This is a genomic window from Bacillus velezensis, assembly GCF_001461825.1.
In the GTDB taxonomy this organism is placed as follows: Bacteria; Bacillota; Bacilli; order Bacillales; family Bacillaceae; genus Bacillus; species Bacillus velezensis.
Window position 1 is genome coordinate 401,042 of sequence record NZ_LLZC01000018.1, and the last position, 41,174, is coordinate 442,215.

The window sequence follows — 41,174 nt, forward strand, 5'->3', positions numbered from 1 at the left end:
TGATATAATTTTAAATTGCGTATAATCTGTATTTAATTTAACTTAGGAGTTGTTATGAATGGCAGCAAAATTTGAAGTGGGCAGTGTTTACACTGGTAAAGTAACAGGATTACAAGCGTATGGTGCGTTTGTTGCATTAGATGAAGAAACTCAAGGACTTGTTCACATTTCTGAAGTCACTCACGGTTTCGTAAAAGACATTAACGAACACCTTTCTATCGGTGACGAAGTACAAGTAAAAGTACTTGCGGTTGACGAAGAAAAAGGCAAAATCAGCCTTTCTATCCGTGCGACTCAAGCGGCGCCTGAAAGAAAAGAAAGCAAACCAAGAAAACCGAAAGCGGCTCAAGCTTCTGAAGAAACATCTGCTCCGCAAGGTTTCAACACATTGAAAGATAAGCTTGAAGAGTGGATTGAACAGTCCAACCGCAAAGACCTTATCAAAAAATAATCATCAAAAAAAGCACCGGATATGTATGTTCGGTGCTTTTTTTATGTTTATCTGACTTCCGGATTTGCCGCTTCCTCGCGGGATGTTTCTTCGTTCGGCTTAAACAGCAGGCCGAGATTGATCAGACCGGCGATGCCGACAAGACCGTAAATAATCCGCGACAGAGCTGATCCTTGGCCGCCGAAGATTGCTGCTACTAAATCAAATTGGAAAAATCCGATCAGTCCCCAGTTAATAGCGCCGATAATCGTTAATACGAGACAGATACGCTGAATAACACTCATGTAAACAACCTCCTCTATGAATTCGTGAAACAGTTATAGATTGTGACAAAGCAAAGAATCTATGCATACTACATTCTCCGCCGTGTAAATCACACACTGTCTCAAGCTGTACAAGTGCCTTTCCCGGGAAGCCGCTGTCTGTAAACCGTGTGATGTGCCGTCAAAAAAGCGGATTGCTTTACATTGAATGTCATCTTTCTGCATAATATAAATCCAAAGGAGGAGATGTCATGCAAAACTTTACATATTGGAATCCGACCAAATTGATTTTCGGAAAGGGAGAGGTCGAAAAACTTCCTGAAGAAATCAAGCCGTACGGAAAGAACGTACTGCTCGTATACGGGGGCGGCAGCATTAAGCGCAGCGGTCTTTATGATCAAGTAACCGAACTGCTGAAAAAAGCAGGAGTTACCGTACATGAATTGGCAGGCGTAGAGCCGAATCCGCGTGTCTCAACGGTGAACAAAGGTGTTGCGCTCTGTAAAGAAAACAGCATCGATTTCTTATTGGCCGTCGGCGGCGGAAGTGTCATTGACTGCACGAAAGCCATCGCGGCGGGCGCTAAATATGACGGCGACGCGTGGGATATCGTCACGAAAAAACACCAGCCGAAAGAAGCGCTGCCGTTCGGAACAGTGCTGACACTTGCGGCAACCGGTTCAGAGATGAACTCCGGATCAGTCATCACAAACTGGGAGACACAAGAGAAATACGGGTGGGGGAGCCCGCTCGTTTACCCTAAATTCTCTATTCTCGATCCGGTAAACACATTTACCGTTCCGAAAGACCACACCATTTACGGCATGGTCGATATGATGAGCCATGTGTTTGAACAATATTTCCACCACACGTCAAACACGCCGTATCAGGACCGGATGTGTGAATCGCTTCTGCGCACGGTGATTGAAACAGCGCCGAAGCTGATCAATGATCTGGAGAACTACGAGCTTCGTGAGACGATTTTATATACAGGCACGATCGCATTAAACGGAATGCTGTCAATGGGCGCAAGAGGGGATTGGGCCACACACAACATCGAGCATGCGGTATCAGCGGTTTACGATATACCGCACGCCGGAGGTTTAGCGATTCTGTTCCCGAACTGGATGAGACATGTGCTCAAAGAAAATCCGGTCCGCTTTAAACAGCTTGCCGTCCGTGTCTTCGATATTGACGAGACAGGCAAATCAGATGAAGAGATCGCACTTGAAGGAATCAGCAAGCTGTCTGATTTCTGGACGAGCCTCGGCGCTCCGAACAGACTCGCTGATTATGATATTTCTGATGAGAAGCTGGATACGATTGCAGATAAAGCGATGGCAAACGGAGCATTCGGACAGTTCAAGTCACTGCAGAAAGAAGACGTGCTTGCGATACTGAAAGCATCATTGTAATAACATAAAGGGGGCGGCCGGATTGGCAGCTCCTTTTTTTCTGTGTTATAGTAATTCCCTTACGATTTTTTTGGAGGTCATGATAAATGGAGAACTTTACGTACTACAATCCGACGAAACTGATTTTCGGAAAAGGTCAAATCGACCAATTGAAAAAAGAGCTGAAGCAATACGGGAAAAACGTGCTGCTTGTTTACGGAGGCGGCAGCATTAAGCGAAACGGCCTGTATGACCAAGTAACAGGCATCTTAAAAGAAGAAGGCGCAACCGTTCATGAGCTTGCGGGCGTTGAACCGAACCCGCGTCTGGAAACGGTAAATAAAGGAATTGAGCTGTGCAGACAGCATGAGATTGATTTCCTTCTCGCAGTCGGCGGCGGAAGTGTCATCGACTGTACAAAAGCGATTGCGGCCGGTGCGAAATATGACGGCGACGCATGGGACATTTACAGCAAAAAAGTAACGGCGCAGGACGCACTCCCGTTCGGCACGGTGCTGACGCTTGCGGCGACAGGCTCTGAAATGAACCCTGATTCCGTTATCACAAATTGGGAAACAAACGAAAAATTCGTATGGGGCAGCAATGTCACTCATCCGCGTTTCTCCATTTTAGATCCTGAGAATACTTTCAGCGTTCCGGAAAACCAAACCGTATACGGCATGGTGGATATGATGAGCCACGTATTTGAACAATACTTCCACAATGTTGAAAACACGCCGCTTCAGGACAGAATGTGTTTTGCGGTCCTTCAGACGGTAATTGAAACAGCACCGAAACTTTTGGAAGACCTTGAGAACTATAAGCACCGTGAAACGATTTTATACGCGGGTACGATCGCATTAAACGGCACGCTGCAAATGGGCTATTTCGGCGATTGGGCTTCCCATACGATGGAGCACGCCGTATCAGCGGTGTATGACATCCCTCACGCGGGAGGACTTGCGATTCTGTTCCCGAACTGGATGAGATACACGCTGGATACAAATGTAGACCGTTTTAAAAACCTGATGCTCAACATGTTTGACATTGATACTGAAGGCAAAACGGATAAAGAAATTGCGCTTGAAGGGATCGATAAATTGTCCGCGTTCTGGACAAGCCTCGGCGCACCGTCCCGCCTTGCGGATTATGACATCGGTGAAGACAAGCTTGAGCTGATCGCAGACATCGCCGCAAAAGAAATGGAATACGGCGGATTCGGCAATTTCCAAAAACTGAACAAAGATGACGTACTTGCCATCTTAAAGGCGTCTCTGTAAGATACATTCCCGGCCGGGGTGAAGATGAAATAGATTTTCAAGCTGCAGATGTAATCACATGCTGCGGATTTGACTCCCTGTTTCTGTACATTTAGCAGAAAAGGATTAATTAACTTTGCGATTGCCGATCATCTATTTACACAAAATCTAAATCATGAAGAGCCTTGCTATACTTCGAATTTAAAAAAGGGGCGCTGATTCAATCAGCGCTCCTTTTATGCATTTTGTGTACTAAGGTCCCGCTGAGCCCCCATATAGCTTCCCATTAAGTTTTGATAACCGGGAAGATGACTGGAGATTAATGCGCCAAAACCTTCAACATCGTTGCGCCAATCACGCTGAAGCTCGCATGCTACGCTGAACCAGTTCATAAGCTGCGCGCCGCCATGAGCCATACGGGTTAGTGATGCATCTGCTACTTGCTTATTAAACGTCCCCGAAGCATCTGTCACAACAAACACTTCGTAGCCTGCTTTAATGGCAGAAAGCGCAGGAAAAGCAACGCAGACGTCTGTAACTACACCTGCGATAATCAGCTGTTTTTTGCCAGTCGCTTCAATGGCTTTAACAAAGTCTTCATTGTCCCATGCATTTATTTGTCCGGGACGGGCTATTTTTGGCGCATCAGGAAAGAGATCAACGAGTTCTTGCATGAGCGGTCCGTTGGGTCCGTTTTCAAAGCTGGTTGTTAAAATAACCGGTAAATCAAAGAATTTAGCCGTATCACCGAGAGCCAATACATTGTTCTTAAATTCATCAACGCCATAGTCACGCACGAGACCGGAAATAAGGCCGGTTTGATGGTCAACTAAAAGCACGGCAGCATCATCTTTTGAAAGACGGGAATAAAGATCAGACATTTTATAATCCTCCTTGAATTAAGGCAAGTAAGTTTGTGAATTGAAAACGGTAAATCTATTCATATGCTGTATAGATAGAAAGTTATTTCTGAGGTGACTTTTCGTGAGGGTGATGATCCTTCAATTAATCTGGAACGGGAACCGGAGCATGATCAATCCAATGGATGAACTGTTGTAAATAGCGTTGAAGATAACATTTCGTTTGTTCATCCGTAAGTATGTTTTGAGCGGAATCAATTTTCTCATGGACTTGCGAAATCAGCATTTTTTGAAATGGCAAAACATTGACTTGCATAGCTTCGAGTACTTCTCTCATTTGCGTTTGACCAAAGGCAGTGCCGAACCCTCCGGGGGTTGCTCCGATTAAGCCAACCGGTTTTCTGTTTAAAACAGAAGAGGTCCGCGGTCTCGATGCCCAGTCCAATGCGTTTTTTAACACCCCAGGGATTCCGGAATTGTACTCTGGACTTACAATGATGATGCCGTCAACGTCTTGTATATCAGCTCTAAAGGATGTTACGGAGTCTGGTGCTCCGGCAATTTCTAAATCTTCGTTAAAAAAAGGAAGACTGTCTATTTCAACCCAGCGAAATTGAGCCGCATTATCTAAGTCAATCAATGATTGAGCAATTGCTCGATTATACGAGTTTTTTCGTAAACTTCCGCAAATAAGACCAATGGTTTTAGTCATAAAATCACCTCCCGGTTTAAAATCACTTTCATCTTAACACGATACCCCAAATATAGACACTATTTTTAAAAATGGACATTTATGCCTTAATATGTCTTCGTGGCAGCCTCTCAAGAGGAGTGCTATATAAAAAGAACCGGCCCATCGGGATTGGCGATGGATGTCATCCTGCTCCATAGTAAAGGTGATACGTTCCTGGATCACCAACATTCGATTCGTTACCCCTCTCACGATTATTACAAATATAACCATCTCAAATCCGGGATATTGTATAAAAAATGAACGCATCTTTAGCGCAAATCCCGTATTCATCCGGCCTTCTTCATGACTTGATTTAGCGGGTGAGTTCATATAAAGTGAAAGAGAAAACAATTCACCGTGATGGAGGGACAAGCAAATGACGCATGTACGCTTTGATTACTCAAGAGCGTTACCTTTTTTCAATGAACATGAACTTACATACGCACGTGATTTCGTAAAAACGGCACACCATAATATCCATGAAAAAACAGGCGCCGGAAGCGACTTTTTAGGATGGGTGGACCTCCCTGAAAACTACGATAAAGAAGAATTCGCGCGCATTAAAAAAAGCGCTGAAAAAATCAAATCAGATTCAGACGTGCTTCTCGTCGTGGGTATCGGCGGTTCATACTTAGGCGCCCGCGCGGCGATTGAAGCGCTCAATCATTCTTTCTATAACGTTCTGCCGAAAGACAAGCGCAAAAACCCTCAAGTTATCTTTATCGGCAACAATATCAGCTCAACTTATATGAAAGATGTTATGGATCTTTTGGAAGACGCTGATTTCTCTATCAATGTCATTTCTAAATCAGGCACGACGACGGAACCTGCAATCGCTTTCCGGATTTTCCGCAAACTTCTTGAAGAAAAATACGGAAAAGAAGAAGCGAAAGCGCGGATTTACGCGACGACAGATAAAGAGCGCGGCGCTTTAAAAACGCTTTCTAATGAAGAAGGCTTCGAATCATTCGTTATTCCTGATGATGTCGGCGGACGTTTCTCCGTTCTGACTGCGGTAGGCCTTCTGCCGATTGCGGTAAGCGGGGCTGATATCGATGAAATGATGAAAGGCGCTCTTGATGCAAGCAAAGACTTTTCCAGCTCGGAATTAGAAGAGAACGCGGCTTACCAATACGCCGTCGTCCGCAACGTTCTGTATAATAAAGGAAGAACCATTGAAATGCTCATCAACTATGAGCCTGCGCTGCAATACTTTGCGGAATGGTGGAAGCAGCTCTTCGGCGAAAGTGAAGGAAAAGATGAAAAAGGCATCTATCCTTCTTCCGCTAACTTCTCAACAGACCTTCACTCTCTCGGTCAATACGTGCAGGAAGGCAGACGCGATCTGTTTGAAACTGTATTAAACGTTGAAAAACCGAAGCATGAGCTGACAATTGAAGAAGCGGAAAATGATCTCGACGGCTTAAATTACTTAGCCGGAAAAACGGTCGATTTCGTCAACAAAAAAGCGTTCGAAGGCACGATGCTTGCCCATACAGACGGAAAAGTGCCGAACTTAATTGTCAACATTCCGGAGCTTAATGCATATACATTTGGATATCTCGTCTATTTCTTTGAAAAAGCGGTGGCGATGAGCGGTTATCTGCTCGGAGTCAACCCGTTTGATCAGCCGGGTGTTGAAGCCTATAAGGTGAATATGTTCGCGCTTCTCGGCAAACCGGGCTTTGAAGAGAAAAAAGCAGAGCTTGAAAAACGCCTTGAAAAATAAAAAGAAGGGCTGGCCCTCAGCATGACGGGTCAGCCTTTTTTAAACCGTGAAAGGTGTGTTGATGAATGATACGACTCTTATGTAAGCATGCCGTCATTTCCGTCTGTTCCGCCGCTATTGTCTATTCGGCACTAAAACTGTCTCCTGAATCCCTCTTACAAACCATCCTGTTTTTCGCTTTCCCTCTCGGCTTGTTTACGGACATGGTCCGGCTGAAACTGAAGATTGGCCGGATGCATACGCTGATCACGAAGTGCTCTCTCTATGCCGCCGTTTTCTATATTTCAACGGAAGCCGTTCTCTCCGCAATTGTGACGTATGTTCTGATTGAATGCGCCGTTATCTCTATCCGGCGTCTGTCTGCCGCTCCCGATTCTTCCCGGGCGCCGTATGAAGATGCCGCAGAGCGGGGACGCTAAAGACAAAAAGGAGCATATGCACATGATCAGCATACCATCTTCACTTGAAGGGCAATCGTTTTTACTCCGCGAACTGGAACAGGTGCTGAAACCGATCGGTTATACCATCGGAGGCGGCTGGGAGTATGACCGCGGTTTCTTTGATTACAAAATTTCCGATCAGGACGGCTATTTATTTCTCCGTATCCCTGTTGAAGCAAATAAGGGACACCTGGATGAACGGGGGGCCGCCGTTACAATCGGCACACCCTTTTTGCTGAGGCACGTCTATCAGCAGGAAACGGATGATCACGCAGGCGGCGGTGTTTTTGAGTCATTATTCAACCAATTCTCCGAGCCGAAACGGCGGGATGCGGCAATTGACCGCTCATATACAGATATCGGCATCTCGCTTGTGAAAGAGCTGGAAGACGTCCTGCTGCATTAAAGAGCCAAAAACAGATCAGTATCGAGCACCTTGTATGACAGGGGAGGGGTCAGCATCGGCCCCTCTTCTTTTTGTATGCCGATGATCGTGGTATTCCGTTTGAGATAATAGAGCGCACAGTCATGATAGGATGAGCCCTTTAATTCCCCGGGAACGGGAATGATGCGAACCTTTTTCTCCAGCGTCAGATCTGACAGCGTTTGCGGTTTGGCAAGCTGCAGCTTGACCCGGTAATGCTCAAACATCACCCGGCTCGACAGCCGTGATGTGCACAGAATCTTATTGGCTCCTGCGCGCTCGGCGTTTTTGACATACCGTTCCGTTAAAATTTCCACGATACAATAAACGGACGGATGCAGCCCTTTGATGGCGAGAAGCGTTAATACCGACAGCATATCAGCTTCGGATTCATTTTTCTGCTGATCCGCTGTCAGAATGACGGTATCGGCTTCCGTAATATTCGCCTTATTGAGCGTGCTGTCATCAGCGGCATGTCCGCGGATGAAATGGACGTTTTCAATAAGCGGCCCTTCCCTTAATGAATCATCAATCAGGACGACAGTTTTTGACGGCGCGATGTGCTGCAGTTCTTTCAGCAGCATATGCGATTTCTCATTCCATCCGATAAGAATGACGTGCCCCTTGCCTTTAAAAGCGACCTTCCCTTCGACATAGCGGTGCTGTTTGCTGAATACGGCTGAAGAAAGCGTGGCGAAATAGGCGGTCACAAAACTCGCTCCGCTTAATACAAGCACCATGCCGGCAATCTGCCCGAGCGGCGTCTGGGGAACGTAATCGCCGTAGCCGACCGTGGCCACCGTAATAACCGCCCACCAAACCCCTTCAAACACAGACGTGAATTGCTTCGGTTCAAGCATGTAAATGAGTTGGCCGAACAATAAAATCAAGGCGATAATGATCAGCCCGATCCGAACATATAACGGCCATCTCAGCCAGGAAATAAAAATACGGTTTGATTTCATTCGTCCGGCTCTTCTTTCGACAGAGAGATGGATAAAATCTGCTTAATAATGGTGTTTAGTTTTTCGTCCAGCTGTTCCTGGCCGTATGAGTCACGCGCATGTCTGATTAAATCGGCCGTCTCATCTTCAAACTGAATGAGAGGCTCGTCGTTTTCCGATTCATTATAGAGCTGGATAAAGGCGTCAAGCCCCTCGTTCATTCTGTCTATCGCATTGCTCAGCTGTTCTTTCTCGCCATTTGTCACTTTCATGTCGATCACACCTGTATCTTTTTTTATACAGTATGTCCCAGTTCGTTTGATGTCTTTCAAAAATCGCCGAAAACATATTCACCCTTATTTTTTCATATGATAAAGAAAGCGGACCGAAAAAGGGTGAGTCAAATGACAGTCATTCAAAAACTGCTGGCGGCGCTGGCCGGAGCGCAGCTGCTCGCTTCGGCGGCCGTATTGCTTATTTTCGATTTGAATGGACACAATCATATGTCCGGCGGATTTTCATGGCTTGTTTTTGCAAAAGAGACCGCAGGCACGTTTCCGTTTTACATCGGATTGGCCGGGTGTATCCTCATCATGCTCGGAGGATTGATTCCTGTCAGAAAAAAGAAGCGGATTTCTGTACAGGAAAGCGGACAATCATTAAAATAATATATAAGCAGATCGTACGATATAAGAGAAAAAGGAAGAGGATAATATGCTGTTTATCTTTTTAACAATTGCTGCATTGGGATTGTCGTTTTGGGCACAATTTAAAGTGAAAAGCAATTTTCAGAAATACTCAGACGTAGAAGCTTCCAGTCAGCGGACGGGGGCGGAAACGGCAAGACGGATTCTTGATATTAACGGTTTATATGATGTGCCGGTAGAACCGGTAAGAGGCACTTTAACAGACCATTACGACCCGACGGAGCGGGTGGTGCGTTTATCTGAGCCGGTATATTACGGCCGCTCCATTTCCGCCATTTCCGTCGCTTCCCATGAAGTCGGACATGCTTTGCAGCATCAGGAATCATACGGCGCGCTTGTGCTGAGGCACAAAATTTTTCCGGTCGTCAATTTTGCCTCCGGGGTTGCCCCTCTGCTTTTCTTGGGCGGGATGCTCCTGGGCAGCTTGAACTTAATCGGACTCGGCATTATTTTGTTTTCGGCCGCTGTTTTTTTCCAGCTTGTCACACTGCCTGTCGAGTTTAATGCCAGCGCGAGGGCGAAGCGGATTATCGTGTCGGAAGGATTCATTCGCAACAGTGAAGAACACGGCGTGAATAAAGTGCTGAACGCCGCCGCGCTGACGTATGTGGCTGCGGCGCTCGTTTCATTATTCGAGCTGCTTCGTTTTGTGATGATTTTCTTAAATGGTCGTGATGAGAATTAACACGAAGGAGGTGGCCCCTTACCGTTTGCGGTAGGGGTTTTTTTGCTTATATTAAAACTGATTCTCATTATGCTGTTAATCGGATTAACGGCCATCTTTGTCGCTGCGGAATTTGCGATTGTCAAAATCCGCGGTTCAAAAATTGCGGAGCTGGTTGAAACCGGAGACAGCCGGGCGCTCGCGGCGCACAGGGTGATTTCAAATCTCGATGAATATTTATCAGCGTGCCAGCTCGGCATTACGATTACGGCGCTCGGACTCGGCTGGCTCGGTGAACCGACGATTCAGCGGCTTCTTCATCCTGTTTTCAGCTTGATCGGAATGCCGTCATCTATTACGCACGTCGTCACGTTTATTGCGGCGTTTATCGCCGTCACGTATCTGCACGTCGTCATCGGAGAGCTTGCGCCGAAAACGATATCCATTCAAAAAGCCGAAGCCGTCAGTCTGTGGACGGCGAAACCGCTCATTCTGTTTTATAAAGTGATGTATCCGTTTATTAAGCTGTTAAACGGCTCAGCCGGATTTTTGGTCAAGCTGTTCGGTTTTCATTCGGTGAAAGAACATGAGGTCGTGGTCAGTGAAGAAGAATTGCGGCTGATTTTGTCTGAAAGCTATAAAAAAGGTCAAATCAATCAATCTGAATTTCGTTACGTCAATAAGATATTTGAATTCGATAACCGGGTCGCCAGAGAAATCATGGTGCCGCGCACCGAAATCGCCGCCATCTCGCTTGAACAGTCAGTTGATGAAGCCATACATTTGATCATCAACGAACGGTATACGCGATATCCGGTTATTAAGGAAGACAAAGATCACATTCTCGGCATTATTAACAATAAGGATTTATTTAAAGCGTATTTTCTCGGCCGCTCCATTGAATTAAAAGAAATTATGCGTCCGGTCATCAGAGTCATTGAAAGCATCCCCGTTCAGGAGCTTTTGATCCGCATGCAGAAGGAGCGGATTCATATGGCGATTCTCGTTGACGAATACGGCGGCACGGCGGGACTTGTGACCGTCGAAGACATATTGGAGGAAATCGTCGGGGAAATCCGTGATGAATATGACCAGGATGAAATGCCCCACATCGTCAAAAAAGGCGAACACCACTATGTGATGGACGGCAAGGCGCTCATAGAAGAGGTGAATGATCTCCTTGATATCGCCATCGAAAATGAAGACATTGACACGATTGCCGGCTGGCTCTTAACACAAAAAATGGAGCTGAAAAATGGTGATGTGTTTCATGCCGAAGGGTGTGAATTTAAGGTGCTGGAAGCGGAAGACCATCATATCCGCTTCGTTGAAATTAAAAAAACTGATTTCTGAGCCTCCTGCTTTTGCAATGAGGCTTTTTTTTATGGAAAAAATGCTTCTTCGTCCCGCTCCTTCATATGATGTAAAGAAAGGAGTGTCGGTATGAAAACGGATTGGTGGAAAACGGCGGCCGTCTATCAAATTTATCCCCGAAGCTTTATGGATTCGAACGGGGACGGAATCGGCGACATTAACGGCATCAGAGCAAAGCTTCATTACATAAAAGAGTTGGGGGCGGATGTGACCTGGCTTTGTCCCGTTTTTGACTCGCCGGGCGCGGACAACGGCTACGATATTCGGAATTATAAACAAATTGCCGGCGAATTCGGGACGATGGAGGATTTTGACCGGCTCCTTGCGGATGTCCATGCGCTCGGCATGAAGCTGATTATAGACCTCGTCATCAACCATACAAGCGATGAGCACCCTTGGTTTATCGAATCACGCTCAGCGAAAGATTCCGAAAAACGGAACTGGTACATCTGGAGAGACGGAAAAAACGGCAAAGAGCCGAACAATTGGGAAAGCATTTTCGGCGGATCGGCGTGGGAATATGACCAAGAGACCGGCCAGTATTACCTGCACCTGTTTGACAAAAAACAGCCTGATTTAAATTGGGAAAACGAAGCGATGAGGCAGTCCGTTTATGAGATGGTCCGCTGGTGGCTTGATAAGGGCATAGACGGCTTCCGGGTGGATGCCATTTCTCACATTAAGAAAAAAGAAGGGCTCCCTGACATGCCGAATCCGGACGGTCTCCCATACGTCCCGTCTTTCCCGTATCATATGAATGGGGAAGGCATAATGGATCTCTTAAAAGAGCTGAAACGGGAAACATTTTCGCGCTATCCGATCATGACGGTCGGCGAGGCGAACGGAGTGGCGGCTTGGGAGGCGGCTGATTGGGCCGGTGAAGAAAACGGCGTCTTTCAAATGATTTTTCAATTTGAACATCTCGGCCTCTGGGATACGGAAGATGATCAAAGCATTTCCATTCCGGCGCTTAAGCGCGTCTTGTCCGGCTGGCAGAACAGTCTTGAAGGAAAGGGTTGGAACGCGTTGTTTATGGAGAACCACGATCAGCCCCGTTCCGTCTCGGTATGGGGTGACGAACGGTTTTTGACAGAAAGCGCCAAGGCACTCGCCGCGATGTATATGCTGATGAAAGGCACGCCGTTTATTTACCAGGGGCAGGAGCTCGGAATGACCAATGTTTCGTTTCCATCCATTGAAGATTATGATGACGCCGCAATGAAATATCTGTATGAAAAAGAGACGTCCCGCGGCGTTCCGCATGAAAAAGTGATGAAGATCATCTGGAAGAAGGGCCGGGATAATTCACGGACACCGATGCAATGGAGCGGTGAGGCGAACGGCGGGTTTTCTGATGCTTCTCCGTGGCTCGGAGTGAATCCGAACCACACATGGCTGAATGCTGCATCACAAATGCAGGATGAAACATCCGTATACCATTTCTACAAACGGCTGCTCGCCCTCAGAAAAGAACACGGTGTATTGATCAGCGGCACATATGAATTGCTGCTTCCGAATGACCGGCAGATTTATGCCTATCTAAGAAAAAACGGAACAAAAACCGCCCTGATCATCACAAATCTGTCCCGAACCCCCGCTTTATACAGGCATCCCGGTTATCCGCTTGACTCCGATTCTCTCGTGCTTGCAAACGCGGAAACAGAAGCGCACCGCCATGTGACGTCCTTTCTTTTAAAGCCTTATGAGGCCCGCGTATATATATGGTGAAAAACTTCAGTCCCGAGGCTGAAGTTTTTTGTGATCTGCGTTTATCATCGCGATCCGACAGGAAAAGACAAATACAGAAACGAATATGGGAAAGGAAGAGAAAAAGAAAGGAGGCATTCATATGCTGAAAAAATTGCAGATTCAAACAAACAGACGGGATGAAATGATCGACATCACACATGAAGCTGTAGCGTTTCTCCGCAAAACAGGCGTAAAAAACGGTTTGGCGCTCATATACTGTCCCCATACAACCGCCGGCATTACCATAAATGAAAATGCCGATCCGGATGTGAAGAGGGATATGCTCAGAAGGTTTGATGAAATGTATCCGTGGGAGCACGAACTGGACCGGCATATGGAGGGAAATACGGCGGCACATATGAAAGCGAGTACAACCGGCGCCTCCCAGCATGTCATCATAGAAGACGGGCGCCTGATACTCGGAACATGGCAGGGCGTTTATTTTTGCGAATTTGACGGTCCGCGAAACAGAACCTGTTATATCAAAATACAGGCTGAAACGGAGGAAAACACAAATGAGTGAGTGGATGAGTGCATTATCATTAACAAAGCCCGTCATTCAGGCGCCGATGGCCGGCGGGCTGGTCACGCCGCGTCTGGCTTCGGCGGTATCAAATGAAGGGGCGCTCGGAAGCCTCGCTTCAGGATACGTCAGCCCGCAAGCGCTTGAAAAACAGCTTATCGAGATGAAAGAGCTGACGGACCGCTCCTTTCAAGTAAATCTTTTCGTCCCGGAAGAAAGGCAGATGCCTGAGGCGGAACTTGTTGAAAAATGGAAATCCCGCATCCCGAGGGCAAATGACGCCAAGCCGTTCTCTGATTTGAAAGAAGAATGGAATGATTTCGAGGAAAAAGCGGAGCTTCTGATCCGTTACGGAGTCAAAGCGTGTTCATTCACCTTCGGCCTGCCGCCGGAAGAAACGGCGGAAAAGCTGAAGAAAAGCGGATGTTTCCTTTTCGGCACGGCGACAACGCCGGAGGAAGCGAAGGCCTTTGAAGAACGGGGGATGGACGCCGTTATCCTTCAGGGAATAGAAGCCGGCGGACATCGCGGGTCGTTTCTGCCGGTTAAAGGAGAACCGGCTCTCGGCCTTATGGCGCTGATTCCGCAGGCTAAAGACGCGCTGAATATCCCGGTGATTGCGGCAGGCGGCATTTTTGACCGCCGCGGCGTGCAGGCGGCCCGATGTTTGGGTGCAGACGGCGTTCAAGTAGGAACACCGTTTCTCCTTTGTGAAGAAAGCAGCGCCTCACCGGCATATCAAAAAGCCATTGCCGAATCAAAAGGAGCCGACACGCGGCTGACCACCCTGTTTTCGGGAAAACAGGCGCGGGGAATCGTGAATCAGTTCATGAAAACATATGAGGCTGACGAGGGAAATACGCTGCCTTATCCGCTGCATAATACGCTGACAAAGCCGATGCGCGGGCACGCGGCTCAATCAGGAGACGCGGAGTATATGTCTTTATGGGCCGGCCAGTCCGCCGCGAAACTTGAAGGGCCGACAGACGTGAAAACCGTTTTGGACGGACTGTGCGAATCATAATCCAGAAATCGTGAGGTGATGGATGATGAAGATTCTTCAAATGTCCTACAAAAAAAGAGGGACTATTGAGTTTGTCTTTGAAGATTTTCCGCATTCCAAAGTCACCATGGCGCCGATTAAAGGGTATTACTTTGTCCGCGCCATTAAATGGAGCCGACGGGACAGAGCCGTCACCCGACATGATTTAGAGAAGTTTGAATGGGCTGCAAACCAAGCGCTCGGCACGACGGCTTTTTACCGGAAAAGAAAAGCATTCCGCATCCCATCGTCAAAATGACAGACGATGGGATTGTTTTAATGCATGATCTGATAAAGCGCGGGTGCATCAAGCCTTGTTGCCTGGTTAAGCAGATAAGCCGGCTGCACGGCATTTTTTTTTCTTAAAGAATTCAATCTCTGGATGATTTGTTCAGCGGTCAGAATCCCGAGACCGTGGGCGAAATATTGATCATTCCCCATCACAATGACATTCTCTCCCCGCCACTGAGCCTTTGCAGGATTAAAATCAGGATTTTTAAAATATAAACAATCTCCCCGTAAAAAGTGGCTGCCGGTTTCCGTGTAGATCGGCAGATGCTCATAGTGCCAGTCATACAAAGTGATATCCCGGAAACGCCGGTTAAACCGTTCTTCACCCATTGTCTTTAAGACGGCCAGATAATAAATCACAACAATGGCGGTAGCGCATTCAAATGCGTAAAACGCCCCATTTTCAATAATGTCCCGAATCGCTTTTGAAGCGGGGATTCTGTACTTCAGCTCCAAGGCTCCTTCCGGCGTCACTCTCCAATAAGCCGTATTTCCGTATGTTTTGGCGAAAGTTGCAAATTTCACACCTGATCCGTGCAGTTCTCTTGCGGCTTCCACAATATGGCGGCGCAGCCGCACCTCGAACATCAGTTCAGCAATCGACCCGTAATCGAATTGTACGGGAGAATTGAGCAGTTCATTTATATACGGAACAAGGCTTTCTTCCGTCTGCCAGTTCGCGATGTCCTGAGGCCGAAGCACTTGGCCGGATATGATAATCATCTGCGCGCCCCTTTCTCTTTTTTTATAAGATATGCAGGAAGCTTGGGCAATGAAAATCAAGTCATAAAAAAGGAGGAAATGTTAACAAAATGTGAAGACTGAGCCGATATATAAGGTATCACACTTGAGGGAGCAGCTTAATATGAAAAAATTCATTAATTGGTGCACAAAGGCATCGATTTCACGTAAATTAATCATTTCATTTATCGTGATCTTAATCATACCGATTCTCGTGTTAGAATTCAGTTCATACCATACGGCGAGCAATTCGCTGGATGATCAGATTTCAGGCAACGCGAAAAATAACATCGAATCTTTTAACACAACGATTACAAATGATATCGGCGCAAAAGCAAAGGCGATTGAATTTTTCAGTGAAACGTTAAAAGGGTCATCCTTCTCAAAGAAAAACATGTCTGCTCTTGAAGAAAAGTTCGGGCAATACACGTCTATTCATAAGGACGTAGCCCGCATTTACGGAGGAACGGAAGACGGCAGCTACGCACAGGCGCCGAAGGAGAATACTCCGGCCGATTACGATCCGAGAACACGCACTTGGTATAAAGACGCTGTGAAGGCCGGCGGCACGCTCGTTGTCACCGACCCTTACACCGCGGCAAGCGACGGCAGGATGGTCGTCACCGTGGCAAAGCAGATGCAGGACGGAACAGGCGTAGTGGCCATGGATATTACGATTGACCAGCTGCTGAAGCAGATGCAGGGAATCAAAATCGGGCAAAAAGGCTTCGTGTTTATCACGTCCAAAAATAAAACCTATGTCGCGCATAAAGACCACAAACCGGGCGATAAAGTTTCAACCCCGTGGCTGAATGAGGTATACAGCAAAGACAGCGGCATTATTTCATACAAGCTCGATGATCAAAATAAAAAAATGGCGTTTACGACAAATAAACTGACCGGATGGAAAATAGAAGGGAGCATGGAGCTCAACGAAATTAAAGACGCCTCACAACCGGTGCTGACGATGGGAATGATCGTCCTTGCAGCATCCATTATCATCGGGGGCATTTTAATTCTGTTGATTGTCAGATCCATTACGTCACCGCTGAAACGGCTTGTCCGCTCTTCTAAACAAATCAGCGGCGGAGACTTGACCGAAACCATTGATATCCGCTCGAAAGATGAATTGGGCGAACTCGGCGCGAGCTTTAATGAAATGGGAGAATCTCTGCGCGGACTGATCAGCGCGATCCAAAACTCTGTCGACAACGTGGCCGCGTCATCGGAAGAGCTGACCGCTTCAGCTTCGCAGACAAGCAAAGCGACGGAACATATTACAATGGCGATTGAGCAGTTTTCAAACGGAAACGAAGAGCAAAGCGAAAAAGTCGATTCAAGCTCAGTCAAGCTGAATCATATAAATGACGGACTCGCCGCCGTTTCCCGCACATCATCATCCATTACGGAAGCATCTAAACAATCGAAGGAAGCTGCCGGCACCGGGGAAGAATATGTGCAGCAAACAGTCGGGCAGATGAATCTCATCAATCAATCGGTCCAGCAGGCGGAAGCGGTTGTAAAAGGCCTTGAGGCCAAATCAAAAGACATCACTCATATTTTAAGAGTCATCAACGGCATTGCCGATCAGACAAACCTGCTTGCGTTAAATGCAGCCATTGAAGCGGCAAGAGCCGGTGAATACGGCCGGGGCTTCTCAGTGGTAGCCGAAGAAGTGCGCAAGCTTGCCGTCCAATCTGCCGGTTCTGCCAAAGAGATTGAAAAACTCATTCAGGAAATCACGGCTGAGATTAATACATCGCTTCACATGTTCACATCCGTTAATGAAGAAGTTCAATCAGGACTTGCCGTAACGGACCGCACGAAAGAAAGCTTCCAGAATATCTTCGGCATGACAAACGATATCGCCGAGAAGCTTCAATCGATGAACGGCACGGTTGAACAGCTGTCAGACAGCTCCCAGCACGTTTCAGCCGCGGTGACGGATATTGCGGACGTATCTAGGGAAAGCGCAGCAAGCATTCAGGATATTGCCGCATCTGCAGAAGAACAGCTTGCATCAATGGAAGAAATCAGCACATCAGCCGATACTTTGGCGCAAATGGCCGAAGAACTGCGGGAATTAACGAAACAATTTAAAATCAACTAGTAAAAAAGGACGCTTTCCGGATGGAAGGCGTCCTTTTTTATAGTGACAGCCGGATAATTAAATAAAAAGTCTTGCATACAAAGGGAGTACATAGAACTATTTTTCATTTATGACTTCATTTTCAATGTAATAAAAAGGGAGTCGGCCGATATAAACAGTAAATGATTGAAAGAGGTTTACAAAATTGAAAAAAACAGCAAAAAAAATCGCCAGAAAATCAATAGCCAAAAAACTTATCATTTCATTTTTACTGATCTTAATTATTCCGGTAGCAGTATTGGCTGCCGGCGCCTACCGTTCGGCGGCTTCATCCGTTGAAAAGCAAATGATGGAAAGCGCCGAAGGAAATGTGCAAATCTTAAACAATATGATTGATGACCGGATCGGAATGTTTACAAAAAGCTCAGCATATTTCAGCGAATGGGCGACAAGCGCTAAATTTAAAGAAAAAAACCAAACGGAAATGCAAGAAAGGTTCAAGCAGTTTATTGAAAGCAATGATAAAGCGTCCGCCGTATTTTCAAGCAGCAAGGAAGGAACGTTTACCCGTTATCCGCATGCCGATATGCCGGCCGATTTCAATCCGCTTGAAAGAAGCTGGTATCAGGAAGCCATGGAGAATAAAGGCCAAACCATCATCACGGACCCTTATGAGTCCATCTCAAACAAAAAGATGGTCGTCACCATGGCCCGCGCGGCGAAAGACGGATCAGGCGTCGTCGCCATTGATATAAAAATCGACGATCTCATCACGATGACAAAAGAAGTGAACATCGGAAAAGAAGGATACGCCTTTATCCTCAGCAAAAATAAAAAAGCCGTTGCCTACAGTGATGAAAAAGCCGGCTCGGCGGTATCGGGAAAATGGGTTGATACATTATACAGCGGGCAAAAAGGCGTCTATGAATATACGCTGAACGGGAAAGCGAAAAAAATGGCGTACGTGACCAATGAAGCGACGGGCTGGAAGATCAGCGGAACCATGTCTGTGGATGAAATCAAAGATGCGGCAAGACCGGTTCTGACTCTGGCCGTTATCATATTGGCGATAGCCATTGCCGCAGGGATGATTTTCATTTATTTTGTCATCCGCTCAATTACCAAACCGTTAAAACATCTCGTAGCTTCAGCAGAAAAAATCAGCAGCGGAGATCTGACGGAAACCATTGATGTCAGCTCTCAAGATGAGCTCGGCGTGCTCGGGAAAAGTTTTAATCATATGACAGATTCACTCCGTTCGCTTATTCAAGGAATTCAGGACTCTGTTGAACATGTCGCTTCTTCCTCAGAGGAGCTGACGGCTTCGGCTGAGCAGACGAGCAAAGCAACGGAACATATCACCCTTGCGATTGAACAGTTTTCTAATGGAACGGAAGACCAAAGTGAGAGTATTGATAAAGCGACCGCCCAAGTGAATGAGATGAAAGACGGGCTCAGCGATCTGGCGGAAGCGGCAGCCGTGGTGACGGAAACTTCAATTGAATCGGCGGAGATATCCGGCGCCGGTGAGCGGCTTGTCAAGAAAACAGCCGGCCAGATGGGCGCCATTGACCAATCCGTAAGCAAAGCGGAGCAAGTCGTACAAGGGCTTGAACTCAAATCGCAGGACATCAACAGCATTTTGCGCGTCATTAACGGCATTGCCGATCAAACGAATCTCCTTGCTTTAAATGCAGCCATTGAAGCGGCAAGAGCGGGAGAATACGGACGCGGTTTTTCAGTCGTTGCCGAAGAAGTGAGAAAGCTTGCCGTCCAATCCGCCGATTCAGCGAAAGAAATCGAATCCTTAATTCATGAAATCGTCAAAGAAATTCATACTTCGCTCGGAATGCTGGAATCCGTCAATCACGAGGTGAAAAGCGGACTTCAGTTAACGGACGAAACGGAAAAAAGCTTCCGGGACATTTCCGTTAAAACAAATCAGATTGCCGGTGAACTGCAAAATATGAATGCAACCGTGGAACAGCTTTCTGCCGGGTCTCAGGAAGTATCAAACGCTTCAGAGGATATCGCGGCCGTCTCCAGACAAAGCGCGGCCGGCATTCAGGACATCGCGGCTTCAGCTGAAGAGCAGCTTGCGTCCATGGAGGAGATCAGTTCCTCCGCCGTCACGCTGGAAAAAATGGCGGAAGAATTACGCGAACTGACAAAGCGTTTTAAGATAAACTCTTAATTGAGTCTAAAAGACTAATTTAACAATAGGTAAAAAGTACGTTTCGTTATATTTCTTCTTTTTGGATGTGTATAATTACCCATAATTGCCGATATGAAGGGTAAACACGCAAGAGGAGATATAGCAGATGAAAAAAATTGTGCAAATCATCAAGCAGAGATCGCTTACAAGAAAACTGCTCATTTCTTTTTTGGCCATTCTCATTCTTCCTATTTCAACGCTGGCTTTTATCGCCTATCAATCGGCGGTAAGCACGCTTGACAGGCAGATGATGGGAAGCGCATTAGATAATGTGCAGCAGATTAACGATATGATCAACACAAGCATCAGCCAAAAGGAAGACGGAACGGCATATTTCAGCGATTGGCTCACAAAGGATCGGTACAAGCCGAAAAACCAATCGCAAATTACCGATAAATTCACAGAGTACATGAAGATCAATAAAGACGTGGAATCCATTTTTACGAGTGACACGGAAGGACATTTCACACGGTATCCGGATCTGCAGATGCCTAAAGGATATAATCCGATTGAAAGAGACTGGTATAAAAAGGCCGTGGAAAATAAGGGGAAAGTTGTTGTAACAGATCCTTACCGCACGGCTTCCACCAATACGATGGTCGTGACGGTCGTTCAGCAGACGAAAGACGGCTCAGGAGTCGTCGCCATCAATATGAAAATCGATGAGCTTCTGAAAACGACAAAGAAAGTGAACATCGGAAAATCCGGCTACGCTTTTATCCTGACGAAAGACAAAAAAGTGGTCGCCCACCCGAACCGCACATCAGGCACAGTATTAAACGGGGAGTGGGCCGAACGGCTGTTCACCAGCAAAAAAGGTGATTTTCAATACAAATACGACGGCCAGGAAAAGAAAATGGTTTATGATACGAACAAGCTGACAGGCTGGAAGATTACCGGAACGATGTATCTGGACGAAATTCATGAAGCGGCCCTGCCGATTCTTCATCTGTCCCTGCTCGTTCTCGTATTAGCGATTGTGATCGGAACCATCGTCATGGTGCTGATTATCCGTTCAATCACAAAACCGCTCAAGCAGCTTGTGACATCATCGAAACAGATCAGTGAAGGCGATTTAACAGAAACGATCGAGATCCAGTCAAAAGATGAATTAGGCGAGCTTGGCAAAAGCTTTAACAATATGGCCGCTTCGCTCAGGTCTCTCATCCATGCCATCCAGGATTCCGTGAATAACGTCGCATCTTCCTCAGAGGAGCTGACGGCTTCAGCGGAGCAGACAAGCAAGGCAACCGAACATATCACATTGGCGATCGAACAATTTTCTAACGGAAATGAAAGCCAAAGTGAAAATATTGAAAGCGCGGCGGAACATATTTACCAAATGAACAGCGGGCTTAAAGATATGGCGAAAGCATCTGCCGTCATTACCGAATCCTCCGCCACATCAGCGGAAGTCGCCAATTCAGGCGGAAAGCTCGTCCACCAGACGGTCGGCCAAATGAACGTCATTGACCGGTCAGTGAAAGAAGCTGAACAAGTGGTGCGCGGACTTGAAACAAAATCAAAAGACATTACAAACATTCTCCGTGTCATTAACGGAATCGCTGATCAGACAAACCTTCTTGCGCTGAACGCGGCAATTGAAGCCGCGCGTGCGGGTGAATACGGCCGGGGCTTCTCAGTCGTCGCCGAAGAGGTCAGAAAACTTGCGGTCCAGTCTGCCGATTCAGCGAAAGAAATCGAAAGCTTAATTATAGAAATCGTCAACGAAATCAATACATCTCTCGGCATGTTCCAATCCGTCAACAAAGAGGTGGAGAGCGGACTGGATATTACGAATCAGACCGAAACGAGCTTCAAACGGATTTCTGAAATGACGAACCAGATCGCCGGAGAAATTCAAAATATGAATGCGACGGTAGAACAGCTGACAGCAGGATCTCAGCAGATTTCAGGAGCTTCTGAGCAAATCGCGTCCATCGCAAAAGAAAGCTCCGCCAGCATTCAGGATATTGCGGCCTCCGCCGAAGAACAGCTGGCTTCAATGGAAGAAATCAGTTCGTCTTCGGAAACGTTATCCCAAATGGCGGAAGAATTACGTGATATGACGAAACGATTTAAAATAGATTAATAGGTCATAGAACACCCAAATGTGCTGTTTGGGTGTTTTTTTTAGTTTTTTTAATAAATCTTTTGTCCTATCTGACGATATTAGATTTAGCTTTTCAAAGAAGGAGACTGAAAAAATGAAACAACTGATACATTGGATCAAACAGCCATCCATCAGCAAGCCGCTGATCGCGGCATTTTTAGCCGTATTGGTGCTCCCGGTCGGCATACTCGCCTACTTCAGCTACCAAACGGCGGGGAATTCACTAGAAAGCGAACTGACCCACAGCGCTCAGGGAAATGTCAGCGAACTGAACAGCGTGCTGGAAAACATGCTCGAAGGCAAGCTCAAAGCGATTGACTACTACAGCGAATCAATCACTAAGGAAAAACTGAACACAAAAAATAAATCGGTACTGCTCGACAATATGAAGCAGTATGTCACCGTAAATGACGATGTCGCGTCAATTTACGCCGCGTCTCGCGACAAAGCGTTCGTGAAATATCCGTCCGCTGATATGCCGTCCGATTATAATCCGCTCACGCGCGAGTGGTATACAAAAGCGGTTGAAAAAAGCGGACAGCCGGTGTTTACCGAGCCTTATAAAGACGCTGCAACCGGACAGACGGTCGTTACGATTGCCCAGCAGACAAAAGACGGATCAGGCGTTGTGGCGCTTGATATTAATCTTGGCGACCTGCTGAACGCTTCCGAACGCGTCCAGATCGGTCATAAAGGATTTGCCTTCATTACAACGGGAGATAAAAAATACATCGCCCATCCGACTATAAAAGCGGGAACGGAAGGCTCCGGAGAGTGGACGAAAGAAGTGTTTTCCAAATCAAGCGGATCGTTTGAATACATGTTTGAAGGACAGCAGAAGAAAATGGCCTTCACGACAAACAAACTGACGGGCTGGAAAATCGCCGGTACATTTTTTGTCAGTGAGATCCATGACGCAGCCTCGCCTGTCATGAAAATGGCGCTGATCATCCTGGCGGTTTCTCTTATCGTCGGCGGGGTTTTAATCTTTTTTATCATTCGCTCGATTGCAAAACCGCTCAAAAAACTTGTTTCGACATCAGCTAAAATCAGTGACGGCGATTTAACGGAAGTCATTGACATAAAGTCAAAAAATGAATTCGGGCAGCTCAGCCAAAGCTTCAATGAGATGTCGGCATCACTCCGGTCTGTCATCGGCGTCATCCAATCATCGGTCGAACATGTCGCTTCTTCATCCGAAGAGCTGACGGCATCCGCCGGACAGACAAGCAAGGCGACAGAGCATATTACACTGGCGATTGAACAATTCTCAAACGGAAACGAATCACAAAGCGAGAAATTGGAAGAAAGTGCTGATCACCTTTCCCAAATGAATGCGGGCATTGCCGAGACGGCGAATGTATCGGCGGAAATCACTGAATCCGCCATCCAAACCTCTGAAACGGCCGGAAGCGGAGAAGAATTAGTGGCGAAAACGGTCGGCCAGATGAAAACAATTGATCGTTCCGTACAGCAGGCGGAAGCGGTCGTAAAAGGGCTGGAAACGAAGTCGCACGACATTAAGAGCATTCTGAACGTCATTAACGGCATTGCCGATCAAACAAATCTGCTTGCCTTAAACGCTGCCATTGAAGCCGCCAGAGCAGGCGAATACGGGCGGGGCTTCTCCGTCGTTGCGGAAGAAGTGAGAAAGCTTGCCGTACAATCAGCCGGCTCCGCGAAGGAAATCGAAACGCTGATTCAGGAAATCGTCAAAGAAATCGCCACATCGCTTTCCGTATTCCAAGCGGTGAATCAAGATGTGAAGGAAGGCCTCGATATTACGGATCAAACGGCCGAAAGCTTCAAAAAAATCTCAGAAATGACGACTCAGATTTCAGGCGCCTTACAGCATATGAACGGAACGCTTGAGAAGCTTGCAGCCGGGTCGCAAAATGTGACAAACGCGGTGGAGGACATTACCTCAGTCGCCAAAGAAGGGTCCGCCGGCATTCAAGACATCGCCGCCTCAGCTGAAGAGCAGCTGGCCTCCATGGAAGAAATCAGTTCATCCGCCGAAACGCTTGCGCATATGGCTGAAGAACTGCAGCAGGTCACACGGAAATTTACGATTCAGTCTGAAGACGAAGAACAGCTGTAGCGAGCTGTTTCTTTTCCTCATCTGAAAAAAGCGATACACTAATATAAAAGAAGGGAGTGGCAGTGATGAGATTAGAAGGCAAAAAAGTCATAGCGCTTGTCAGTGACGATTTTGAAGACCTAGAGCTTTGGTATCCCGTCTACCGGCTGAGAGAGGAAGGCGCGATCGTTCATTTAATAGGAGAAGAAGCGGGCCGTTCATACAAAGGAAAATACGGCGTGCCCGCGACGGCGGATTACGATTTTAAGAGCCTGATTATTCAGGAGTATGATGCCGTGCTCGTGCCTGGCGGCTGGGCTCCTGACAAACTGCGAAGATATCCTGAAGTTTTGGAGATCATCCGTACGATGAACGAGCAGAAAAAGCCGATCGGCCAGATCTGCCATGCGGGCTGGGTGCTCATATCTGCCGGAATTCTCGCAGGAAAAAAAGTAACGAGCACGCCCGGCATCAAAGACGACATGACAAATGCAGGGGCACAGTGGCTGGATGAAGCTGTCGTAACTGACGGCCACATTGTATCAAGCCGCCGCCCGCCCGACCTTCCGCAGTATGCAAAAGCGTTTGCTGATCTGTTAGCGTCCAAATAAAAAACATCCGCCCGAATCTGGGCGGATGTTTTTAGTTTTGATCGGCGGGAAAGACAATTCCGATTTGTTTTCTCGCTTCTTCCATAATGCTTGCCGTAATGAAAGAACGTTCAAATGTATTTTCGGAAGACTCCCGCTGTCCGTTTCGAAGAAGATAAATGAATTCAGCCGTTTCGTAGTACATCGACGGTTTCAGATCAGGGACTGAAATGTCTTCCGTCCTTCCGTCACGATAGCGGATTTCCGCCCGTTCCGGCCCGTGAATGCTGTCCAGCACGATCGTGCCGTCCTCACCCTGAATTTCCGCCGGGGCAAACGAATTTGAGATTTTCGAATGCATCAGCACCGCTTCAAATCCGTCGTATGACAGAATTACCGTGCCTTCGCCGTCAACGCCGGATGCTAGTTTATGACCGGTCGCAATGACGTTTTTCGGTTTGCCGAACAGGACGACGGCCGGATAAATGCAGTACACGCCGATGTCCATTAACGAACCGTTCGATAATTCAGGCTTAAACGCGTTTAGCACCGTACCGTTTTTATATGCATCATATCGTGATGAATATTGGCAGTAGCTTGCCGTGAATCTCCTGACGGGTCCGATTTTATGTAAGTGGTTTTGAAGCATGCTGAAGTTCGGCAGGAACGTTGTTTTCATGGCTTCCATCAAGAGAACGCCGTTCGTTTTGGCTGCGTGAATCATTTCATCCGTTTCCCTTGCGTTAGACGCAAACGGTTTTTCGCACAGTACGTGCTTGCCGTGATCCATAAAAAGAACCGCCTGCTCTTTGTGAAATGCATTCGGGCTGGCGAGATACACCGCGTCATAGGCTTCGCTTTCCGCCATTTCTTTCAGGCTGGTGAAATAATGAGCAGCGCCGTGTTTGCCGGCGAATTCCGCCGCACGTTCCTCAGTTCTGGAATAAACCGCCGTTAATTGAAAATCATCAATAGCAGAAGCCGCCTCCAGAAATCGTTCTGTAATCCAATTCGTTCCGACTGTTGCAAATCGAATCATTGCTATCGCTCCTTCTATGTATTGGCTTACATTATAGCTTTTTTTCTGAGAAACATAAATGGAAAAAAGGCTGCCAGCTAAAGGGATAGGAAAAATTCCCATAGAGACCGGTTATTATTTTTCATTACAGGAACGATAGTGTACAATTTAAGTAAAATACATATGATGGAGGAACAATAGTGGAAACATTGCAAACATGGGGCGGCAGATTTAAACAGTTTTTCTTAGACAATAAATTTGTCTTGTTTTTGCTTGTATTGCTGCTCATCGGTCTCAATATCCTTGTCTTTATGAAGACATCATTTATTTTCACACCTATTATCGTCCTGCTCAAAACGATTGCGCTCCCCGTCATTTTGACAGGAATTGTTTATTATCTGCTTAATCCGATCGTAGATATATTGGAAAAAATAAGAGTGAAAAGAGTCTATTCCATCCTGCTCCTTTACCTCATTATTATCGGGCTGATTTCGATTACGGTCGTTTCAATTATTCCGTTTTTAAAGGAACAGATCATGAGCCTGATCGACAACCTGCCGAAATATGTGGATATTGTTGAAGATCAGACGAAAAGCCTGATCGGAAGCGATTTTGTAAATCAGGCGCAAAAGACGATGAATATCAACATTTCCGATCTTGCTAATAAAGTATCGGCGCAGGCGGCGACAATTGCAAACAGCACATTTACCGGAGTCGGGAATTTTATCGGCGCGCTGACGGAAGTGATTATTTCGATTGTAACCGTGCCGTTTATTCTGTTCTATTTGCTGAAAGACGGCAAAAAACTGCCAATCTATATCTTAAAGTTTGTGCCCACCCGTCTGAAAGAACAAACGTATACGATGCTGAGTGAAATGAACCACAGATTAAGCTCCTATATCAGAGGACAGGTCATCGTCAGCTTCTGCATCGGGTTTTTATTATTTATCGGCTATCTGATTATCGGACTTGATTATGCGTCCCTGCTTGCGGTCATTGCCGCTTGTACGAGCGTTGTTCCGTATTTAGGGCCGACCATTGCCATCACGCCGGCGATTATTATCGCGTTGGTCACTTCGCCCCTTATGCTGCTGAAGCTTGCGATTGTATGGACCGTTGTCCAGCTCGTGGAAGGGAAATTAATTTCGCCGCAGATCATGGGGAAAAATCTTCACATTCACCCGATTACCATCATCTTTGTTCTTTTAACCGCCGGAAAGCTGTTCGGGGTTGTCGGCATTATTTTAGCCATCCCGGGGTATGCGGTCATCAAAGTGGTTACGACCCATCTGTTTGATTGGTTCAAAATGCGTTCGCATTTATATGAAGAAGAAAAAAATGATGCTGTATCGAAGTCATAAAACCGGAACGGACATGATATTTATTATAAGACAGGCTTTCCTTCAGAGGAGAGCTTCTCTTTTGTAAATGATGAATGAAGGGAAGAATGGGATGACACTATGGGAGATGTTCACAGCAGCCGTTTTGGGAATCGTGGAAGGGCTGACGGAGTACGCGCCGGTTTCTTCCACGGGACATATGATCATAGCGGATGACATCTGGCTGAAATCCGGAAGCCTGATGAATCCGGAAGCCGCCAATTCCTTCAAAGTGGTGATTCAGCTCGGTTCGATTCTGGCGGTGGCCATTGTGTTTAAGGATCGGATATTACATTTACTCGGCCTCAAAAAAAACGTCACGCGCGATCAGCAGAAGGGATACAGGCTGACCATCGCGCAAATCGCCGTCGGTCTTGTTCCGGCGGCGGTGCTCGGCTTTTTATTTGAGGATTTCATTGACCGCTATTTATTCTCTGTCAGAACGGTCGCTTACGGATTAATTGCCGGAGCCGTGCTTATGCTTATAGCGGACTGGATCAATAAAAGGAAAGAAACGATCGATACGGTGGACAGAATCACCTACAAACAGGCTTTCTGTGTCGGATTATTCCAGTGTCTCGCCTTATGGCCCGGATTTTCCCGCTCAGGCTCAACGATTGCCGGAGGTGTCATTGTCGGCTTGAATCACCGGGCAGCCGCAGACTTCACATTTATTATGGCTATTCCGATTATGGCGGGCGCAAGCCTTCTGAAGCTGGTGAAATACTGGAGCAGTCTTTCTTATGACATGATTCCGTTTTTTCTTGTCGGCTTTATCTGCGCCTTTGTCGTCGCCCTCTTAGTCGTCAAGTTTTTTCTTCGGCTCATCAATCGGATTAAGCTTGTCCCGTTCGCCATTTACCGTGTCATCCTCGGCATCATTTTAATCATGCTCGTGCGATAAACGAAGAGGCCCCCGGAGGGTCTTCTTTTTATGTTCGAAAAACGTCTCAGGAAAATATGAGCAAACTGAATTTTCTGCTTGAAATTCAAAGAAGACTCGTCTATAATAAAACATGACGTTACAGCACGGGGCCATAGCTCAGCTGGGAGAGCGCTACGCTGGCAGCGTAGAGGTCAGGGGTTCGAGCCCCCTTGGCTCCATACCTTTAAACCCTTATTCTATAAATAAGGGTTTTTTTGTTTTTTCATCTTCTGCGGCAGCCTCTGTGTTCTGCTTCATTTCTAACAACTCAAAATAAAGGAAAGAGAGAAAATGAAAAAGAAAATCTATCTTATATTATCTCTGTCAGCGGCACTGGCGCTTTTTTTGACAGCGCTTCCGGCTCTTTCTCCCGTCATCTTCACGTCTGCTTCAGAAAAAGGAGCCATCAGGCATGACATTTATAAAAAAGGATATCCGTATCAAAGCTACTTTGCGATTCTTCAAAAAGAAGAAGACGGCGGAGAGGCCGGGAACCTTTATTATGTAAATTGGTTCAATTGGAAAGATGAAACCGGACAGACGCCGCACGTATGTTATTCAAAAAAATCGTCCGAAGGCGAGTACAAAGTAAGCTGCGGAACCGGACCGTAATGATCAAGAGCCCCTCTCCAATGAGGGGCTCTTTCTGTCGAGCTGAATGCCGCTCCGGCTCTCCGTTTAATATCCCCAATATAACGGCGTATCATAATGCCGATACGGATCATTCGGATAATGCGTATTTGGCTGATAAGGCTTATTCATATCAAGAATACCCGTGTTTTCAGTCTGTCCGCAGTATTTATCGGGACCTATCACAGTTGATTGCCGGATCGGTGAAACGGCTTTTTCCCACTCATGCTCATTCAGACAGTACGTATGCGCCATGATCTCAGGCGGCGTCAGACGGAGAATATCCGAGCCGTATATCACTTCAGGCGAAGGGGCGTCAAATATGGCCAAAAGGTGGGTTTTGTCTGAAGTGGCGACTTCATAATGCCACCACCCCTGCGGAACATTCGCCACTTGTCCTGGAGAGATCGGATAATTCCGTATTTTCTGGGTGAACGGATTCAGCATCGACACCACCGCGGAACCCGAAATACAGTACACCAATTCAGCGGCGTTTTGATGGGTATGCGGTTCAATCACATTTGTTTTGCTCAGAAAGATATCTAATAATGAAATATTTTCAAGCGTGTTTAACTGTTTAATCCCCAATACATTGATAAAGTTCCGAGCATCTTTCGTAAAAAAACGGCTCTCATTCACATCATAAGTGAATTGTGTATTCGGAGACGTGTAATCGATATCGGAAACCATGCACTCCCCCGCTTTCATCTTTAAACGTATATTCCCAAATATATGTGTCCCTGTTTCACCGGGTGATAAAAAAAGGAGGTGAAATCCATAAATTCCAAATCCAACACAATATTGTGACGACTTTTTTAAAGATTCATTTTCAATATATCTTTTATTCGAAATATCTCTTACTATAAAGATATATTGAAAATACATCTTTAGAAGGGTTGAGGATTAACATGCTGGATGAGAGAACAATAGACATCATCAAAAGCACAGTACCCGTATTGAAAACACATGGAGAAAACATCACCGGACGCTTTTATAACCTGATGTTTCAAGATCATCCCGAACTGTTAAATATGTTTAACCAAACGAACCAAAAGAAACAGACTCAGCGCGCAGCATTGGCAAATGCAGTCATTGCGGCTGCGGCGAATATTGATCAATTAGAACAAATCATTCCGGCGGTCAGACAGATCGGCCATAAACACACAAGCATCGGTGTAAAACCGGAACATTATCCGATTGTCGGAAAGTATCTGCTTCTGGCAATTAAGGATGTGCTGCAGGATGCCGCAACTCCTGAGATTATGCAGGCATGGGAAAAAGCTTACGGTGTTATTGCGGAGGCTTTCATCGGCATTGAACAAGACATGTACAATGAAGCCGGATGGCAGGGGTATAAAGAATTTACGGTTATACAGAAAACGAAAGAAAGCAAAGATATTACATCATTTTATATCAAACCGAGTGACGGCTCTTCGCTTCCTGGATTTGAAGCGGGACAATATATCAGCATTAAAGTGCGGATTGCGGATTCTCCTTATACGCACATTCGCCAGTACAGCCTGTCTGATGCTTCTCAAAAAGGGGCATATCGGATTTCTGTGAAAAAGGACGGAGCGGTTTCTTCTCATCTCCACAATGAAGTTCAAGAGGGAGATAAACTTGAAGTCAGCGCACCCGCCGGGGATTTCAAGCTGTCTTCTTCCGAAAAACCGGTTGTTCTTATCAGTGCCGGCTCCGGAATCACGCCGATGATGAGCATGCTGAAAACAGCCGCCGAAAAACAGCCGGAGCGTTCCGTTACTTTTATTCATGCCGCGAAAAACGGAGAGTACGCCGCGTTCCGCAAAGAGGCTGAACAAGCTGCGGAGAATCATCCGAATATTAACGTCATTTATGTATACAGTGAACCGGCAGAACAAGACCGCTCAGGAGACAAGCCTTTTTACAGCGGCAGGATTGATCAAACCTTCCTGGAGCAGCTTCATCTGAATCAAGATGCTGCATTTTACTTGTGCGGATCAGCGCAGTTTATGACACAAATGAAAGACATGGTTCTTGCCCTCGGGTTTGACTCTGATTCCGTTCAATATGAATTGTTCGGCCCTCAGCTGAGCATGGCATAACAAAAAAGACTCCTCAAAAAGGAGTCTTTTTTATTTGCACAATGTGTTCTTTCTCCGTCTTTTTCCCTATTTTATTGAAATTTTCATCAATGACCAGTAAAATTATAAATCTAGTGATTCCGGAATTAAAGGAAGGTTGATATGAAAAAGAAAGCAAAGACCAAAAGGGTGCTTGGGTGCCTTTTTGCTGTATCTCTTATATTCGGATTATTTCTGGTATCAATGGTGTTTTCGAAATTCATAGTGACGGAAGAAAAACCGCCTGAAGAGGTGGACGAGCAGCAGGTCTTTATTGACAGCCTTTCCGGGCATGCTCAAATTTTATATGAGAAATATCATGTCCTTCCGAGCATCACCCTCGCACAGGCCATTCTCGAATCGGACTGGGGGAACAGTGAGCTTGCGGGGAAAGCGCGCAACCTGTTCGGTGTAAAAGGTGATTATAAAGGAAAACACGTCACGATGAAAACGGATGAATTTGAAAAAGGAAAACGAAAAACGATTCGGGCAAAATTCCGTAAATACAGCACGTTTTTTGAATCAATGGATGACCATGCAAAATTATTTGTCAACGGAACGTCTTGGAATAAAAAGAAGTACAAGCCCGTCATTGAAGCGGACAATTATAAAACAGCGGCGGCTGCCCTTCAAAAATCCGGCTACGCCACAGACCCCGGCTATGCTGAAAAAATTAAAGATGTCATAGAAACCTATAACCTGAATGAATATGACAAAATCAATGCCTCTCTTAAAGCAGTTGATATGAAAGGCGCCATCAAAGACCACGCCATTGAAGACGTGTGGTCGAAGCCGTCAAAAGAGCGGCATTCTATAAAACTGGCATCGGCGCAAAAGTTTACCGGCCAGCATATTAAAGTCGTATCTGAAAAACAAAACGGAGAATCCGTCTGGTACCAAATTCAAGTGAAAGATGAGCTGATCGGCTGGGTTGACCAAACCGCCGTCCAGTTAAGTGAAGAAACATAAGCATCAAAAAAAGCCGGCAGCCCGCCGGCTTTTTTTACATCCCTTCAGTTTCAAACCTTTTAATATCACGTTTATGCCCCATCAGCACAAGGCAGTCACATTCATGAATGACAGTCTCCGGAGAAGGGGACAGCTGAATGTCTCCGTTATGTTTCACGGCAAGAATGGTACAGCCGAATCTGGCCCGGACGCCGAGATCAAGAATGGATTTTAAATGCAGCTTTTTCGTGGCTGAAAGCTCCACGATGCTGTATTCATCTGACAAATCAATATAATTTAAGACGTTTTCATCCGAAAGGCTTTGCGCAATTCGCACGCCCATATCCTTTTCGGGATGGATAATACGATCAGCACCGATCTTTTCAAGCACTTTGTGATGATAATAGTTTTGCGCTTTCACCCAAATATTAGGGATGTTCAGCTCCTTCAATAACAGCGTCGTCAGCGTGCTTGCCTGAATGTTGGCGCCGATTGCTACGATGACATATTCAAAATTTCTGATGCCGAGCGACTGAAGCTCGCTTTCTTCCGTTGAATTTGCCCGCACAGCATGCGTGGCATAAGAGGAGTATGCGTTGACCCGCTCTTCGCTGATATCGACCGCAAGCACCTCATGCCCCATTTTAAAAAGCTCTTTACAGATGCTTCCGCCGAAACGGCCGAGTCCGATGACGGCAAATTGTTTATTTTTGATTTTTCCCAATCCTCATAACTCCTTAAGAAACTGTTTTCGTCACTCCAAATACAACAAACAAGAATGTACTCCTGTTTCAAGGGTTTGTCAATGCGAGGGCCGGAGAAAGAAAACAGCACAAAAAAAAGACCGGATGACAAGCGAGGGGCTTGTGCCGGTCTTTTTTCGCAATTATTAGCAGTCGCAAGGCTGTGTCGGCGGTGTGCTGCGTTTTTGAACAACAATTGTGTCCTCAGCATAGAATTTAGAGCCGATGCTTAATGATTTATTTTCTGCACGGAACTTATATGTACCTGCAGCAGGCAATGTTTTATTATTAAGAGAAAGCTTAAATTCCGCTGCGCCGAGCAAATCAATGTTTAACGGAAGTCTGACTGTTTTGCCGTTATTCAGAATTTGTCTTTCACGCAAAGCGTGTCCGTTGACTGTATCTTTTGTTGTAGCCGCAAATCCGCTAGGAAGGGTAAATTCCATAACGCCTAAGCTCAGGATCGTGTTCGGACGGTACGTCAATTCGATATCAGAAAATGACCATTCCTGCTGGCTGGCACCTGTATATTTTGCAAATAAGGTAGCAGTCGCTTTCGTGGACATTTCCGGCTCGTGAACGGTTGAGCCTGACTCAGCGGCGAATGACGCTGTCGGCAGAGAAAGAAGCAAAACCAGGCCGAATAAACTTGCCATGACAGTTGAGAAAAACTTGTGTTTCATTTTCATAAATCCCCCTAAAAAAAATTTGCTGATTGTTCTTAAAAAAGAACGACCATACCTATAAAAATTTACCATCAATTTTAATGGAAGTAAATGGGGTTATATTCCTATATTTTCTCAAAAATAATCAAATCACGACAAAAAAACGCCTGATTTTGATTCAGGCGTTTTTTTCGTCCGTTTCTATCGGAATAAATTTAAAAATCTCCCCGCTCTGAACCGAGTCGGCGAGCCGCTTCAGCCAATCATAATAAGCTTTCGAACTTTCAAGCTGATCATATAACTGCCGCGCTTCTTCCTGTAATTCCGCGTTGCCTTCCTCGGCCAGCAAAACGGACTGCAAATCCGCCTGGGCCTGTACGATGGCGGACAAATTCACCTGAACTTCACGATCCCATTTCGGCGGGAAGAAATTCGTGAAAAACGTAAAGAAATCTTTTTCCGCTACAAACGTATGCTTCCGTGTGCCGCGGTGAAAGGTTTTTTTGACCACATTTAAATCCTGCAGCTTTTTGACGCCTGTGCTCATACTCGGTTTGCTCATCTGCAGTTCCTCACGCATTTCGTCAAGCGTCATTTCATCCCTCATATACATTGTTCCGTATAAAATCCCGACACTTCGGGTGATTCCGTAAAGATCCATCGTCTCTGCAATGGAATCAATGACAAGATCCCTGGCTTGTTCTATAGCTGCGAATTCTGGATTCTCATCCATATTGTCCCTCTTTTCCTCTTGAAGTTTAAATTTGTTAAGTCATTTCTTTATGTTCTTAATCTTAACGAATCATGACAAAATGTCAAAATCTAAACGGACTGACCGGGTTTTGACAGGCAAAAAAACATGTGTTAAATTAATATTGTTAAAAACATTAAATTTTTATTTAACAAACTTATTTTTCGGTAAGGAGGACTCTTATGAGCAAAACGCTTTATATCGGCGGCGAATGGATCAGTGCAGAAAAAAAACAGACCCGCCGTATCATTAATCCATTTAATCAAGAAGAAATTGCAACGGTATGCGAAGGAGACCGGGACGATGCGGTGAAAGCCATCGCCGCAGCCAGAAAAGCATTTGATGAAGGGGAGTGGCCGGTGCTTTCCGGGCTCGAGCGCGGACAATTTGTTCTGAAAATTGCGGAATTAATCAGACGCGATCTGAACGAATTAGCTGAGCTGGAATCGCTCGATACAGGAAAAACGATTGAAGAAAGTAAAGCCGATATGGATGATATCGCAAATGTATTTCAATATTATGCCGGTTTGGCGGATAAAGACGGAGGCGAGGTCATTTCATCTCCGATTCCTGATTCCGTAAGTAAAATCGTCAGAGAGCCCATTGGCGTATGCGGACAAATTACGCCGTGGAACTATCCGCTCCTTCAGGCGAGCTGGAAAATCGCTCCCGCTCTTGCGGCCGGAAACACGATCGTTTTAAAGCCGAGCGAGATTACTCCGCTGACAACCATTAAAGTCTTTCAATTAATAGAAGAAGCCGGTATTCCGAAAGGGGTCGCCAATCTCGTGCTGGGGCCGGGCGCTTCTGTCGGCGATGAGCTGGCGAGAAACCTCGACGTCGATTTGGTCTCTTTTACGGGCGGAATTGAAACAGGCAAAAAAATCATGCAGGCGGCAAGCGGCAACGTGAAAAAGATTGCCCTGGAGCTTGGCGGCAAAAATCCGAATATCGTATTTCAAGATGCAGATCTCGAAACAGCTGCAGATCAAGCGCTGAACGCCGTGTTTTTCCATGCCGGCCAAGTTTGTTCGGCAGGGTCACGTCTTTTGGTGGACGAAGCCATTCATGATGAATTTTTAGCCGAGCTGATCAAGCGTACGAAACGCATCAAATTAGGAAACGGTTTTCATGAAGATACGGAAAGCGGTCCGCTGATTTCCGCCGAGCATCGGGCTAAAGTCGAAAAATACGTAGAAATCGGCATCGAAGAAGGGGCAAAACTGGAAACAGGCGGCAAACGTCCTGATGATCCCGCCCTTCAAAACGGTTTCTTCTATGAACCTACTATTTTCTCAAACTGCAAGTCTGATATGCGGATAGTCCAAGAGGAGATCTTCGGCCCCGTTTTAACAGTTGAGTCATTTTCTTCTGAAGAAGAAGTGATCAGACTTGCCAACGATACCATTTACGGGCTGGCCGGAGCGGTATGGTCAAAGGATATTGAAAAATGCGAACGCGTAGCCGCCAAACTGCGGATGGGAACGGTATGGATCAATGATTTCCACCCGTATTTCGCGCAAGCGCCATGGGGCGGGTACAAACAATCGGGCTTCGGCCGCGAACTCGGCAAAATCGGCCTGGAAGAATACACGGAAATCAAACATATTTACCGCAACACGAAACCTGCGGCTGTGAACTGGTTTCAAGCATAACGAGGAGGAGATACAATATGACATTAAATATGAAAGTAGAAAGCATGCATAAATTCCATACATTCGAAATCCCGACAGTCATTAAACACGGAATCGGTGCGATTCAGCACGCGGGGAGTGAAGTCAGAGCGCTTGGCGTCACAAAAGCGCTGCTCGTAACAGACCCGGGAATTTATAACGCGGGAGTGGCAAACCCGGTCATTGAATCTTTGCAGGAAGCGGGCATCGAAGTCGTCCTGTTTAACAAAGTGGAGCCGAACCCGCCTGTACGTCTTGTAAACGAAGGATCAGAACTGTATAAAAAAGAAAACTGCAACGGCCTTGTGGCTGTCGGCGGCGGAAGCTCCATGGATACAGCGAAAGCGATCGGGGTAGAAGCGACACACGAAGGAAGCGTGCTTGATTATGAAGCCGCGGAAGGCAAAAAGCCGCTGGAAAACCGTATTCCTCCGCTGACAACGATCCCGACGACTGCGGGAACAGGTTCAGAGGTCACACAATGGGCGGTCATTACAGATGAGGAAAGAGAATTTAAATTCAATACGGGCGGACCGCTTATCGCCGCGCATTTAACGGTCATTGACCCTGAGCTGCACACGTCCATGCCTCCGCATGTGACGGCCATGACAGGTATTGACGCACTTGCGCACGCCATCGAGTGCTTTACGATGAAATTCGCGCAGCCGATCACTGATGCCGTCGCTTTAATGGCCATTGAATATGCGGCGCATTATATTAAGCGCGCGTTTGCGGACGGAGAGGATTTGGAAGCAAGATACGGCATGGCGCAGGCGGCGATGCTTGCCGGCCTTTCATACGGCAGTGAATCAGCAGGCGCGGCGCATGCAATGAGCCAGACGCTCGGCGGCATCATCCCTGTCGCTCACGGACAATGCGTCGCAGCTATGATGGGGCCGGTAATGGAATACAACTGGAAAGGCTATCCGGAAAAATTCGCCCGCATCGCCAAAGCATTCGGAATCGATACAAGCAACATGACAACCGATGAAGCGGCAAAAGCGTCCGTCAACTGGATGTATGATCTTGTAAAAGATTTAGAGGTGCCGAGTTTAGAAGAACAAGGTGTGTCTCCGGACATGATTGAACGTTTATCAAAAGAAGCCATGAAAGATCCGCAAACATTCGGAAATCCAAGAGATTTGAATGAGAAAGCATACAACTGGATTTACAAACGCTGCTTTGACTTAACACCGAAAACGGTATAATAAATGAACCCCGCTCCTTTACAGAGCGGGGTTTTTTAAGGATAATGTCAAGAAAAAGGCGGTGGTGGCTGATGTGGAAACGCATAACAGCAAAGACGGAAGGCGTATATATAGCGGATACCGAACAATTTGTTACCAAAAAGATGGACAAGCTTCGTGCGGAATACGGCGGGTTTCCCGGTGACCTGCATTTCGGACTGACAAAAAAGGCCGGCGCGCGTGAGCCGATGTATGAAAGAGGAACAGAAATTTTTAACCGGAGACAAATTTCAATCGTGTCCATGGAGGAATGTGATGACATTGCGGAGAAGATGGGGATTTCTCATATCTTTCCCGAATGGCTCGGCGCTAACATCGCAATCAGCGGTTTTTCTGCACTGACGCCGCTTAAAGAAGGAAGCAGAATAATATTTCCAAGCGGTGCGTCTCTGTTGTGCGAGGGAGAAAATGATCCGTGCATTCAGCCGGGAGAAGTCATTCAATCCTTTTATCCGGATCAGCCAAAACTCGCCGCGGCGTTTGTGAGGCACGCGATGGGCAGAAGAGGAATTGTCTGTATTGTTGAACGCCCGGGTGATATATGCACGGGCGATGCGGTCACCATCCATTCTTATGAACCGAAACGCGCCAAGAAAAAAATCGAGAAGGTCTGACTCAGACCTTTTCGATTTTTTGTTTGATTTCTTCTATTTGATTGATGTGACGCTTTTCATGATGGCCGATAAAATCAATCCACTGGCGGATCGTCAGTTCTTGAAAAACAGGATGGGGAAGCACACGTTCTAAGTCTTCCTCGTTTAATGATGAAATAACTGCGGTCAGCTGCTGTCTTGCCGTATCTAATTCTTGTTTTGCTTCAATGACTGATATTCGGTTTTGCTCAGGTTCTAGGTGTGACGGCGCCGGCCGTTTATTTGTTCTGTCCTCTATAAACTCCATCGGTTTTTCTTCGATTTTTTTAAACGGTGCGTCTTTTGCCTGCTTTGATAAAAGGGTCTGCGCTGTTTCGTCAATTTTCTTTAAATGGTCAAGGACTTCCCGCACGCTCCACTCATCAGCCGCGGGCTTTCGGTTGAATTCCTCATCAGAGAGTCCTTTCAGTTCTTCCCAGGTCTGCTGTCTGGCTTCATTAAAAATGCTCATCCTATCTCCTCCTTTAGAGTAAACATATCATATCCGGATTGGATAATCATGTAATCAGCCTTCCTTATCAGAAAATTGAAACCATTTACCTTTACATCCGTATATAAAGTAACACTCCGACACCTCGGCCGAAAGGAGGATAGAAGATGAACATATTTCATCTGCCGCTTGAAACGGTCTATCTTTACACATTGATTATTTCGGGAAGTCTCACGCTTTTGATTCTGTTTTTTCAAGATGTGTTTCACGGCCTCTCGGAAGCCATTCCTGTTTCATTTTTAAACCCTGCATTGATTCTGTCTTTTTTAACAATCTTTTCAGCCTCAGGTTATATCGGCGAAATCGCCGCTCCGCTATCAAGTCCTGTCATTGCGTTGCTTTCATTTGTTCTTTCGGTTCTTTTGGTCAGCCTGCTTCACTTCTTCGTCCTTGTCCCGCTTTCATCAGCGGAAGAATCGCTCGCATATCGGGAGACGGATTTAAAGGGCAGAGTCGGCAGGGTCATTACTTCCGTCCCGAAAGACGGCTATGGAGAAGTGATCATAGAGGGAATAGGGGGCGCCATTTCTAAATCAGCCGTCAGCTTTGATCAAGAACAGATCAAGTACGGAACGGCCGTATTAGTGATTGACGTGAAAGACGGAGTGCTTTTTGTGACGCCGCATGAACCAATCTGATATCTAAGGGGGAACTGTTATGACTATGCCGATTATCATCGTTATCGGAATCGTATTCTTTTTACTCATCGCACTTATTGCTGTATTTATTACGAAGTACCGGACGGCGGGGCCGGACGAAGCCCTTATCGTGACCGGAAGTTATTTGGGAAATAAGAACGTCCACATTGATGAAGGCGGAAATCGTCTGAAAATCGTCCGGGGCGGGGGAACTTTTGTGCTCCCGGTATTCCAGCAGGCAGAACCTCTCAGTTTACTGTCAAGCAAACTTGATGTCTCTACACCTGAAGTCTATACAGAACAAGGCGTGCCGGTAATGGCCGACGGAACCGCCATTATTAAAATCGGAGGCTCCATCGGTGAAATCGCAACAGCAGCTGAACAATTTTTGGGGAAATCTAAGGAAGACCGTGAGCAGGAGGCACGGGAGGTGCTGGAAGGCCATCTGCGCTCCATCCTCGGCTCCATGACCGTTGAAGAGATTTATAAAAACAGGGAAAAGTTTTCTCAGGAAGTCCAGCGGGTCGCGTCTCAGGATCTTGCTAAAATGGGGCTGATGATCGTTTCTTTTACGATTAAAGACGTCCGCGATAAAAACGGCTATCTTGAATCATTAGGTAAGCCGAGAATCGCCCAAGTCAAGCGGGATGCGGACATTGCCACGGCAGAAGCGGATAAAGAGACGAGGATTAAACGCGCGGCCGCTGATAAAGACGCAAAAAAATCAGAACTGGAGCGGGCGACGGAAATAGCTGAAGCGGAAAAAATCAATCAGCTGAAAATGGCGGAATACAGAAGAGAGCAGGATACAGCAAAAGCCAATGCCGATCAGGCATATGATCTTGAAACAGCAAAAGCCCGCCAGCAGGTGACAGAGCAGGAAATGCAAATTAAAATTATTGAGCGGCAAAAGCAGATTGAATTGGAAGAAAAAGAAATCCTGCGCCGTGAGCGCCAATATGACTCTGAAGTGAAGAAAAAAGCCGATGCTGACCGTTACTCGGTGGAACAAGCGGCCGAAGCCGCAAAAGCGAAGCAGCTCGCCGAAGCGGATGCCGAGCAGTACAGCATCGAAGCGATGGCCAAGGCGGAAGCGGAACGCGTGAGAATTGACGGTCTTGCTAAAGCGGAGGCTGAAAAGGCGAGAGGAGAAACCGAAGCGGAAGTCATCCGCCTGAAAGGTCTCGCAGAAGCTGAAGCTAAAGAAAAAATCGCCGAAGCATTCGAAAAATACGGGCAGGCTGCAATCCTTGATATGATTGTGAAAATGCTGCCTGAATATGCGAAGCAAGTCTCAGCGCCTCTTTCCAACATTGATAAAATAACCGTCGTTGATACGGGAGGAAGCGGTGAAAACGGCGGGGCCAATAAAGTCACAGGCTACGCAACCAATTTAATGGCCGGTCTTCAGGAAAGCTTAAAAGCATCTTCCGGAATCAATGTAAAAGAGCTTATTGAGAATTTTTCAGGCAAAGGAAACATAAAACAAAGTATAAATGAACTTACAAAAGAACTGAGTGATTCAAACGAACGGCACAGCCCGGAATAAAAAAACAGCAGGCGTAAACCGCCTGCTGTTTCAGTTCGTCCGCTTAGCTTCAAGAAGCCGCGGCGCAGTCATGAATAATAAGATAAGGACAATGGCCGAAAGGATAAAAGAAGGAATCATATAAGTCGCGTTATAGACGGACGAATAAATCCATACCGGCGTGCCCTTCGGAGCATAGCTTCCGAAAAAGACAGCTCCGGAGACCACATGTGCCGCATAACGCAGCACACTGCCGATGAAAACACCGCCTATAACATACATCGTTAAAGCGCCTCTTTTTTTATTCAATGCCGATTCCCGTACACCGGAAGCAAACAAGCCGCTGAAACCGAGGACTGCAAATGCCGCGATGTAATCAAGAAATAGCTGCACCGGATGCTGCAAAAACAAATTGCCGATGGCGATCTGGACAAACCCTGTTAAAAAGCCTGTCGTAAGCCCGGCCTTCACTCCCCAGCGGAATGAAATCAAAAAAATCGGAATCATCATAATAGAGACCGAACCGCCTTGGGGCATCCGGAGAAACATACCTGAGACAATGTCAAGAATGACAGCCGCCCCGGTCATAATCGCTATTTCAATTAAGCGCACAAGCTGTGTTGAATGATTCATAGTTTTCCCCCTGGTCAGACAACCGTATCAAGGATAAACAAAAAAGCAGCGCGGGGAAGGATGGGAAAAGGTCCGCGCGCTGCTTACATAAACTGCAAATCATTTGGCTTTGCCACATCCCTACGCCAGCGTTAACTAACAGGTTCAAAGGGTCAGAACAAAACGTTCACTCTCAGCTTTAATGCTCCCCTTGTGGTCATCAAGTATTTAGTTCAATCTTACTATACAAGAAAATATGCCAAACCACAAGACAGCTTATCTTTCTATAGAAGAGAAACTGAAATAAGTATGAAAGAAAATAATTAATGATTTTTTTAAAAAAAACTATTGTCATATTTTCAAAAGGGTGTTATATTATTAAACGTCGCTGATGAACAGCAGACAACAACGAAAACTTCGGAAATAACTTAAAAAAGTTGTTGACATAAAAGAAGCTGAGTGGTAAGATAATAAAGCTGCTTCAACAAGCGGTAATG

The 41,174-nt window shown here is 46.3% G+C and carries 41 protein-coding genes, 1 tRNA gene, 4 pseudogenes and 1 riboswitch; of the genes and pseudogenes, 33 read left to right on the forward strand and 13 right to left on the reverse strand.

Annotated elements, in window-relative coordinates; genetic code table 11:
• Window positions 1-58 precede the first annotated feature (58 nt).
• A complete protein-coding gene (gene yugI / locus AR442_RS10680; protein WP_007408653.1) occupies window positions 59-451 on the forward strand; it encodes a S1 domain-containing post-transcriptional regulator GSP13 in 393 nt (130 codons plus the stop codon).
• Between the two features lie 47 nt (window positions 452-498).
• On the opposite strand, the gene AR442_RS10685 is transcribed toward yugI, so the two are convergent.
• Window positions 499-735, reverse strand: coding sequence for a DUF378 domain-containing protein (locus tag AR442_RS10685; RefSeq protein WP_003152104.1), 237 nt, complete (start codon window positions 733-735; stop codon window positions 499-501).
• 230 nt (window positions 736-965) lie between these two features.
• Between AR442_RS10685 and AR442_RS10690 the strand changes: the two genes are divergently transcribed.
• Window positions 966-2,129 carry an iron-containing alcohol dehydrogenase gene (locus AR442_RS10690; protein ID WP_017419408.1) on the forward strand — a complete coding sequence of 388 codons (1,164 nt, stop codon included), beginning with the start codon at window positions 966-968 and terminating at the stop codon, window positions 2,127-2,129.
• 86 nt (window positions 2,130-2,215) lie between these two features.
• Complete coding sequence (locus tag AR442_RS10695) at window positions 2,216-3,388, forward strand: iron-containing alcohol dehydrogenase (RefSeq protein WP_003152109.1); 1,173 nt, start codon at window positions 2,216-2,218, stop codon at window positions 3,386-3,388.
• Window positions 3,389-3,603: 215 nt separating this feature from the next.
• Here the strand turns inward: AR442_RS10695 and ycaC are convergent, their stop codons facing one another.
• On the reverse strand, window positions 3,604-4,248 hold the full coding sequence (gene ycaC, locus AR442_RS10700) for an isochorismate family cysteine hydrolase YcaC (RefSeq protein WP_014418745.1): 645 nt from the start codon (window positions 4,246-4,248) through the stop codon (window positions 3,604-3,606).
• 124 nt (window positions 4,249-4,372) lie between these two features.
• On the reverse strand, window positions 4,373-4,939 hold the full coding sequence (locus AR442_RS10705; RefSeq protein ID WP_053285190.1) for an NADPH-dependent FMN reductase: 567 nt from the start codon (window positions 4,937-4,939) through the stop codon (window positions 4,373-4,375).
• 397 nt (window positions 4,940-5,336) lie between these two features.
• Between AR442_RS10705 and AR442_RS10715 the strand changes: the two genes are divergently transcribed.
• The 3 genes from AR442_RS10715 to AR442_RS10725 all read left to right on the forward strand — a co-directional run bounded on the left by AR442_RS10715 (window position 5,337) and on the right by AR442_RS10725 (window position 7,535).
• The gene (locus AR442_RS10715; protein WP_007408647.1) at window positions 5,337-6,689 is read left to right on the forward strand and encodes a glucose-6-phosphate isomerase; all 1,353 of its coding nucleotides are present in this window, start codon (window positions 5,337-5,339) and stop codon (window positions 6,687-6,689) included.
• Window positions 6,690-6,754: 65 nt separating this feature from the next.
• Window positions 6,755-7,108, forward strand: a complete 354-nt coding sequence (locus tag AR442_RS10720; RefSeq protein WP_022553698.1) for a hypothetical protein — start codon at window positions 6,755-6,757, stop codon at window positions 7,106-7,108.
• Between the two features lie 22 nt (window positions 7,109-7,130).
• The gene (locus tag AR442_RS10725) at window positions 7,131-7,535 is read left to right on the forward strand and encodes a YugN-like family protein (RefSeq protein ID WP_015418088.1); all 405 of its coding nucleotides are present in this window, start codon (window positions 7,131-7,133) and stop codon (window positions 7,533-7,535) included.
• Here the strand turns inward: AR442_RS10725 and AR442_RS10730 are convergent.
• Both AR442_RS10730 and AR442_RS10735 read right to left on the reverse strand, forming a co-directional pair.
• On the reverse strand, window positions 7,532-8,518 hold the full coding sequence (locus AR442_RS10730) for a potassium channel family protein (RefSeq protein WP_053285192.1): 987 nt from the start codon (window positions 8,516-8,518) through the stop codon (window positions 7,532-7,534). The genes AR442_RS10725 and AR442_RS10730 overlap by 4 nt on opposite strands.
• A complete protein-coding gene (locus AR442_RS10735; RefSeq protein ID WP_003152123.1) occupies window positions 8,515-8,769 on the reverse strand; it encodes a protein mistic in 255 nt (84 codons plus the stop codon). The genes AR442_RS10730 and AR442_RS10735 overlap by 4 nt, the downstream gene beginning before the upstream one ends.
• A gap of 132 nt (window positions 8,770-8,901) precedes the next feature.
• Between AR442_RS10735 and AR442_RS10740 the strand changes: the two genes are divergently transcribed.
• The 7 genes from AR442_RS10740 (at window position 8,902) to AR442_RS10770 (ending at window position 14,815) form a co-directional block, all read left to right on the forward strand.
• A complete protein-coding gene (locus AR442_RS10740) occupies window positions 8,902-9,165 on the forward strand; it encodes a YuzI family membrane protein (protein WP_022553696.1) in 264 nt (87 codons plus the stop codon).
• A gap of 46 nt (window positions 9,166-9,211) precedes the next feature.
• Window positions 9,212-9,889 (forward strand): zinc metallopeptidase, encoded by a 678-nt coding sequence (locus AR442_RS10745; protein WP_003152125.1) that lies wholly within the window; start codon window positions 9,212-9,214, stop codon window positions 9,887-9,889.
• 42 nt (window positions 9,890-9,931) lie between these two features.
• Window positions 9,932-11,221 carry a hemolysin family protein gene (locus AR442_RS10750; protein WP_007408640.1) on the forward strand — a complete coding sequence of 430 codons (1,290 nt, stop codon included), beginning with the start codon at window positions 9,932-9,934 and terminating at the stop codon, window positions 11,219-11,221.
• Between the two features lie 90 nt (window positions 11,222-11,311).
• A complete protein-coding gene (locus tag AR442_RS10755; RefSeq protein ID WP_053285193.1) occupies window positions 11,312-12,970 on the forward strand; it encodes a glycoside hydrolase family 13 protein in 1,659 nt (552 codons plus the stop codon).
• Window positions 12,971-13,091: 121 nt separating this feature from the next.
• Window positions 13,092-13,514: a secondary thiamine-phosphate synthase enzyme YjbQ gene (locus AR442_RS10760; protein ID WP_014418738.1), complete on the forward strand. Its 423-nt coding sequence runs from the start codon at window positions 13,092-13,094 to the stop codon at window positions 13,512-13,514.
• A complete protein-coding gene (locus AR442_RS10765) occupies window positions 13,507-14,538 on the forward strand; it encodes a nitronate monooxygenase (protein WP_053285194.1) in 1,032 nt (343 codons plus the stop codon). Before AR442_RS10760 ends, AR442_RS10765 begins: the two co-directional genes overlap by 8 nt.
• A 25-nt stretch (window positions 14,539-14,563) precedes the next feature.
• Window positions 14,564-14,815 carry a hypothetical protein gene (locus tag AR442_RS10770; RefSeq protein ID WP_014418736.1) on the forward strand — a complete coding sequence of 84 codons (252 nt, stop codon included), beginning with the start codon at window positions 14,564-14,566 and terminating at the stop codon, window positions 14,813-14,815.
• Window positions 14,816-14,832: 17 nt separating this feature from the next.
• On the opposite strand, the gene AR442_RS10775 is transcribed toward AR442_RS10770, so the two are convergent.
• The gene (locus tag AR442_RS10775; RefSeq protein ID WP_053285195.1) at window positions 14,833-15,570 is read right to left on the reverse strand and encodes a protein-glutamine gamma-glutamyltransferase; all 738 of its coding nucleotides are present in this window, start codon (window positions 15,568-15,570) and stop codon (window positions 14,833-14,835) included.
• A gap of 142 nt (window positions 15,571-15,712) precedes the next feature.
• Between AR442_RS10775 and AR442_RS21095 the strand changes: the two are divergent.
• From AR442_RS21095 to AR442_RS10800, 9 genes and pseudogenes are all read left to right on the forward strand, one after another.
• Window positions 15,713-16,753 (forward strand): annotated as a pseudogene (locus tag AR442_RS21095) (cache domain-containing protein); the annotation flags it as partial.
• Window positions 16,754-16,870: 117 nt separating this feature from the next.
• On the forward strand, window positions 16,871-17,698 hold the full coding sequence (locus tag AR442_RS21100; protein ID WP_375838735.1) for a methyl-accepting chemotaxis protein: 828 nt from the start codon (window positions 16,871-16,873) through the stop codon (window positions 17,696-17,698).
• Window positions 17,699-17,975: 277 nt separating this feature from the next.
• A pseudogene (locus AR442_RS21145) lies at window positions 17,976-18,923 on the forward strand (HAMP domain-containing protein); the annotation flags it as partial.
• Window positions 18,918-19,871: a methyl-accepting chemotaxis protein gene (locus AR442_RS21150; protein WP_427846721.1), complete on the forward strand. Its 954-nt coding sequence runs from the start codon at window positions 18,918-18,920 to the stop codon at window positions 19,869-19,871. The pseudogene AR442_RS21145 and the gene AR442_RS21150, both read left to right, overlap by 6 nt.
• Window positions 19,872-20,142: 271 nt before the next feature.
• Window positions 20,143-21,039, forward strand: a pseudogene (locus tag AR442_RS21155) (HAMP domain-containing protein); the annotation flags it as partial.
• Window positions 21,034-21,984, forward strand: coding sequence for a methyl-accepting chemotaxis protein (locus tag AR442_RS21160; RefSeq protein ID WP_404833624.1), 951 nt, complete (start codon window positions 21,034-21,036; stop codon window positions 21,982-21,984). The pseudogene AR442_RS21155 and the gene AR442_RS21160, both read left to right, overlap by 6 nt.
• Before the next feature lie 115 nt (window positions 21,985-22,099).
• A pseudogene (locus AR442_RS21165) lies at window positions 22,100-23,140 on the forward strand (HAMP domain-containing protein); the annotation flags it as partial.
• Complete coding sequence (locus AR442_RS21170) at window positions 23,135-24,106, forward strand: methyl-accepting chemotaxis protein (protein WP_425340276.1); 972 nt, start codon at window positions 23,135-23,137, stop codon at window positions 24,104-24,106. The pseudogene AR442_RS21165 and the gene AR442_RS21170, both read left to right, overlap by 6 nt.
• Window positions 24,107-24,171: 65 nt before the next feature.
• The gene (locus AR442_RS10800; protein WP_014418730.1) at window positions 24,172-24,696 is read left to right on the forward strand and encodes a type 1 glutamine amidotransferase domain-containing protein; all 525 of its coding nucleotides are present in this window, start codon (window positions 24,172-24,174) and stop codon (window positions 24,694-24,696) included.
• A 31-nt stretch (window positions 24,697-24,727) separates the two neighbouring features.
• Here AR442_RS10800 and AR442_RS10805 read toward each other — a convergent pair whose 3' ends face one another.
• Complete coding sequence (locus AR442_RS10805; RefSeq protein WP_053285197.1) at window positions 24,728-25,714, reverse strand: Gfo/Idh/MocA family protein; 987 nt, start codon at window positions 25,712-25,714, stop codon at window positions 24,728-24,730.
• Window positions 25,715-25,893: 179 nt separating this feature from the next.
• Between AR442_RS10805 and AR442_RS10810 the strand changes: the two genes are divergently transcribed.
• The 4 genes from AR442_RS10810 to AR442_RS10825 all read left to right on the forward strand — a co-directional run bounded on the left by AR442_RS10810 (window position 25,894) and on the right by AR442_RS10825 (window position 28,609).
• Window positions 25,894-27,054, forward strand: a complete 1,161-nt coding sequence (locus AR442_RS10810) for an AI-2E family transporter (RefSeq protein ID WP_014305691.1) — start codon at window positions 25,894-25,896, stop codon at window positions 27,052-27,054.
• Window positions 27,055-27,145: 91 nt separating this feature from the next.
• Window positions 27,146-27,976 carry an undecaprenyl-diphosphate phosphatase gene (locus AR442_RS10815; RefSeq protein ID WP_007613337.1) on the forward strand — a complete coding sequence of 277 codons (831 nt, stop codon included), beginning with the start codon at window positions 27,146-27,148 and terminating at the stop codon, window positions 27,974-27,976.
• A 127-nt stretch (window positions 27,977-28,103) separates the two neighbouring features.
• Window positions 28,104-28,176 (forward strand) — tRNA-Ala (locus tag AR442_RS10820).
• A 112-nt stretch (window positions 28,177-28,288) separates the two neighbouring features.
• Window positions 28,289-28,609: a hypothetical protein gene (locus AR442_RS10825; protein WP_014418727.1), complete on the forward strand. Its 321-nt coding sequence runs from the start codon at window positions 28,289-28,291 to the stop codon at window positions 28,607-28,609.
• 66 nt (window positions 28,610-28,675) lie between these two features.
• Here the strand turns inward: AR442_RS10825 and AR442_RS10830 are convergent, their stop codons facing one another.
• The gene (locus AR442_RS10830) at window positions 28,676-29,317 is read right to left on the reverse strand and encodes a cupin domain-containing protein (protein WP_021495345.1); all 642 of its coding nucleotides are present in this window, start codon (window positions 29,315-29,317) and stop codon (window positions 28,676-28,678) included.
• A 218-nt stretch (window positions 29,318-29,535) separates the two neighbouring features.
• Here AR442_RS10830 and hmpA point away from each other — a divergent pair, with 218 nt between their 5' ends.
• Together hmpA and AR442_RS10840 are read left to right on the forward strand one after the other, a co-directional pair.
• Window positions 29,536-30,711: an NO-inducible flavohemoprotein gene (hmpA, locus tag AR442_RS10835; RefSeq protein WP_014418725.1), complete on the forward strand. Its 1,176-nt coding sequence runs from the start codon at window positions 29,536-29,538 to the stop codon at window positions 30,709-30,711.
• A 141-nt stretch (window positions 30,712-30,852) separates the two neighbouring features.
• Window positions 30,853-31,698 carry a glucosaminidase domain-containing protein gene (locus tag AR442_RS10840; RefSeq protein WP_014418724.1) on the forward strand — a complete coding sequence of 282 codons (846 nt, stop codon included), beginning with the start codon at window positions 30,853-30,855 and terminating at the stop codon, window positions 31,696-31,698.
• Window positions 31,699-31,732: 34 nt separating this feature from the next.
• On the opposite strand, the gene ktrA is transcribed toward AR442_RS10840, so the two are convergent.
• From ktrA to cudC, 3 genes are all read right to left on the reverse strand, one after another.
• On the reverse strand, window positions 31,733-32,401 hold the full coding sequence (ktrA, locus tag AR442_RS10845; protein WP_014418723.1) for a potassium uptake protein KtrA: 669 nt from the start codon (window positions 32,399-32,401) through the stop codon (window positions 31,733-31,735).
• A gap of 165 nt (window positions 32,402-32,566) precedes the next feature.
• A complete protein-coding gene (gene bslA, locus AR442_RS10850; RefSeq protein WP_025650408.1) occupies window positions 32,567-33,103 on the reverse strand; it encodes a biofilm surface layer hydrophobin BslA in 537 nt (178 codons plus the stop codon).
• A 160-nt stretch (window positions 33,104-33,263) separates the two neighbouring features.
• Window positions 33,264-33,818, reverse strand: a complete 555-nt coding sequence (cudC, locus tag AR442_RS10855) for a transcriptional regulator GbsR (protein WP_014418721.1) — start codon at window positions 33,816-33,818, stop codon at window positions 33,264-33,266.
• A gap of 200 nt (window positions 33,819-34,018) precedes the next feature.
• Between cudC and betB the strand changes: the two genes are divergently transcribed.
• From betB to AR442_RS10870, 3 genes are all read left to right on the forward strand, one after another.
• Window positions 34,019-35,491, forward strand: a complete 1,473-nt coding sequence (gene betB, locus AR442_RS10860; RefSeq protein ID WP_014418720.1) for a betaine-aldehyde dehydrogenase — start codon at window positions 34,019-34,021, stop codon at window positions 35,489-35,491.
• A 17-nt stretch (window positions 35,492-35,508) separates the two neighbouring features.
• Window positions 35,509-36,717, forward strand: a complete 1,209-nt coding sequence (gene gbsB / locus AR442_RS10865; RefSeq protein WP_053285198.1) for a choline dehydrogenase — start codon at window positions 35,509-35,511, stop codon at window positions 36,715-36,717.
• 71 nt (window positions 36,718-36,788) lie between these two features.
• Window positions 36,789-37,370 carry an MOSC domain-containing protein gene (locus AR442_RS10870; protein ID WP_017419516.1) on the forward strand — a complete coding sequence of 194 codons (582 nt, stop codon included), beginning with the start codon at window positions 36,789-36,791 and terminating at the stop codon, window positions 37,368-37,370.
• Between the two features lies 1 nt (window position 37,371).
• On the opposite strand, the gene AR442_RS10875 is transcribed toward AR442_RS10870, so the two are convergent.
• On the reverse strand, window positions 37,372-37,860 hold the full coding sequence (locus tag AR442_RS10875) for a DinB family protein (protein WP_017419515.1): 489 nt from the start codon (window positions 37,858-37,860) through the stop codon (window positions 37,372-37,374).
• 146 nt (window positions 37,861-38,006) lie between these two features.
• On the opposite strand from AR442_RS10875, the gene AR442_RS10880 reads away from it, so the two are divergent.
• Both AR442_RS10880 and AR442_RS10885 read left to right on the forward strand, forming a co-directional pair.
• On the forward strand, window positions 38,007-38,537 hold the full coding sequence (locus AR442_RS10880; RefSeq protein WP_017419514.1) for an NfeD family protein: 531 nt from the start codon (window positions 38,007-38,009) through the stop codon (window positions 38,535-38,537).
• A gap of 19 nt (window positions 38,538-38,556) precedes the next feature.
• Window positions 38,557-40,086 (forward strand): flotillin lipid rafts scaffold protein FloT, encoded by a 1,530-nt coding sequence (locus AR442_RS10885; protein WP_014418715.1) that lies wholly within the window; start codon window positions 38,557-38,559, stop codon window positions 40,084-40,086.
• 30 nt (window positions 40,087-40,116) lie between these two features.
• Here AR442_RS10885 and thiT read toward each other — a convergent pair whose 3' ends face one another.
• On the reverse strand, window positions 40,117-40,698 hold the full coding sequence (gene thiT / locus AR442_RS10890; protein ID WP_053285199.1) for an energy-coupled thiamine transporter ThiT: 582 nt from the start codon (window positions 40,696-40,698) through the stop codon (window positions 40,117-40,119).
• 100 nt (window positions 40,699-40,798) lie between these two features.
• Window positions 40,799-40,899, reverse strand: a riboswitch (TPP riboswitch).
• Window positions 40,900-41,174 lie beyond the last annotated feature (275 nt).

Coding starts and splice junctions, on each gene's coding strand:
- gbsB (WP_053285198.1), top strand. CDS start 35,509: ATGACATTAAATATGAAAGTAGAAAGCATGCATAAATTCCATACATTC.
- AR442_RS10765 (WP_053285194.1), top strand. CDS start 13,507: ATGAGTGAGTGGATGAGTGCATTATCATTAACAAAGCCCGTCATTCAG.
- AR442_RS10870 (WP_017419516.1), top strand. CDS start 36,789: ATGTGGAAACGCATAACAGCAAAGACGGAAGGCGTATATATAGCGGAT.
- AR442_RS10695 (WP_003152109.1), top strand. CDS start 2,216: ATGGAGAACTTTACGTACTACAATCCGACGAAACTGATTTTCGGAAAA.
- AR442_RS10805 (WP_053285197.1), bottom strand. CDS start 25,714: ATGATTCGATTTGCAACAGTCGGAACGAATTGGATTACAGAACGATTT.
- AR442_RS10755 (WP_053285193.1), top strand. CDS start 11,312: ATGAAAACGGATTGGTGGAAAACGGCGGCCGTCTATCAAATTTATCCC.
- AR442_RS10830 (WP_021495345.1), bottom strand. CDS start 29,317: ATGGTTTCCGATATCGATTACACGTCTCCGAATACACAATTCACTTAT.
- AR442_RS10735 (WP_003152123.1), bottom strand. CDS start 8,769: ATGAAAGTGACAAATGGCGAGAAAGAACAGCTGAGCAATGCGATAGAC.
- AR442_RS10725 (WP_015418088.1), top strand. CDS start 7,131: ATGATCAGCATACCATCTTCACTTGAAGGGCAATCGTTTTTACTCCGC.
- AR442_RS10885 (WP_014418715.1), top strand. CDS start 38,557: ATGACTATGCCGATTATCATCGTTATCGGAATCGTATTCTTTTTACTC.
- AR442_RS10705 (WP_053285190.1), bottom strand. CDS start 4,939: ATGACTAAAACCATTGGTCTTATTTGCGGAAGTTTACGAAAAAACTCG.
- AR442_RS21160 (WP_404833624.1), top strand. CDS start 21,034: ATGGCCGCTTCGCTCAGGTCTCTCATCCATGCCATCCAGGATTCCGTG.
- AR442_RS10730 (WP_053285192.1), bottom strand. CDS start 8,518: ATGAAATCAAACCGTATTTTTATTTCCTGGCTGAGATGGCCGTTATAT.
- AR442_RS10825 (WP_014418727.1), top strand. CDS start 28,289: ATGAAAAAGAAAATCTATCTTATATTATCTCTGTCAGCGGCACTGGCG.
- AR442_RS10720 (WP_022553698.1), top strand. CDS start 6,755: ATGATACGACTCTTATGTAAGCATGCCGTCATTTCCGTCTGTTCCGCC.
- AR442_RS10740 (WP_022553696.1), top strand. CDS start 8,902: ATGACAGTCATTCAAAAACTGCTGGCGGCGCTGGCCGGAGCGCAGCTG.
- betB (WP_014418720.1), top strand. CDS start 34,019: ATGAGCAAAACGCTTTATATCGGCGGCGAATGGATCAGTGCAGAAAAA.
- AR442_RS10800 (WP_014418730.1), top strand. CDS start 24,172: ATGAGATTAGAAGGCAAAAAAGTCATAGCGCTTGTCAGTGACGATTTT.
- AR442_RS10685 (WP_003152104.1), bottom strand. CDS start 735: ATGAGTGTTATTCAGCGTATCTGTCTCGTATTAACGATTATCGGCGCT.
- AR442_RS10815 (WP_007613337.1), top strand. CDS start 27,146: ATGACACTATGGGAGATGTTCACAGCAGCCGTTTTGGGAATCGTGGAA.
- AR442_RS21150 (WP_427846721.1), top strand. CDS start 18,918: ATGACAGATTCACTCCGTTCGCTTATTCAAGGAATTCAGGACTCTGTT.
- hmpA (WP_014418725.1), top strand. CDS start 29,536: ATGCTGGATGAGAGAACAATAGACATCATCAAAAGCACAGTACCCGTA.
- bslA (WP_025650408.1), bottom strand. CDS start 33,103: ATGAAACACAAGTTTTTCTCAACTGTCATGGCAAGTTTATTCGGCCTG.
- yugI (WP_007408653.1), top strand. CDS start 59: ATGGCAGCAAAATTTGAAGTGGGCAGTGTTTACACTGGTAAAGTAACA.
- AR442_RS10880 (WP_017419514.1), top strand. CDS start 38,007: ATGAACATATTTCATCTGCCGCTTGAAACGGTCTATCTTTACACATTG.
- AR442_RS10775 (WP_053285195.1), bottom strand. CDS start 15,570: ATGATTATCATATCCGGCCAAGTGCTTCGGCCTCAGGACATCGCGAAC.
- thiT (WP_053285199.1), bottom strand. CDS start 40,698: ATGAATCATTCAACACAGCTTGTGCGCTTAATTGAAATAGCGATTATG.
- AR442_RS21100 (WP_375838735.1), top strand. CDS start 16,871: ATGGCGATTGAGCAGTTTTCAAACGGAAACGAAGAGCAAAGCGAAAAA.
- AR442_RS10715 (WP_007408647.1), top strand. CDS start 5,337: ATGACGCATGTACGCTTTGATTACTCAAGAGCGTTACCTTTTTTCAAT.
- AR442_RS10875 (WP_017419515.1), bottom strand. CDS start 37,860: ATGAGCATTTTTAATGAAGCCAGACAGCAGACCTGGGAAGAACTGAAA.
- AR442_RS10745 (WP_003152125.1), top strand. CDS start 9,212: ATGCTGTTTATCTTTTTAACAATTGCTGCATTGGGATTGTCGTTTTGG.
- AR442_RS21170 (WP_425340276.1), top strand. CDS start 23,135: ATGTCGGCATCACTCCGGTCTGTCATCGGCGTCATCCAATCATCGGTC.
- cudC (WP_014418721.1), bottom strand. CDS start 33,818: ATGGATGAGAATCCAGAATTCGCAGCTATAGAACAAGCCAGGGATCTT.
- ycaC (WP_014418745.1), bottom strand. CDS start 4,248: ATGTCTGATCTTTATTCCCGTCTTTCAAAAGATGATGCTGCCGTGCTT.
- AR442_RS10760 (WP_014418738.1), top strand. CDS start 13,092: ATGCTGAAAAAATTGCAGATTCAAACAAACAGACGGGATGAAATGATC.
- AR442_RS10840 (WP_014418724.1), top strand. CDS start 30,853: ATGAAAAAGAAAGCAAAGACCAAAAGGGTGCTTGGGTGCCTTTTTGCT.
- AR442_RS10770 (WP_014418736.1), top strand. CDS start 14,564: ATGAAGATTCTTCAAATGTCCTACAAAAAAAGAGGGACTATTGAGTTT.
- AR442_RS10690 (WP_017419408.1), top strand. CDS start 966: ATGCAAAACTTTACATATTGGAATCCGACCAAATTGATTTTCGGAAAG.